At 34.1% G+C, this 57,671-nt stretch carries 44 protein-coding genes (1 of these 44 running past the window's edge); 23 read left to right on the top strand and 21 right to left on the bottom strand.

The genetic code is table 11. The features are described 5' to 3' along the window. Both ACNQF6_RS13440 and tamL read left to right on the top strand, forming a co-directional pair. Positions 1-1,984, top strand: the 3' portion of a protein-coding gene (locus ACNQF6_RS13440) for a translocation/assembly module TamB domain-containing protein (protein ID WP_417966424.1). It extends 2,993 nt beyond the left edge of the window; only the last 1,984 of its 4,977 coding nucleotides appear in the window; its start codon lies beyond the left edge, outside the window; its stop codon occupies positions 1,982-1,984. 102 nt (positions 1,985-2,086) lie between these two features. Beyond that, positions 2,087-4,381: a translocation and assembly module lipoprotein TamL gene (gene tamL, locus ACNQF6_RS13435; protein ID WP_417966422.1), complete on the top strand. Its 2,295-nt coding sequence runs from the start codon at positions 2,087-2,089 to the stop codon at positions 4,379-4,381. Positions 4,382-4,654: 273 nt separating this feature from the next. On the opposite strand, the gene ACNQF6_RS13430 is transcribed toward tamL, so the two are convergent. Next, on the bottom strand, positions 4,655-7,162 hold the full coding sequence (locus ACNQF6_RS13430; RefSeq protein ID WP_417966421.1) for a M14 family metallopeptidase: 2,508 nt from the start codon (positions 7,160-7,162) through the stop codon (positions 4,655-4,657). Between the two features lie 235 nt (positions 7,163-7,397). Between ACNQF6_RS13430 and ACNQF6_RS13425 the strand changes: the two genes are divergently transcribed. Beyond that, entirely contained in the window at positions 7,398-8,825 is a 1,428-nt protein-coding gene (locus tag ACNQF6_RS13425; protein ID WP_417966419.1) for an L-serine ammonia-lyase, read from the top strand. An 85-nt stretch (positions 8,826-8,910) separates the two neighbouring features. After that, a complete protein-coding gene (locus ACNQF6_RS13420; RefSeq protein ID WP_417966418.1) occupies positions 8,911-9,081 on the top strand; it encodes a hypothetical protein in 171 nt (56 codons plus the stop codon). Between the two features lie 117 nt (positions 9,082-9,198). On the opposite strand, the gene ACNQF6_RS13415 is transcribed toward ACNQF6_RS13420, so the two are convergent. The 10 genes from ACNQF6_RS13415 to ACNQF6_RS13370 all read right to left on the bottom strand — a co-directional run bounded on the left by ACNQF6_RS13415 (position 9,199) and on the right by ACNQF6_RS13370 (position 20,396). Beyond that, a complete protein-coding gene (locus ACNQF6_RS13415; protein ID WP_417966416.1) occupies positions 9,199-10,923 on the bottom strand; it encodes an ATP-binding protein in 1,725 nt (574 codons plus the stop codon). Position 10,924: 1 nt separating this feature from the next. Beyond that, complete coding sequence (locus ACNQF6_RS13410) at positions 10,925-12,052, bottom strand: sensor protein KdpD (RefSeq protein WP_417966415.1); 1,128 nt, start codon at positions 12,050-12,052, stop codon at positions 10,925-10,927. A gap of 111 nt (positions 12,053-12,163) precedes the next feature. Next, on the bottom strand, positions 12,164-13,246 hold the full coding sequence (locus ACNQF6_RS13405) for a porin (protein WP_417966414.1): 1,083 nt from the start codon (positions 13,244-13,246) through the stop codon (positions 12,164-12,166). Positions 13,247-13,401: 155 nt separating this feature from the next. Continuing rightward, positions 13,402-13,956, bottom strand: coding sequence for a K(+)-transporting ATPase subunit C (locus tag ACNQF6_RS13400; RefSeq protein WP_417966413.1), 555 nt, complete (start codon positions 13,954-13,956; stop codon positions 13,402-13,404). A gap of 52 nt (positions 13,957-14,008) precedes the next feature. Continuing rightward, on the bottom strand, positions 14,009-16,042 hold the full coding sequence (kdpB, locus tag ACNQF6_RS13395) for a potassium-transporting ATPase subunit KdpB (protein WP_417966412.1): 2,034 nt from the start codon (positions 16,040-16,042) through the stop codon (positions 14,009-14,011). An 8-nt stretch (positions 16,043-16,050) separates the two neighbouring features. After that, positions 16,051-17,772: a potassium-transporting ATPase subunit KdpA gene (gene kdpA / locus ACNQF6_RS13390; protein ID WP_417966411.1), complete on the bottom strand. Its 1,722-nt coding sequence runs from the start codon at positions 17,770-17,772 to the stop codon at positions 16,051-16,053. Between the two features lie 19 nt (positions 17,773-17,791). Further along, positions 17,792-17,869 carry a K(+)-transporting ATPase subunit F gene (gene kdpF, locus ACNQF6_RS13385; protein ID WP_111410498.1) on the bottom strand — a complete coding sequence of 26 codons (78 nt, stop codon included), beginning with the start codon at positions 17,867-17,869 and terminating at the stop codon, positions 17,792-17,794. Between the two features lie 155 nt (positions 17,870-18,024). Continuing rightward, entirely contained in the window at positions 18,025-18,306 is a 282-nt protein-coding gene (locus ACNQF6_RS13380; protein ID WP_417966410.1) for a DUF7674 family protein, read from the bottom strand. Between the two features lie 246 nt (positions 18,307-18,552). Continuing rightward, positions 18,553-19,896: a sigma-54-dependent transcriptional regulator gene (locus tag ACNQF6_RS13375; RefSeq protein ID WP_417966515.1), complete on the bottom strand. Its 1,344-nt coding sequence runs from the start codon at positions 19,894-19,896 to the stop codon at positions 18,553-18,555. 68 nt (positions 19,897-19,964) lie between these two features. After that, the gene (locus ACNQF6_RS13370; RefSeq protein WP_417966409.1) at positions 19,965-20,396 is read right to left on the bottom strand and encodes a Cif family virulence factor; all 432 of its coding nucleotides are present in this window, start codon (positions 20,394-20,396) and stop codon (positions 19,965-19,967) included. Between the two features lie 101 nt (positions 20,397-20,497). Between ACNQF6_RS13370 and panB the strand changes: the two genes are divergently transcribed. From panB to ACNQF6_RS13320, 10 genes are all read left to right on the top strand, one after another. After that, complete coding sequence (gene panB, locus ACNQF6_RS13365) at positions 20,498-21,316, top strand: 3-methyl-2-oxobutanoate hydroxymethyltransferase (protein WP_315179472.1); 819 nt, start codon at positions 20,498-20,500, stop codon at positions 21,314-21,316. Positions 21,317-21,362: 46 nt separating this feature from the next. After that, complete coding sequence (locus ACNQF6_RS13360; RefSeq protein WP_417966408.1) at positions 21,363-21,713, top strand: four helix bundle protein; 351 nt, start codon at positions 21,363-21,365, stop codon at positions 21,711-21,713. A 103-nt stretch (positions 21,714-21,816) separates the two neighbouring features. Next, a complete protein-coding gene (locus ACNQF6_RS13355; RefSeq protein ID WP_417966407.1) occupies positions 21,817-22,506 on the top strand; it encodes an RluA family pseudouridine synthase in 690 nt (229 codons plus the stop codon). Positions 22,507-22,666: 160 nt separating this feature from the next. Further along, positions 22,667-23,995 carry an aldehyde dehydrogenase gene (locus tag ACNQF6_RS13350; protein WP_417966406.1) on the top strand — a complete coding sequence of 443 codons (1,329 nt, stop codon included), beginning with the start codon at positions 22,667-22,669 and terminating at the stop codon, positions 23,993-23,995. Further along, positions 23,986-24,723: a nitroreductase family protein gene (locus ACNQF6_RS13345; RefSeq protein ID WP_417966405.1), complete on the top strand. Its 738-nt coding sequence runs from the start codon at positions 23,986-23,988 to the stop codon at positions 24,721-24,723. The genes ACNQF6_RS13350 and ACNQF6_RS13345 overlap by 10 nt, the downstream gene beginning before the upstream one ends. Positions 24,724-24,755: 32 nt before the next feature. Then, positions 24,756-25,538, top strand: coding sequence for a hypothetical protein (locus ACNQF6_RS13340; RefSeq protein ID WP_417966404.1), 783 nt, complete (start codon positions 24,756-24,758; stop codon positions 25,536-25,538). Positions 25,539-25,896: 358 nt separating this feature from the next. Beyond that, positions 25,897-29,685: a PAS domain S-box protein gene (locus ACNQF6_RS13335; RefSeq protein WP_417966403.1), complete on the top strand. Its 3,789-nt coding sequence runs from the start codon at positions 25,897-25,899 to the stop codon at positions 29,683-29,685. A 90-nt stretch (positions 29,686-29,775) separates the two neighbouring features. Then, complete coding sequence (gene ypfJ, locus ACNQF6_RS13330; RefSeq protein ID WP_417966402.1) at positions 29,776-30,636, top strand: KPN_02809 family neutral zinc metallopeptidase; 861 nt, start codon at positions 29,776-29,778, stop codon at positions 30,634-30,636. A gap of 199 nt (positions 30,637-30,835) precedes the next feature. Continuing rightward, positions 30,836-32,125 (top strand): DEAD/DEAH box helicase, encoded by a 1,290-nt coding sequence (locus tag ACNQF6_RS13325; protein ID WP_417966401.1) that lies wholly within the window; start codon positions 30,836-30,838, stop codon positions 32,123-32,125. Positions 32,126-32,445: 320 nt separating this feature from the next. Further along, positions 32,446-33,411 (top strand): hypothetical protein, encoded by a 966-nt coding sequence (locus ACNQF6_RS13320; protein WP_417966400.1) that lies wholly within the window; start codon positions 32,446-32,448, stop codon positions 33,409-33,411. Positions 33,412-33,674: 263 nt separating this feature from the next. Here ACNQF6_RS13320 and ACNQF6_RS13315 read toward each other — a convergent pair whose 3' ends face one another. After that, positions 33,675-34,388 (bottom strand): pseudouridine synthase, encoded by a 714-nt coding sequence (locus tag ACNQF6_RS13315; protein ID WP_417966399.1) that lies wholly within the window; start codon positions 34,386-34,388, stop codon positions 33,675-33,677. 388 nt (positions 34,389-34,776) lie between these two features. Next, complete coding sequence (locus ACNQF6_RS13310) at positions 34,777-35,598, bottom strand: winged helix-turn-helix domain-containing protein (RefSeq protein ID WP_417966397.1); 822 nt, start codon at positions 35,596-35,598, stop codon at positions 34,777-34,779. A gap of 178 nt (positions 35,599-35,776) precedes the next feature. Here ACNQF6_RS13310 and ACNQF6_RS13305 point away from each other — a divergent pair, with 178 nt between their 5' ends. Continuing rightward, positions 35,777-36,355, top strand: a complete 579-nt coding sequence (locus ACNQF6_RS13305) for a hypothetical protein (protein ID WP_417966396.1) — start codon at positions 35,777-35,779, stop codon at positions 36,353-36,355. 296 nt (positions 36,356-36,651) lie between these two features. Here the strand turns inward: ACNQF6_RS13305 and ACNQF6_RS13300 are convergent, their stop codons facing one another. Both ACNQF6_RS13300 and ACNQF6_RS13295 read right to left on the bottom strand, forming a co-directional pair. After that, complete coding sequence (locus ACNQF6_RS13300) at positions 36,652-37,350, bottom strand: pseudouridine synthase (RefSeq protein ID WP_417966395.1); 699 nt, start codon at positions 37,348-37,350, stop codon at positions 36,652-36,654. Positions 37,351-37,493: 143 nt separating this feature from the next. Next, positions 37,494-39,029 (bottom strand): YifB family Mg chelatase-like AAA ATPase, encoded by a 1,536-nt coding sequence (locus ACNQF6_RS13295; RefSeq protein ID WP_417966394.1) that lies wholly within the window; start codon positions 39,027-39,029, stop codon positions 37,494-37,496. Positions 39,030-39,260: 231 nt separating this feature from the next. Here ACNQF6_RS13295 and ACNQF6_RS13290 point away from each other — a divergent pair, with 231 nt between their 5' ends. From ACNQF6_RS13290 to ACNQF6_RS13275, 4 genes are all read left to right on the top strand, one after another. Further along, positions 39,261-42,257 carry an amidohydrolase family protein gene (locus tag ACNQF6_RS13290; protein WP_417966393.1) on the top strand — a complete coding sequence of 999 codons (2,997 nt, stop codon included), beginning with the start codon at positions 39,261-39,263 and terminating at the stop codon, positions 42,255-42,257. 68 nt (positions 42,258-42,325) lie between these two features. Beyond that, entirely contained in the window at positions 42,326-43,633 is a 1,308-nt protein-coding gene (locus tag ACNQF6_RS13285) for an amidohydrolase family protein (RefSeq protein WP_417966392.1), read from the top strand. A 9-nt stretch (positions 43,634-43,642) separates the two neighbouring features. Beyond that, complete coding sequence (locus tag ACNQF6_RS13280; protein WP_417951296.1) at positions 43,643-44,020, top strand: PH domain-containing protein; 378 nt, start codon at positions 43,643-43,645, stop codon at positions 44,018-44,020. A gap of 340 nt (positions 44,021-44,360) precedes the next feature. Further along, the gene (locus tag ACNQF6_RS13275; RefSeq protein ID WP_417966391.1) at positions 44,361-45,677 is read left to right on the top strand and encodes an ammonium transporter; all 1,317 of its coding nucleotides are present in this window, start codon (positions 44,361-44,363) and stop codon (positions 45,675-45,677) included. A gap of 247 nt (positions 45,678-45,924) precedes the next feature. Here the strand turns inward: ACNQF6_RS13275 and ACNQF6_RS13270 are convergent, their stop codons facing one another. The 4 genes from ACNQF6_RS13270 to ACNQF6_RS13255 form a co-directional block, all read right to left on the bottom strand. Further along, positions 45,925-47,772 carry a CocE/NonD family hydrolase gene (locus tag ACNQF6_RS13270; protein WP_417966390.1) on the bottom strand — a complete coding sequence of 616 codons (1,848 nt, stop codon included), beginning with the start codon at positions 47,770-47,772 and terminating at the stop codon, positions 45,925-45,927. Positions 47,773-47,903: 131 nt separating this feature from the next. Then, positions 47,904-49,937: a protein-disulfide reductase DsbD family protein gene (locus tag ACNQF6_RS13265; protein ID WP_417966389.1), complete on the bottom strand. Its 2,034-nt coding sequence runs from the start codon at positions 49,935-49,937 to the stop codon at positions 47,904-47,906. Further along, the gene (tilS, locus tag ACNQF6_RS13260) at positions 49,937-51,247 is read right to left on the bottom strand and encodes a tRNA lysidine(34) synthetase TilS (RefSeq protein WP_417966388.1); all 1,311 of its coding nucleotides are present in this window, start codon (positions 51,245-51,247) and stop codon (positions 49,937-49,939) included. The genes ACNQF6_RS13265 and tilS overlap by 1 nt, the downstream gene beginning before the upstream one ends. 27 nt (positions 51,248-51,274) lie before the next feature. Then, on the bottom strand, positions 51,275-52,561 hold the full coding sequence (locus tag ACNQF6_RS13255) for an anthranilate synthase component I family protein (RefSeq protein ID WP_417966387.1): 1,287 nt from the start codon (positions 52,559-52,561) through the stop codon (positions 51,275-51,277). Positions 52,562-52,703: 142 nt separating this feature from the next. Here ACNQF6_RS13255 and ACNQF6_RS13250 point away from each other — a divergent pair, with 142 nt between their 5' ends. From ACNQF6_RS13250 to ACNQF6_RS13240, 3 genes are read left to right on the top strand one after another with little or no spacing between them, the layout of a single operon-like run. Then, positions 52,704-52,961, top strand: coding sequence for a VOC family protein (locus tag ACNQF6_RS13250; protein WP_417966386.1), 258 nt, complete (start codon positions 52,704-52,706; stop codon positions 52,959-52,961). Next, entirely contained in the window at positions 52,934-53,110 is a 177-nt protein-coding gene (locus tag ACNQF6_RS13245; RefSeq protein WP_417966385.1) for a VOC family protein, read from the top strand. The genes ACNQF6_RS13250 and ACNQF6_RS13245 overlap by 28 nt, the downstream gene beginning before the upstream one ends. A 38-nt stretch (positions 53,111-53,148) precedes the next feature. Then, a complete protein-coding gene (locus tag ACNQF6_RS13240; protein ID WP_099714970.1) occupies positions 53,149-53,529 on the top strand; it encodes a DoxX family membrane protein in 381 nt (126 codons plus the stop codon). Positions 53,530-53,624: 95 nt separating this feature from the next. Here the strand turns inward: ACNQF6_RS13240 and lpdA are convergent, their stop codons facing one another. Continuing rightward, positions 53,625-55,028: a dihydrolipoyl dehydrogenase gene (gene lpdA / locus ACNQF6_RS13235; protein WP_282713621.1), complete on the bottom strand. Its 1,404-nt coding sequence runs from the start codon at positions 55,026-55,028 to the stop codon at positions 53,625-53,627. Between the two features lie 151 nt (positions 55,029-55,179). Beyond that, on the bottom strand, positions 55,180-55,638 hold the full coding sequence (locus tag ACNQF6_RS13230) for an Lrp/AsnC family transcriptional regulator (RefSeq protein ID WP_282713622.1): 459 nt from the start codon (positions 55,636-55,638) through the stop codon (positions 55,180-55,182). A 274-nt stretch (positions 55,639-55,912) separates the two neighbouring features. On the opposite strand from ACNQF6_RS13230, the gene ACNQF6_RS13225 reads away from it, so the two are divergent. Continuing rightward, positions 55,913-57,139: an aminotransferase class I/II-fold pyridoxal phosphate-dependent enzyme gene (locus ACNQF6_RS13225; protein ID WP_417966384.1), complete on the top strand. Its 1,227-nt coding sequence runs from the start codon at positions 55,913-55,915 to the stop codon at positions 57,137-57,139. Positions 57,140-57,671 lie beyond the last annotated feature (532 nt).

Here is a 57,671-nt window from a genome sequence, read left to right as displayed (position 1 = left end):
TAAAGATTTTGACATAAAAACCATTACCAGTATCGTTGAGAAAGATGATTTGCAAATGAGCGGTAAAATCAATGGAAATGCATTGGTTAAAAATATAAGTACTACTCCTCTTTTTACTTCAGACTTAAACATTGAAAATTTTACTTTCAAAAAAGATACAATCGGAAACATTAGTATCAAAGTAAATAATGCGATTGCTAACCAATACGATGCTGCAATCGCCATTACGGGTCAAGGAAATCAAGTTAATCTGGAAGGAAATTACAAGACGACTGACAGCAGTTTTGATATGAATCTCGACATTGATAAATTGAACTTAAAAAGTATTCAGGGCTTTACATTGGATAACATTACGGAAAGCACAGGATTCTTGACAGGAGATTTTAAAATAACTGGGAATACTACCCAACCCAAAGTAGTTGGCGAATTACAGTTCAATGAAATTGGTTTCAAAGTGAAGCAGCTTAATGCAAAATTCAAATCTTTAAATGATAAAATTGTATTTACACCTAATGCCATTCTTTTCGACAATTTTATCATAAAAGATGAGAAAGACAATGATTTAGCCATCAATGGAAAGATTGATAGTGCCAATTTCAGCAATTTTGGTTTTGACTTAGCCATCGATGCTGATAATTTCAAAGCCGTCAATTCTAAAGCGAAAGACAATGATTTGTATTATGGCGAATTGTACTTAGACAATCATTTGAAACTATCCGGAAATTTAGACAATCCTATTGTAGAAGGAAATATCAAAATTAATAAAGACACTAAATTCACTATTGTTTTACCTCAATCAGATCCGTCAATTGCCGACAGAGAAGGAATTGTAGAATTTATTGACCAAGACAATCCAAAATTAGTCGAAACCATTATTATGGATGAATTGGACAGCGAAATGGACATAAAAGGAATCAATGCTTCGGTAAATATTGAAATTGATAAAGATGCTGAATTGTCGTTGGTTATTGATAAAGCAAACGGGGATTTCCTAAAATTAAAAGGAGAAGCGCAATTAAACGGCGGTATTGATCCATCCGGAAAAACAACTTTGACAGGAAGATATGAATTATCTGAAGGTAGTTATGAAATGAATTTTAACGCCATCAAAAGAAAATTTGACATCAAAAAAGGAAGCTATATCCTTTGGACTGGTGAACCTACAACGGCTGACATCAATATCACTGCGGTTTATAAAACTGAAGCTGCTCCGATTGATTTGGTAAATGATCAATTAGGAGATGTCACCGCCGAAGTGAGAAACACCTACAAACAAAAAATTCCTTTTGAAACCGAATTGAAAATGAATGGTGAATTGATGAAACCAAACATTTCTTTTGATATCATTTTGCCAGATGGAAACAATAGCGTTTCAACAGAAATTATCAATGCTACACAAGCTAAATTGACGCAACTGCGTCAGCAACCGGATGAATTAAACAAACAGGTTTTTGCCTTACTGCTGCTGAATCGTTTTATTGGAGAAAACCCTTTTGCCAGTGAAACCGGAGGCACGAGCGTTTCGTCACTAGCAAGAGAAAGTGCCAGTAAAATTTTGTCACAACAACTTAATAATTTGGCGGGCGATTTGATTGAAGGTGTAGAACTTAATTTCGATTTAAATACTTCCGATGATTATACAACGGGTCAACGAGAAAATAAAACCGATTTGAGCGTAGGAATTTCGAAGAAATTATTGAATGACCGATTGAAAGTTACGGTAGGAAGCAGTTTTGGAATTGAAGGTCCGCAACAAGTAAATCAAAACGCGAATAATATTGCAGGCGATGTATCGATTGATTATCAACTTTCAAAAGATGGTAGATATAAAATACGAGCATACCGAATTAATAAATATCAAGTAGCGCTTCAAGGTGAAGTTGTGGAAACCGGAATTGCTTTTATCATTACTATGGATTATAATAAATTCAGTGAATTGTTTCGCAAAAGTGAGGCAAAAAAAGCAAAGCGGAAAAATAAATAAAAGTTTTTGCACCATTAAGAAATTAAGAAAACAGACCAATTGATTTTCCTTAATGAAACTTAATTCCTTAATGGTTTAATTTTTTTAATAAATAATAAATTGATGAACAAGAGCCATATACTATATTTTCTTTTTTTTGCATTGTTCGCCTCATCGTGTAGCAATACGAGATTTCTGCCCGAAGGAGAACTATTGTATACGGGTGCAAAAGTAACTGTGGAAGGAAAAGAAACCTCTAAAAAAGAAAAAAAAGCATTAAAAACGGCATTAAAAGAAGTTCTTAGACCAAAACCAAATTCTTCGATTTTGGGATTAAAACCGAAACTATACATCTACAATTTGGCTGGGACGCCAAAGAAAGAAAAAGGTTGGCGCTACTGGTTGAGAACTAAAATAGGCGAAGCTCCCGTTTTATACAGCCAAGTAGATTTAGAATATAACAAAAGTGTTTTGCAAAACTTTGCCGAAAACAGTGGCTATTTCAACACAAGAACATCGGCAGATTCAACCCGACATGGTAAAAAAGCAACCGCAGAATATAGTGTAAAACCCAGAAAACAATATAAAATTAAAGAAGTAAAATTCCCTACGGATTCTTCCATAATTTCGACTGCAGTTCGCAATACCAGACGAAGAAGTTTGTTGAAAAAAGAAGAAGGTTACAGTCTTGACGTCATCAAAGAAGAAAGAATTCGCATTGATGCCAGACTAAAAGAAAAAGGATTCTTCTATTTTAATCCTGATTATCTCAAAGTACAAGTAGATACAACTGTTGCAGACCATCAGGTGGATCTTATTGTAAAAGTAAAAGACGAAGCTCCAAAACGGGCAGAGACACCATACAAAATCAATAAAATTATTGTTTATCCAAACTATTCCATTGGTTCTGACAGTGTAAAAACGAATGTGGACTCAATCAAAAAATACAATGACTTAACTATTATAGATGAGGAAAATTTGTTTAAACCACGTATTTTTGACAGAGCATTATATTTCAAAAAAAATGATTTATACAACCGTACCGATCATAATTTATCCTTGAATCGGTTAGTAAATCTGGGGACTTTTAAATTTGTAAAAAATCAATTCAGAGTTTCTGACACAACAGGAAATTATCTGGATGCGTATTATTATCTGACGCCATTACCAAAAAAATCAATCCGACTGGAATTGTTAGCCAAAACAAACTCCGCTAATTATACCGGAACCGAGCTCAATTTAAACTGGAGTAACAGAAATACTTTTAGAGGCGCTGAATTGCTTACTATCTCTGCTTTTGGCGGTGTTGAAGTACAAGTTTCCGGGCAAAACAATGGGTTTAATGTATACCGCATAGGAACCGAAGCAAATTTAGTTTGGCCACGATTAGTCGCGCCTTTTAAACTAAATTCTCCAAGTGGTTTTGTTCCAAAAACAAAGGCTACATTAGGATATGAATTTCAAAACAGAACTAAATTATATTCCTTGCAAACCTTCAAAGGTTCGTTTGGTTACTTATGGAAAGAAAATGAACGAAAAGAACATTTATTGAATGTTACCGAGATTACATACGCCAGTCCGCAAAATGTTACTGCTTTGTACCAAGAACAAATCGATGCGAACCCATCTTTAGAAAAAGTCATTGAAAAGCAACTGATTTTTGGTCCAACCTATTCCTATACCTACACCAATACACTACAAAAAAGAAAGAAAAACACCTTTTACTACAAAGGAACAATCGACTTAGCAGGAAACATAGCCGGATTAGCTTCCGGAGCAAACATTGAAAAAAAGGACGCCATTAAATTATTCGATGTTCCGTTTAGTCAATTTATCAAAATAGAGAATGATTTTAGACATTACTATAAATTAGGTCCAGATTCTCAAATAGCCAGCCGAGTAATTGCAGGAGCGGGATTTGCTTACGGAAACTCCAGAGAAATGCCCTTTATCAAACAGTTTTTCATAGGTGGCACCAATAGTTTACGCGCTTTTAGAGCACGTTCTATCGGACCAGGAAGTTTTGATGGTGCTTCAACAAGTACCAATACGTTTTTACCCGATCAATCTGGTGATTTAAAATTGGAATTCAATACCGAATACCGAGCTAAAATTTACGGATTAGTGAAAGGAGCGCTATTCATAGATGCCGGTAATATCTGGCTTTTGAATGAGAATCCAGATAAACCGGGAGCTACATTTTCGAAAAAATTTCTGAGTGAAATAGCCGTTGGTGCTGGAGCAGGATTGCGTTTCGATTTCTCATTTCTAATCTTGAGAACAGATCTTGCATTTCCTATAAGAAAACCATATTTACCTGATGGCGATCGTTGGGTTTTAGATAAAATTGATTTTGGAAGCGGTGCTTGGCGAAAAGAAAATTTAATTTTCAACTTGGCTATTGGCTACCCTTTTTAAAACAATTATAGTAAGAACAAAAAAGAGCACGAAATCATCGTGCTCTTTTTGTATACTAACTAATCAAGGCGTAAAATCTTTTTTTTGTGCCGTTAGGCACTAAATATTGGTAGTAATTGGGTTTTAAATTCGTTAGCGTGCCTAAGTACGCAACATTTATGGTTTTGTTGCGCTATGTCACGCTAAATTCGCTTCAAATGTTCTGTTTTTTTTTACCAATATTTAGTACCTAACGGCACAATTTAACTATTTTCCATAATAAACTATCAAGTTTTAGTCCACCAAGAATAAGGCATTGCTAAACAATAAATTTCCATTTTCCCAGAATCCCCTGAATAATGGATTGTCTACCATATAAATTACTGACCCGTCTCCTTTACTCTCTACCGCAAAACTTACGGTATTATTCAATTTCTTTTTGATTTCATTACCAACAAAACCATAGCTTTTATAATCTTTAGGAACATAAACAACATTGGTTGCTTTCTTCAACAAAGAATAATGTCTGTCATCTGTTTTCAGACTGAAATATTTATCGCCTAAACCAAAAGACATTGGATGTGTTTTATTCAGAAGATTTTCGATGATGGCACCTGGAATCGATTTAGAAATATACCTGCGCTCTGTATCCTGAAAATCCAGAAAACGTTCTTTCAATTCTTCTTCTTCAGCCTCTTTCTCGGAACTTAATTTGTCTTCTTCTGTTGCAAAAGGACTCAACGCATATCCTTCTTTAGCTTCAAAAAGAGTAAGTGCGCTGTTCATCGCTATCACTTTTCCGCCATTTTTAATCCATTCTCCTATTTTCTTTTGTTGGTCTTCTGAAAAATCATAATATCCATCCGCCATAATAAGCGTGTTGTAATTGAATAGGTTTAATCTGTTAAAATTACTTACCTCAACCACACTCACTGGATATCCAATAGTTTCTTCCATATAATACCAAGCAGCCCCAAACTCTGTAGAACCAACTCCTTTTCCTGATAATAAAACGACTTTTGGTGCTTTTAGTAAATTGAAATTTTCACCACCAACATCTTTAGAATTCGATGAAAATCCTGTAGCTATATAATTGTAATCAGATTTTATTTTAATCAGTTCGCCAATCGTTTTTTCAAAATCTACAACTTTTGGATTATCGGCTTTAGTCACAATCAAACCACCCGGCTCCACTATTACATCGCCAAAAATAGCTTTTTTCATCGCAGATCGAACTTTGATATTATTTTGGTGCAACAACGAAAGAACCTGAGCAGAAATTCTGTTATTCCACGGAATATGAAATGCGTATACATTTTGTGGAATTCCTTTTTCTTGCACTTCAATGGACGCTTTTGTTTTGATAGCTAAACTGTTTTTCAACGCATAGCCTTCAACTCCATACGCCAAGGGCAAAGCCCAAGACGTAATATCATAGGATAAACTGTCATTCAACTTTTGATTTGGTTCAAAAAGTACCTGCGCAAAAACAGCTTTTTGTTGGTCTACTTTTACAATTAAATCATTAGATTCAATCGTAAAACCTTTCTCTGTTTTAGTATTATAATTAAATCCAGATGCTTTTTGACTGGCATCAGCGTAACTGAATTCCACATTATTCTTTTTCAACAAATCCGCCATTTGAATCAACTTTGGATTGTTTTTCATCACGTACATTTTATAATTTCCCTTCACAGTTTTTCGGGAATTATTCATAAAACCTCTGAATCCTTTCAGCAAAACATCCGCTTGTGCCGCCGCTGATTCTACCACGGTCAAGACTGCCGTTGCATGATGTGTCAATCGATCCTGTATCGTAAGCGTAATCCCGTTACTCATAGTAACAGCTCTCCCCGCACCTATTCCGCCTTGTTCCATAGTCATTCCTACCGCACCATTATACGTAGGATAGGTATCGCCATAACTTGGATAAAACAAATCAAAACGTTCGCCGGTATTGTACATCCAGTTTTGAGCATCAAATTTCTTAGAAATATTTTTACCTAAAGTGTAATGAAAATCTTTCTGGTACTTCTCAATATATTCATGTAAAGGTTCCGCTGATGGTGGAAAAAAATAGGGTGAATCGTATCCCATTTCGTGGACATCCGTATGAACTTGTGGCATCCATTGGTTGTATAATGCAATTCGCTGTTGGGTTTCCGGTTGTGTTTGCCACGCCCAATCTCTATTTAAATCAAAAATATAATGGTTGTATCTTCCGCCTGGCCAAACTTCCATGTGCTCTCTGTCTGATAATTCCGGATGCGTTTTTTTTCCTGAAATTTCTCGTAACCAATTCCCGTATCTAGAATATCCATCCGGATTAATGCACGGATCTAGTATTACAATCGTATTCTCTAACCACTTTTTAGTTTCAGTATTCGAAGGATTTACCAATTCGTAAGCTACAGTCATGGCGCTTTCGGTTCCGGCAAATTCATTTCCGTGAACATTGAAACTCAACCATACGATTAATTTATCGCCTATCATTTGCGATTTATTTTGGGACAAACCAATAGCTGCTAAATTGTTATTTCTTATTTGTTCCAAATCAGCTAAATTCTCCGGACTCGAAATAAAATACACATTCAAATCCCTTTGTTCAGGCGTTACACCATATTTCTGATGTTTTATAAAAGTAGATTTTTCCGTAAGATGTTTGAAATAATTTTCGGCCTGATGATAGTAGGTAATTTGTTTTCCGTAATTAGGTAAAAACTGGGATGGACTTTGCACTTGTGAATGAACACTCAGCACCAAAGTTAGCATTAGATAAAAAGAAAAAACAGTCTTTTTCATATTATTTTGGGTTAGTTATGCTTCAAAAATAGCCATTTAACAAGTATTGTACAAGCTAACTTTCGGATTAGTGAAATATTGATTTTCCTAAACCTCAAGTTTTTATTAATTTATTTTTTGTTGAAGAATACTAAAAATACAGCACCTTTCATTATTAAATAAACAATATTATTCTGTTTTAGATTAGTAACATTGCTACATTCTATTATATTTGCAAACAACAAAATTCACAAAGATGGAAGAATGTATCTCAGTTTTTGACATGTTAAAAATTGGTGTTGGACCTTCAAGTTCGCACACACTTGGACCTTGGAGAGCAGCCGAACGCTTTCTTAGTGAATTGAGAAATGAAAATTTACTTCCTTTTGTACATCGGGTAAAAATAGATTTATACGGTTCCCTTTCCTTGACCGGAAAAGGTCACGCCACAGATTTAGCCGTGATGCTAGGTTTGAGCGGGCAAGATCCGGAATACATTCCTGTCGAAAATATTGATACGATTATCAAATCAATTGAATCAAAAAACGAAATCAATTTAGGAAACGAAAAACCAATTCCTTTTTATTTCCTTCAAGACATCGTCTTCAATAAAAACTTCCTTCCTTTTCATGCCAATGGAATGACTTTTACGGCTTACATGACAGATGACAATGAGTACGTTTCTACCTTTTATTCTATTGGTGGTGGATTTGTGGTCAAAGAAGAACGCATTAACGCCAAGAAGAAAATAGAAATAAAATGTGCTTTTCCTTATCCAATTGAGAAAGCAGCAGAACTATTGGATTATTGCAAAAAAGAGAATAAATCCATCTCAGAAATCGTTTATGAAAATGAAAAATCGATGCGTACCGAAGCGGTTATCGATCATGAATTGATACGTATTTGGAAAACAATGCTCGAATGCATGTACATTGGTTGCCATTCAGAAGGGATTCTTCCAGGAGGTTTGAATGTACGCCGCAGAGCTTTTGATATGCACCAAAACCTCATCGGTTTAGCCAATTATGATTCTCCACAAAGCTGGCTCGAAGAAATCCGTAAAACCGAAGTGAAGTTTCGACAAATCTTACAATGGGTGAGTTGTTTTGCCTTATCTGTTAATGAAGTAAATGCAGCTTTAGGTCGCGTGGTTACAGCACCAACTAATGGAAGCGCTGGAGTCATTCCTGCCGTTTTAATGTATTATTTAGTTATTGAAAACCACAATGCTGGTGAAAAAGAAATCAAACAATTCCTAATGGTTGCTGGTGAGATAGGTAGTATTTTCAAGAAAGGTTCTACCATATCTGCCGCTATGGGTGGTTGTCAAGCCGAAATAGGTGTGTCATCTGCTATGGCAGCAGCGGCTTTGTGCGAATTGATGGGCGGAACTCCCGAACAAGTTTTAATGGCTGCCGAAATCGCAATGGAGCATCACTTAGGATTGACTTGTGATCCTATTGGTGGTTTAGTTCAGATTCCTTGTATTGAAAGAAACACAATGGGCGCGATAAAAGCCATCAATGCTGCTGAACTTGCACTACAAACCGATCCAAAAAATGCCAAAGTGCCTTTAGACAAAGTGGTAGACACGATGTGGCAAACGGCTAAAGACATGAATAATAAATACAAAGAAACTTCTGAAGGCGGATTAGCGATTGCAGTGAATATGGCGGATTGTTAAACTTAATAACACAAATTTAAAATACAAACAATCTAAAATTCAAATATTTACAGTCGTTTTATTCTATATACTTAAACAAAAAGCAATGGAAATCAATTGGGTAATAGTCAGCATTGTAATCATTTGTGTGCTTATTTTGATTGTATTTCTTGTTAGAAAAAATCAAAAAGATAAAAAGAAGTACACTCATTTCTTGAACAATGATTACAAAAAAGCAAAAGAAGAAGAGTCAGACCTGAATGACGACACGTATTAATTTATAATGCTGGACTATTTTATTAACCTTTACAAATGATTTCTAGTTAAATAAAACCCTCATAATCAACCAGAAAATTGGTAAAATTGTTTCAAATTAAACATTCTTATTTCTAAATCAAACTGTACCCAATTTAAAATAAAAAGTACTTCCTAAACCCAACTCGCTTTCTAATCCAATAGTTCCGTTTTGTGCTTCTATAAATTCTTTGCTAATCGCTAATCCGAGTCCTGTTCCTGACTTTTGGCTTCCTGGTACCTGAAAATATTTATCAAAAATTTTAGTTTTATAACGGGAATCAATTCCTTTTCCAGTATCAATTACTTGAAAAACAACCTGATTATTTTCATTTTTAAGTTTTACAATTATCTTACTGTTTTCTGTTGAATACGTAATTGCATTGGTTAAAAAATTAATCAAAACCCACGCAGTTTTTTCACTATCCCCTTTTATATCAGGTAAATTTTGTTCAGTCTCAATAACTAGCTCAATTTGCTTTTGATCTGCTTGCACTTTTACAGCTTCGGTAGCGTAGTTAATAATTTCATAGGGATTACTCTTCTCAATATTCAGCTTTATATTCCCGGTTTCTAACTGCGACAATTCCAACAGTTCCCCAGTAATTTTTAATAACCGCTGGCTATCGTCTTTAATGCTTTCGATTAATTGCTTTTGATCTTCATTAATGTTGCCTGTTTCTGCTTTTTCAAGTAATTGTAAACTTAATTTTATAGATGAAATTGGGGTTTTCAATTCGTGTGAAACAGTAGCAATAAAATTAGTTTTAGCAAAATCCAATTCTTTAAAAACAGTAATGTTTCTTAAAATAATAACATTTCCAATGTCAATAATTTGATCTTCTCCTGTTGGTTTAATAGTAATGTTTATGGTTTCTTTTTCAAAATAACTTTCTTTACCATCAGCAAAAATTTTCATGGGAAGCGATTTCTGTTTCTCGTTTGACAGATCTTTAATTACTAACGTTTTCATCAAATCATTTGTCAGAGCAAGAGTTGTTACTAGTTTACCCATAACGTCCTCTGATTTTAAACCAATTATTTTCAAAGCCTCATCATTAGCAAATAAAATCAAACCCTGATTGTCTAACCCGATAATTGGGTCGTGCATATTGTTAATTAAAGTTTCTAGTCTTTTCTTTTCAAATGACAGTTTATACAAATTACTATTATTATATTCCTGCAGTTTTTCGGCCATGGTATTAAATGATTTGGCCAAATCTCCAAATTCATTGTGATTCATAAAATTCACACGTTGCGAATAGTTTTTGTTGGCAATTTGCTTGATACTGTCCGTGAGTTCTTTTATTGGATTAGCGATATTGTTGGGCAAATTCACTAATAAATTGAACGCAATTAAAAAGCAAAGTGTTCCTGTTACTGCTATCCAAAAATTAGCGGTCTCTGCCGTGTGTTTTGCAATATCACTTTTTTGTTTTATCGCATTCATATTCAATTTCATAATCTCGAAAATGTCTTGACGAATTTGGCTTTTTAAGGTTTCATCGGTTCTATTCTTTTTCAAAAAATCGAAATTTTTCTCCAAATTATAAGTCGCTTTATCTTCGCCAGCCTCAGTAATATTGGCAATTTGTTTGGTAATATTGGTTTCAAAAATAATAATTGCCTTTTCTTCATTCATATTAATTTCATCTAAAGAAAGAAGCATATTACGCGAATATTCTAGCGTGTTGTAATTGGCTTTCAGAATGTTTTCTGTGTCTTTTTTTATCGAAAAAATATAAAATGCCGCTACTAATGAAAGTATGATTATCATTAGAAAAAGCAATCCAACACCCAGGTTTAATTTGGTTTTAATTTTCATTTTAAGATAGAATTATAAGATCAATATTAGAAGACGTTAGGTTGTTCAACAATTTATTAAAAACAGTTGTCGATAAAATTACTTTAAATAAACTCAAATGCGGTTTCCCTATGCAAACAGTAGTGATTTGTTTTTGCGCGACCACCTCTAAAATAGCATCTGTAATATGAGCATTCTGAACTTTAATTACTTCGGCACCAAGTTGTGTGGCCAATTTAAAATTATTAATCAGATGCCGTTGTTTGTCGAGCGCAATTCTGTCGCTGCTTTCTTTTGGCGTTTCTACATACAAAACGCACCATTTGCTATTGTAATAACTCGCTAATCGCGCCGTTTTTCTTATGATAGTCTTAGCGATTTTGTCGTTACTACTGATACAAGCCAATAATCTTTCATGTTTTACTGCAATGTTTTTGGGCACTTCACTTTCCACTTTCCTATTGACTTGACTGGCTACTTCTTTCAAGGCCAGCTCCCGCAATTGTAATATTTGATCGGATTTAAAAAAATTATTTAGCGCCGTATGGATTTTATCCGCGGTATAGATTTTACCTTCTTTCAAACGCATAATCAATTCATCTGAAGTCAAATCAATATTAACCACCTCATCTGCCAATTTCAAAACACTGTCCGGAATGCGTTCCTGAACGTCAATATTTGTGATGTTTTTTACTTCTGTGTTTAAACTTTCTAAGTGCTGAATATTCACTGCCGAAATCACATTTATTCCTGCTTCTAAAATCTCCAAAACATCTTGCCATCGCTTCTCATTTTTGCTTCCTTCAATGTTTGTATGCGCTAGTTCATCTACAATAACCACTTCTGGACGCAAATTGATAATGGCTTGTAAATCCATTTCTTCAAGTAGTTTCCCTTTATAAAAAAGAGTTCGCCTGGGAATGACCGGTAAACCCTCTAGTAGTTCGTGTGTTTCTTTCCGATTGTGAGTTTCTATAAACCCAATTTTTACATCTATCCCGTTTTTCAACAAGGTATGTGCTTCCTGTAACATCCTGAAAGTTTTGCCCACACCGGCACTCATACCGATGTAGACTTTAAACTTTCCTTTGCGTGATTTCTGAATTAAATCAAGAAAGTGCTTGACATTATTTTCTTTTTCGTTGTCCATAGTTATTGCGAGGCACGAAGCAATCTAAAAAAATTGAAACTTTATGATACTGTGTTTCATTAAGAAAATACTTAATTTATCTTAATATCTTAATGGTTTAAAAAAAGGAAATTAAAAAGAAATAGCCAATGCTGTCGTTAAAAATACATTTTGATTGCTAGGATTAGTGTTTTTCAAAAAGATATCGTCTTTACTATTCAAAGTTCTTGCTTCTATTCTAAACATCACATTATCAGTAACTAAATAATCAAAATTTGTGGAAAAACTGTATGTTTTAAAACCATTAGGTGTTCCAGATGCAATAATGACTCCTTTTTCATCGGCATAATACTCGGCTCTTGCTGCCAATTGGATTTTACTTGTCGGTTTGTATTGTGCTATTAAGATTGGTGCAAACCAAACATCATATTGGTCTCTTTCTGTTGCTTTTTGTTGCGCTCCAATATCAAAACCAGCAATTAAACTTGTTTTTTCGGATACTTTAAATTGTCCGTAAAAATTATTGAAATAACGCCATTTTTTTACATTATCCGGTTGTTCATTCCCAACATACGTACTCCAGTTTAATGTAGTTTTGGCAGAAGGTTTATAGGTTACCTGTGTACCAAAAGCCGGAGTTTGGTTGCCATCAATTTTCTGGATGCGTTGCCAACCGTTTAAAAACATCGCAGCCAAATACCATTTTTCGCTTTTTGACGTATATCCAATTTTCACACCCGCTTCATAATACGGCGAATTATCAGCCAAAATACTTCTAGTCAAAGTGACGCAATCTTTACCAATCGCGCTTTCAAAACCAATATGTGACGGCATAATTCCCGCATCAACCCACAGATTGTGTTTTGACGAAATTTTCACACCCACATTCGCTTCATACACATTTTTTAGTAAATCCTGTTCTGCTGCCAAATTGTATTGGGCATACGTTCCAGCCATTAAGGCAAAATTCCCGCGAACATTCTCTTTAGTATAATTTACCTTCGCCAATCCTAAATTCAAATTGACTTCGTTGTGCTTGTTATGACTGTAAACAAATCCAGGTCTTACATGATTGTCGGGTTCTCCAAAATCATAACTGTAATACGTTTCTATATAACCCGAAAACGTAAAAGGACTTTGTATTTTTTCAGTTTCTTGTGCATTAACTGTTGTTATCCCAAAAGCTATTAAAGCTGTAATTATTATTTTTTTCATTTCTATTATTTTTAGAAGCTAATCCCGCTATCATTCCAATCTTTTGTCTCGTAAAAAACGAGACAAAAGGATTTTCCCTTCTATCGGGGCTAGGTGTGTATTTTTAAAGACCTTGTTTTTTTAATTTTCCATTGACTTTAGTATTGAAATCAATCCTATTTCAATAAATCCAAGGCTACATTCAACTCTAGAACATTTACGGTTGCAGTTCCTATTACTGCTGGTGAATTGATTTTTGCTTGCACCAAAGCTTTTACTTTATCTTCTGATATGTTTCTTTCTTTTGCAACTCTTTTTACCTGAATCAAAGCTCCTTTCGGAGAAATATTAGGATCTAACCCACTTCCTGAAGCCGTCACCATATCCGAAGGAATCTCTGATTTTTTCAAATAAGGATGCACGATTAAAAAAGTGTCGATTCTTTTTTGCACCAATGCTAAATAATCAGAATTACTCGGCCCTTTATTGCTTCCTCCACTTCCTGCAGCGTTATAATCCACCGCTGAAGGCCTTCCCCAAAAGTAGTTGGATTTATCGAATTTTTGCCCAATTTTTTGATACCCCACCACTTTTCCGTTTACAGTAATTGTTTCTCCTTTTCCTTTATTGGGAGCCAATTGTGCTATCCCAAAAATTGCCATTGGGTAAATAACCGCTAACAACACCACCATAAATAAGGTGAATTTTAATATTGAAAATATATTTTTCATTTTGTTTTTTTTTATAAACCTAACCCGTTTTTGAAACCTGTTAGGTTTGGATCTACATAAATAATGCTACAACTAAATCAATTATTTTAATTCCGATAAATGGGATGATCAAACCACCAAGACCATAAATCAATAGGTTTCGCTTTAGAATAGCACTCGCACCGATTGGCTTATAATCAACCCCTTTTAAAGCTAAAGGAATCAATATCGGAATGATAATCGCATTGAAAATGACAGCTGATAAAATCGCACTTTCTGGACTGTGTAATCCCATAATATTTAATCCTTCAAGAGCAGGAATAGCCGTGATGAAAAGCGCGGGAACAATAGCAAAATATTTAGCCACATCATTCGCAATCGAAAACGTGGTAAGCGTTCCTCTGGTCATCAATAATTGTTTTCCTATTTCTATGATTTCAATTAACTTGGTGGGATCATTGTCTAGATCGACCATGTTTCCGGCTTCTTTAGCTGCTTGTGTTCCGCTGTTCATGGCTACACCAACATTGGCTTGCGCCAAAGCGGGTGCATCATTTGTTCCATCACCCATCATCGCTACGAGCTTGCCTTGTTCTTGTTCGTTTTTGATGTAATTCATTTTATCCTCAGGTTTGGCTTCGGCAATAAAATCATCTACACCAGCTGCTTCGGCAATAAATTTGGCTGTCAACGGATTATCTCCGGTTACCATCACCGTTTTTACACCCATTTTTCTCAAACGTTCAAAACGTTCTTTCATTCCCGTTTTGATAATATCCTGCAATTCAATAACACCTTGGACTTGAGCATTTTTTACTACCACCAATGGCGTTCCACCTTTTGATGAGATAACAATCACTGCTTGTGCAATATCCTCTGGAAAAATAGTTCCCGCTTTCAGTGCAATATTTTTTGAAGCATCCTGAGCACCTTTTCTAATATCGGTTCCGTCTTTTAAAACAACACCGCTAGTTCTAGTTTCGGCAGTAAACTTTATTAAAGTAGCTCCTTCAATCGATAGTTTGTTTGCCACTTCAATTCCTGCCAGTTCCACAATACTTTTGCCTTCGGGCGTGTCATCAGCCAGCGAACTCAAAACTGCAGATTTGATAAAATCCTCTTCCGAGATTCCTTTTGCTGGATAAAAACGAGTCGCTTTTCTATTTCCAATGGTGATGGTTCCAGTTTTGTCCAAAAGTAATACATCAATATCGCCGGCAGTTTCTACCGCTTTTCCTGATTTGGTAATTACATTGGCACGCAAAGCCCTATCCATTCCTGCAATTCCAATGGCTGATAACAAACCACCAATCGTTGTTGGAATCAAACAAACAAATAGCGAAATGAAGGCGGCAATTGTTATCGGTGCATTCGCATAATCGGCAAAAGGTTTCAAGGTCACGCAAACAATCACAAAAATTAATGTAAAGGCAGCCAACAAAATAGTTAACGCAATTTCATTAGGCGTTTTCTGGCGGCTCGCTCCTTCTACCAAAGCAATCATTTTATCCAGAAAACTTTCTCCTGGTTCGTTAGTCACGATCACTTTGATTTTGTCTGATAATACTTTAGTTCCTCCAGTTACTGATGATTTATCGCCACCTGCTTCCCGAATTACAGGAGCACTCTCTCCGGTAATGGCACTTTCATCTATAGTGGCCAATCCTTCGATAATTTCACCATCAGTTGCAATTAAATCTCCAGCTTCACAAACAAAAACATCGCCTTTCTTCAATTCAGAAGAACTGATATTCTTAATTTCGCCATTGGCTAAAACTTGTCTTGCGGGTGTTTCTTCCCGTGTTTTTCGCAAACTATCGGCTTGTGCTTTTCCTCTGGCTTCGGCAATAGCCTCAGCAAAATTCGCAAACAAAAGGGTTGCTAACAAAATTAAAAATACTATGAAATTATAAGTAAAACTGCCTTGGTCTTGTGCGCCAAATAAAATTGCAACACACACAGCAAACATAATGGCAGTTCCAATTTCAACGGTGAACATTACCGGATTCTTGAACATTATTTTCGGGTTTAGCTTAACAAAAGACTGCACTAGCGCCTCTTTTACTTGCTTACTTTCGAATAATGAATTGGATTTATTGTTATTCATTTTTATTATTATTTTAATGTAAAGTACTCCGCTAAAGGTCCAAGTGCTAATGCTGGGAAGAAAGATAAGGCTGCAATAATGGCGATTACGGCAAAAACCATAACTCCAAAAATAGACGTGTCTGTTTTTAAAGTACCCGCACTTTCAGGAATATATTTTTTATTGGCCAACAATCCTGCGATGGCTAAAGGCCCAATGATAGGAAGGAAACGACTCAATAACAACACAATTCCTGTGGTGATATTCCAAAAAGGATTGTTGTCGCCCAAACCTTCAAATCCAGAACCATTGTTGGCTGCACTCGAAGTATATTCGTATAACATTTCCGAAAATCCGTGATGCCCAGGGTTGTTCAACCAGCCGGTGGCGTTTCCGCTAAACCAGTAGCCCATTGCAGTATCATTTGCAGCAAAATAAGAAGCCAAAGCCGTTCCTGACAATATCAATAAAGGGTGAAGAATGGCAATGAAAGCTGCAATTTTAACTTCTCGGGCTTCAATTTTCTTTCCTAAAAATTCTGGTGTTCGTCCCACCATTAATCCCGAAATAAAAACTGCAAGAATGATAAAAATATAAAAGTTCAAAAATCCTACTCCGCAACCACCATAAAAGGCATTCACCATCATCGCCAATAATTGCATGGACCCAGAAACAGGCATCGAGCTGTCATGCATACTATTGACCGAGCCTGTAGAAATTACAGTGGTAGCAATGCTCCAAAATCCAGAAATGGCGGGTCCAAAACGAACTTCTTTGCCTTCCATAGCTCCGGTTGTTTGGGCAATTCCCATTTTTTCGATAGCTGGGTTTCCGTTGAGTTCACTGATAACTGTTGGAACAACTAAAAGTAAAAATCCAACCGTCATAACTCCAAAAACTACGTAGGACAGCCTTCTTTTCTTTAGATAAAAACCTAATGCAAAAATCATTGCAAACGGAATAATTAATTGTGCCCATAATTCAACCGCATTGGTAAAATAAGTAGGATTCTCTAATGGATGTGCCGAATTGGCTCCAAAAAATCCCCCACCATTGGTTCCGATATGTTTAATACCGATAAATGCTGCTGCTGGTCCACGGGAAACTGCTACTGAATCCCCTTGTAAAGTGGTAATTGTATCTTTTCCTTCAAAAGTCATTGGTGTTCCGCTAAATAACAAAGCGATGGCTACAAGAGCAGAAAGAGGCAGTAAAATTCTAGTACAGCTTTTGATAAAATAATTATAAAAGTTGCCCAATTTATCAGTGGTTCTCTCTTTCATTGCGGTAAAAACCATTGCTGCGGCAGCCATCCCAACACCGGCAGAAACAAATTGAAGGAACATCAAAACCATCTGCGATAAATAAGAAACACCTGTCTCGCCAGAGTAATGCTGTAAATTGCAATTTACCATGAACGAAATAGCGGTATTGAATGCTAAATCTGGAGTCATGTTTGGATTATTGTCCGGATTTAAAGGCATTGAACCTTGAAATAACAAAACAAAAAAGCAAAGAAAGAACCAAACCATATTCACGCTTAACAACGCTTTTAAATGTTGTTTCCAGTTCATTTCTTCGGTGGAATTGATACCACTTCTTTTGAAAATAAATTTCTCAATTGGATTGAAAATCGGGTCAAGGAATGTTTTATCTCCCGTAAAAACTTTAGCAATATATTTCCCAACAGGAACCGCTAAAATTATAGAGATGATAAAAATACTGATGACACCAAATAATTCTGTGTTCATAAAAAAATAGTTTATTAAGTTAAAATTTTTCGGGCTTGATTAATACATAAACCAAATAGCCGAAAACGGCCAATGCGACAATAAATAGTGCAGTCATAATTTAAATTTTTTCAAAAAATTCGACAGATTTAAAACAAATCGCAAATAACAAAATGGCTAGTGCGAGTAAAAGGATTGTGATTAACATAGATTATTGGTGTTTTAGATTTTAGCCCTTCGACTGCGCTCAGGGTGACATATTAAAATTTAGTTTTATACTCCCGAAGCGTTTATTTGCTTGATGTACTCCGCCTTCAAGGATTTTGGGAAAAGATTCGAAATAGTGCAATGGCGCATTTCCATAAAAGAGGAAACCGAAAAAAGATAGACATTGGAAATAGCATTTTTTGTTTCGTTGCTTCCTGTTACCAATAATCGTTCAGCGAGTGCCAAACATTTTTTTGCTCTGGAAATATTTCCCGTAATAATGGCAGTCTTGGTGATTTCGGCGAAGCGTTCTGCTTGTTTGTAGATCGAGGTGACTTGATTTTTCATATGTATTTAATATTTGTTTTTTAAAGGAATATGGTATCGCCATTCTTCGGTTTTATTTCTAATTTGAATCATGGAGATTTCATAAGAATGATTTTTTATGTTCTTCAACGCTTATGCCAAAATGCATTCCAAAAAACCACAGCACACCTCAAAGATTTGTCAATAAAGGAATTGAGGTTTTTATGCCAAAAAAAAACATAAAAAAAGCCTATCAAAATGATAGGCTTTTCTCAAAATAATATGATTTTAATGAATATTGTATTCGTCTAATTTTCGATAAAGTGTTGCAACGCCTATTTCTAATAAGCGTGCGGTTTCGGCTTTATTCCCTTTGGAGTAATTTAATACTTTTTGAATGTGGAGTTTTTCAATACTTTGCATCGAAAAAGCTGACATCGTCTTACTGGAATTATCTTGCTGATGCTGAACCTCATAAGGCAATACATCTTGCGTCAAGTTAAAATCTTCAGCCAAAATTACGGAACGTTCAATCACATTTTTCAGTTCCCGAACATTTCCAGGCCAATGGTATGTTTCCATCTTATGCAAAAAATCGCCATCGATAGAGACTATTTTTTTATTTACTTTCTCTGAAAATTGTTTCACAAAATAGTTTGTCAATGGTGCAATGTCTTTTATTCTTTCTCTTAAGGGAGGAATTTTAATTTCGAAAATATTCAATCGAAAATACAAATCCGAACGGAAACGGTGTTCTTCACTTTCGGTTTTTAAATCGCGATTGGTTGCGGCTATTAACCTAAAATTTGATTTTCTGGGTGTCGTATCTCCTATTTGTATGTATTCATTGGTTTCTAAAACCCGTAGTAATTTAGCTTGTAATTCTAACGGCATTTCGCCAATTTCATCCAGAAATAAAGTACCGCCATTCGCCTCTTCAATAAATCCTTTCTTGTCTTTTACAGCTCCTGTAAAAGATCCTTGCTTATGTCCAAACAATTCACTTTCGAGAATTTCCTTGCTGAAAGTACTGCAATTCAAAGCAACAAAAGATTTTCCTACTCGGTTGCTGTTTTCATGAATGGCTTGTGCAAAAACTTCTTTTCCGGTTCCTGTTTCTCCCGTTAAGAGTACAGTGGAATCGGTTTTGGCTACTTTTTTAGCCAGATTAATCACTTGTTCCAATCCTTTCGATTTTCCAATAATAGTATCAAAAGAATATTTATCAGAAATTCGTTTTTCGAGTTGTTGGACTTTCTTAATCAGTTGGACTTTTTCCAATGCTTTATACAACAGCGGAATAATTTTGTCATTGTCATCGCCTTTGACAATATAATCAAAAGCTCCGTTTTTCATGGCTTGAACACCATCTGAAATTTTGCCAAAAGCAGTCAATAAGATAACTTCTGTTAATGGAAAATTTGTTTTTATCTTTTGAACAAAATCAACACCATTGCCATCAGGAAGTTTGACATCACAAAGAATCACATCAATATCACTGTGTTCCAGTTTCTTGAAACCTGACTTTAAATCTGGTGCTTCGAAAACTTCGAAACCTTCTGATTTTACGATTCGGGCTAGAAGGCTACGCAGTTTTTCTTCATCATCAATGATAAGTATGTTTTTCAAAATAGGATTTGTATAAATTTAAAATACAAAGCTAACTTTTTAAATGCTGACAAATAAAAAATAATTAGGGTTTACTTTCTTCGGGTATCGATAAGATGAATAATTTTCCAGCTATTTTCTTTTTTGAAAAGCGTAAAAGCATTCACGCCTTTATGGCTCAATTTATCGTTTACATAAAACTCATAAGGTGTCCAAGCGTGCGCCATGCTCCCATCTACCTGAATAGCATAACTCATAATTTTTTCCTGAAACTTTAATTCAGCAGGAATAGAAGCTATCGATTTAAAAAACACTTGTGGCTTTTCATTGGATAATTTGGTGCCTTTAGCATTCTCACTAATAGATTGTAAAATCATTGTATCCTCACAAAGAGACTTTAATTTCAAAGTATCTTTGGCATGAAAAGCCTCAAAAAAAGTTTCAACCACTTTTTGAATTTCTTGATTTTGAGCCTGAGAATATGTTGATGTGAACAATACAATCAATACTACTATTTTACGCATAATTACTTTTTTAATTAATTAGAACTTCCAATAACATTACTGTTACATTTTTGAGTTAAAAATATACATTTTATTACCTTTACAATCTTAAAACAACAAATATGTCTGTCGCAAAAAAAGATTATAAAAGGATTACTACAAAATCACTGATTGAAATGAAAGCAAATGGAGAGAAAATTTCCATGCTTACCGCATACGATTACACCATGGCAAAAATCGTTGATACAGCCGGAATTGATGTAATCTTAGTAGGTGACTCTGCATCGAATGTAATGGCTGGTCATGAAACGACTTTGCCAATTACGTTGGACCAAATGATTTATCACGCTTCATCTGTAGTGAGAGCTATAGAAAGAGCATTGGTTGTGGTGGATTTACCTTTTGGAAGTTACCAATCAGATCCTAAAGAAGCGTTGCGTTCTGCCATCCGAATCATGAAAGAAAGCGGTGGTCATGCCGTAAAACTGGAAGGCGGAAAAGAAATTAAAGATTCAATCAAGAAAATACTAAACGCAGGAATTCCAGTGATGGGACATTTGGGTTTAACTCCTCAATCTATTTATAAATTTGGTACCTATACTGTTCGTGCCAAAGAAGAGGAAGAAGCAGATAAACTTATTGAGGATGCTAAATTGTTGGAAAGATTAGGTTGTTTTGCTTTAGTTTTAGAAAAAATTCCGGCACATTTAGCCGAAAAAGTAGCTCAAAGTATTTCGATTCCGGTAATTGGAATTGGTGCTGGCGGCGGAGTTGATGGTCAAGTTTTGGTAATTCACGACATGTTAGGAATGAATAATGAATTTAGTCCACGTTTCTTGAGAAGATACATGAATTTATACGAAGGAATGACAACTGCCATAGGTCAATATGTTGCCGATGTGAAATCAAGTGATTTTCCTAATTCCAGCGAACAATATTAAAATTAGACTTCTTAGATTATTGGATTATTAGACTAAAAAAGTAGAAATGCATCGATTTAAGGTTTTAGAGATTTGGAAAAAAAGTAGATTTTTTTGTTCTGAAATTTATAAAGTGACTTTGTCTTTTCCTAACGATGAAAAATTTGGACTAACAAATCAATTAAGAAGAGCTTCTGTTTCTATTCCATCTAATATTGCTGAAGGATCATCAAGGCAATCTAATAAGGACTTTGCACGATTTTTAGAAATCGCCATCGGTTCAGCATATGAAGTCGAAACACAAATTCTTATTTCATCAGATTTAGGTTTTATAACTCCAGAAGATTTAAAAGAATTATCAGATATGCTAAACGAAATTATTAAAATGACTTCAAGATTTAGAGCAACTTTATTATAGACTTTTTTAGATTTTCAGACTGCATGACTTGTTTAAGAAACTAAATATCTAAAAAGTCTAACTTGTCTAAAAATCTAAGTAGTCTAACAATCTAAAAATCCAAATGAAAATAGTTTCGAATAAAAATAACCTTCAAATTCTTCACGAAGACAACCATCTTATTGTGGTCAACAAACGCGTAGGTGATATTGTGCAAGGTGATAAAACAGGTGATAAACCCTTATCTGATGTGGTGAAAGAATACATCAAAGATAAGTATAACAAACCCGGAGAAGTATTTCTGGGCGTAGTACACCGTTTAGACCGACCAACAACTGGAATAGTTGTTTTTGCGCGAACCAGCAAAGCGTTGACGAGAATGAATGAGTTGTTCAGCAATCGTGAAACTCAAAAAACATATTGGTGCATTGTCAAAAACAAGCCTTCAAAGTCCGAGGATAAATTGGTTCATTTTTTGAAAAGAAACGAAAAAAACAACACTTCAAAAGCGCATTTAAAAGAAGTTCCTGACAGTAAACTAGCCAGTTTAGATTATAAAATCATCAAGGAACTCAATAATTATTTTGCTCTGGAAATTAATCTTCACACAGGTAGACACCATCAAATCAGGGCGCAGCTTTCGGCTATTGGATCACCCATAAAAGGTGATTTGAAATACGGTTTTGACCGAAGCAATCCGGATGGTGGTATTCATTTACATGCCCGTAAATTAGTTTTTGTACATCCTGTTACCAAAGAAAATATAGAAATCATCGCACCAACACCTGATGATGTGATTTGGAATGCAGTTTAATCTGATCCTTGTGTTTCAATTAAAAATAGAACAAAAACAATACTTTACAGATTTATACATTATAAAACAGGAATAATTATTCCTGTTTTTTTTTTTTTTTATTTCGGATATAGAGTGGGTTTAAAATAATATTTATGTAATTTTAAATTAAAATCATCCCATGAAGTATCATACAGAAATTGCTTTCCGAAAAGAGTCCCTTAAAAAATTATTGTACAACATTATAGAAAATGAAGAGGCAATAATCAAGGCTTTGTATGATGATTTTAAGAAACCTGCTTTTGAAGCTGTTTTAACAGAAACTAATTATGTGATTAGTGACTTGAAGGAAACTATAAGAAATATCGATTCTTGGGCAAAGCCGAAAAAAGTTTTTGCGTCTCTTTTAAACTTTCCTTCATCTGATTTTATTTATAGTGAACCATACGGGAATGTATTGATTCTTTCTCCATGGAATTATCCGTTTCAATTGGCTTTGTGCCCGCTCGTTGCTGCAGTTGCCGCCGGGAATAAAGTAACTTTAAAACCATCTGAACTTACACCAAATACTTCGAATATAATTTCCAAAATTATAACTGAAACTTTTGCTGTAAAAGATGTTGAGGTTATCACGGGAGATGCAACAATTGCACAGGAATTATTAAATCAACGCTGGGACTATATTTTTTTTACAGGAAGTGTTGCTGTTGGAAAAATAGTGGCAAAAGCTGCTGCCGAAAACTTAACGCCAGTTACCCTGGAATTAGGCGGAAAAAGCCCTTGCATTGTTGACGAAACCGCTAATTTAGAATTAAGTGCGCGTCGCATTGTATGGGGGAAAATCATAAACGCCGGACAAACCTGTGTTGCACCCGATTATATTTTGGTACACCATAAAATGAAAGATACTTTCGTAAAATTATTAATTCAAGAAATTCAAAAAGCACTTGGAACAAACCCGGAAGAATCATCTGATTATGCCAGAATCATCAATTTGAAAAATTGGGAACGTCAATTACGTTTATTGGAAAATCAAGAAATACTTTTTGGAGGACAATCTAACAAAGAAACATTATACCTTGCTCCTACTTTACTTGACGAGCCAAAAATGGATAGTTTAGTAATGACAGAAGAAATTTTTGGCCCAATACTCCCAATACTTTCTTATGAATCAAAAGCTGATATTGAAAAAATAATTTCGAGCTTCGAAAAACCACTATCGCTGTATTTATTTTCCCAAAATAAATCCTTTATTAATGAAGTGCTGCAAAAATATTCTTTTGGTGGCGGATGCATCAATGATACGGTAATTCATTTGGCTAATAATCGCCTGCCTTTTGGCGGTGTTGGAAATTCCGGAATGGGAGCGTATCATGGAAAATTAAGTTTTGATATTTTTTCCCATAAAAAAGCTATTGTGAAAAAAGGAACTTGGCTCGACTTACCTATGCGTTATGCACCTTATAAAGAAAAATTAAAAACCATTCAAAAAGTATTAAAGTGGCTGTAACCAATGAAAAATCAGTAAGTGAGGCTATAAAATATAGACGATCCGTTCGGCTTTTTAAAAACGAAGCTATTGATGCGCAAAAAGTAAAAGAATGTATTCAATTAGCAACTCTGGCACCCACGAGCAGTAATATGCAACTTTGGGAGTTCTACCATGTTGTTTCGCCAGAAATAATACAAGAAATAGCCAAAGCCAGTTTTGATCAGAATGCGGCAAGAACAGCTCAACAAATAGTAGTTGTTGTTGCGAGAAAAGATTTATGGCGCAAAAGAGTAGAATCGAATATTGATTATTTAAAAACTCAATACGGCAATAAGCCGAAAACGGATTATTCGAAGAGAGAAAAGTTTGCGTTAAATTATTATCAGAAAATTATTCCGACCCTTTATTTTGATTTTTTAGGAATTATTGGAATGATAAAGTTTCTTGCTTTTCAAGTTATTGGAATATTCAAACCCATCTACAGGCAGGCGCGACAAAGCGACATGCGTATTGTCGCTCAGAAAAGCGCGGGACTTGCCGCACAGAATTTTATGATAAGTATGGCAGCCATAAATTATGATACTTGTCCAATGGAAGGTTTTGATTCGCTGAGAATTAAAAAAATATTACATTTACCGGCTCGTTCAGAAATAAACATGATTTTAGGCTGTGGAATAAGAGAAGAACAAGGCATTTACGGGGAACGATTTAGAGTTCCTTTTGAAGAAGTCTATTTTAAAAAATAAAAAACTAACAAACCAAATAATACCAAAACCAAATGATTAAAACTACACAAGACCGTATTGAGGAAATAAAAAAGAATGGATATACCTTAGATTTTGGAAATGTTTTCAACCATGCATTCGAAAATTATAAAAAAATTGCGTTGTACGGCGGCTTAATGATTTTTGTCCTTTTTGTTCTCCTTAGTATTTTGGCATTTGGAGTACTAATTGCAGTTTTTGGAAGTCTAGCAGTGGTAAATTTTTTAAAACCGGAAAATTTACAGACGGAAAATTTAAGTTTAGACTCCATGTTAATTTTCTCAGGAGTCTCTCTTTTAATAACGTGTTTGCTTAGTCCGTTTTCTGCTGGTTTAATAAAAATGGCGTATTGTGCCGAAAGAGACGACGAATTTCATGTGTCAACCATGTTTGAATATTACAAAGCACCTTTTTTCAAAGAATTATTTATTGCAACATTTTTGATCACAATAGTTAACTCCGTTCTATCGGGTATAATAAATTACATACAAATACCAATTATTGAAGTTGTTGTTTCTGTAACAATTGGTTTGTTTACAATTTTAATGATTCCCCTCATCATTTTTGGAAAACTAAAAGCTGTTGAAGCTATCCAAGCTAGTATTTTAGTCGTTTCTAAAGAACCCATTGTTATATTGGGATTACTTGTTATTGGAGTTATAGCGTCTTTGGTAGGACTTATAGGATGTTGTATTGGAATCGTTTTTACTATTCCATTTATGTACTCGTTGTATTATGCTCTTTACAGTGAAATAATAGGATTTGATCCTGAAAATGAGATTGAAAATAGAAACTAAAAATATTTTTTACAGCTAAAAACCAAAATTTAATTTTACTGAATTTTGGTTTTTATTTAAAATAAATCCTTACATTGAAATCTATAGCGAGGTAGAACACCAAATCTAGTCATTCAAATCTAATCAAAACACTTCTATGGTGTCATATTGTAGCCTATTGACTATTTTAAACTCAAAATTAGTTTTATTTTGGGTCTTTACTATTTTGACCTCAAGCAATCTTTTCTTAATTGTAATGCCTGTTTTATGTATATTTTTGCTTTACAAAATTTATAAATTAAAAACTGGATTAAAAAGTAAATTATTAGAGAGAAGCTCTAAGGATACTACACAAAAAAGAGAATATCAAAGCTATCTTATGCTTTTAGGAATTTTACTTATAATCATAGAAATAGCTTACGAAATTTTAAAAATCAGACCAAAAAGCTTATTGTTGGTAAATTGCACAATCGGGGTTTTGTTATTTTCATTATATTTAATTAGCACAAAATCACAACTTGTTTATAGAAATATCAAACAAATTTTCATTGTATTTTATTTAGTTTATTTTATTTCTATTTCTAGAAATATAATAAACTCTCCTACTGATATTATACCTATTGTAGCTTATATATTAGCTTTTTTCTTTTCTTACAGCGTTTTAAAACCTGCTAAACTGCACTATGGATTTGTAGTAGCAGTTTTTACTTATTTTGGTATTATTTTTATGTTCGATTTAGTGCCATTAAAAACATTTTTAGTACTATTAATTAACGCTTCAATAATTCTAATCATAAATTATGTACACTATATTTTATGGCTCAATAATAATGATGAAGTTAGATTCAATAATCAAATCATTAATAAAGGAAATTCATTAATATTAGCTACAAACAGAAAAGGCGAAATTGTTTTTTGCAGCGAAAATATAATTTCTATTCTAGGATATACTGTTGATGAGGTAATGGGATTAGGCTTTTGGAAAGTTACGGAAGATCCAGAGTTTATAGGAGAAGAATTTCATAATAACAATATTATGGAAAGAACATTTACTAGGAAATTAAAATGTAAAAATGGTGAGCACAAACACATACAATGGAATGACAAAAGGTTTTCAGACGATTTAATCATCGGTATTGGTCAGGATGTGACCAATGAAATACATTTACAGAATCAATATAAAAATTTAATTCAAAATGCTATTGATCTTATTTTTGAGGTAGATCACTACGGTAATTTTATATTTGTTAATGAATTTACGATAAAAACTTTAGGCTTCAAAGAAAACGAAATACTAACGAGACATTATTTAGAATTTATACGAGAGGATTACTGTACTAGCATAATGGATTTTTACATGAACTTGTTAGAAAATGAGCAAAACTTCCCTACAATCGAATTTCCATTAGTAAAGAAAAACGGAGAAGTAATCTGGGTTTCTCAAAAGGTGATCATTAATCGAAATGATACTGGAAAAATAGTAGGATACTCTGGAATTGCAAGGGATATTACCAAACTTAAAGACATTGAATTTGAAAATAAAATTCGTCAGAAAAAAGTAGAAAAATACAATAAAACGATTAAAAAACTATCGACTACTAACTTTAGTAATTACAAAAACCTGGACATTAGCATAATGCAAATCATTGAGTCAGCATCAAAAGTTACTAACTGTTGTCGTGTTAGTTACTGGAGTTATAACGAAAATGTAATTACTTGCAAAAGTCTATATCAACTAGAAACGAATACCTATACCAAAGGATATGTTTTAGAGAAAGAAAACTATCCTATTTACTTTGAATCTATAAAAAGTAAAAAACAAATTAGTGCTCCAGATGTTTTAGACAAATGGGAATTATCTGAATTTGTAGAAAATTATTTTCTAAAATACGATATCAAATCACAACTCGACATCCCTATTTTTATCAATGGTGAACTAACTGGAACCATAAGTTTTGAAGCTTCAAAAAACAAAAAAAATTGGGATAATGAAGACATTAATTTTGCAAGATCCATATCGGATATTATCTCGCTAACCATGATTTCGCACAGTCGCTATGAAACAGAAAAAAAATTAGAATACAAAAGTGAACTTTTTTCTGCAATGGCGCTTTGTACGGAGAAATTTTTGAACAGTAATGATATCAACGATATTTTTTCGGATGTCCTAATCATTATGGGACAAGCAACAAAATCTCATCGAGCCTATTATTATGAAAATGACGGAAACAAAGGATTAATAAGTCAAAAATACCGATGGATAATACATAATGTAAAGCTATCCGAAAATAATGTAAAGCTTCAAAATTTACCATACGAATATTTTGAAGAACTAATAACGCCTCTTTTAAACAATAAAATATACAGAGCCGTTATTCCTAAAATTGAAAATATTTCTTTACGAAATAAATTAATCAATGTAGATGTGGCCTCATTAATTCTTTTTCCAATTTTTGTGAGAAACAAATTTCATGGATTTTTAGGGTTTGACGACACCCAAGATGAAAGAATATGGTCAGAGGATGAGGTTAATATTTTGCAAACATTAGCCAGTAACATCGCATCTTCTATTGAGCGTATTGCTAACGAGACCGCAATTTATGAAAGTGAAGAAAAGTTTCGATTATTAGCTAATAATATTCCCGGAACCGTTTATCTATCTAATTATGATGAAAATAACACTAAAATTTATATTAATGATGAAATTGAAAAACTAACTGGATATCCAAAATCAAATTTTCTGAATAATCAATTATCCTTCATTGACTTAATTCATCCAAAGGATAAAACGAGTACAATTGCAGCACAAAAAGATGCCATTGAAAACAAGAGAGCCATTCACTTAATCTACCGAATTATACATAAAGACAACCATATTGTTTGGGTAGAAGAGTTTGGAGATGCAATTTACAAAGACGAAAAAATTGCATTTATTGAAGGTATTTTTATTGATATTACACAGAGAAAAAAAACAGAAACCGTTATACAACAAAAGAAATTAGCTGAAGCTGCCAACAGAGCAAAATCAGAATTTTTAGCTAATATGAGCCATGAAATTAGAACGCCTTTGAACGGGATTATCGGTTTTACGGACTTATTAATGAAAACTAATCTTGGAGTAACCCAAGAAAAATATATTACCACTGTAAATCAATCGGCACTTTCATTATTAGATATCATAAATGACATTCTGGATTTCTCAAAAATTGAAGCCGGAAAACTGGATTTATTTATAGATAAATATGATATTGGAGAAATGTTAGGTCAAATTATTGATTTAATTTTATATGAATCCAATCAAAAAAAATTAAATTTAAAACTCAATATAGCTTCAGATATTCCTAAATACTTTTGGGTAGACAGCGTACGTTTAAAACAAATTTTGATTAATCTACTTGCAAATGCTGTAAAATTCACTGAAAAAGGTTCGATACATTTAGATGTAACCGTTATTAAAAAAATAGACGATTCTAATGCTAAAATTCGTTTTGCTGTGATTGACACTGGAATCGGAATTTTAGAACAAAACAAAAAGAAAATATTTCAGGCATTTTCCCAGGAAGACAGCTCAACGACAAGAAAATTTGGGGGAACAGGACTGGGATTAACAATTTCGAATCAATTATTAGGTTTAATGAACAGCCGCTTACAACTAGAAAGTGAAATTAATTCTGGCAGTACTTTTTATTTTGATTTAGATTTAAAAAGCAGCAACGAACCAGTAGAAAAGGTTAGCTTATTTGAAACTGATTTTGATGGTATTAAAGATATAGTCGTCAAAAGAAACATAAGTAATAAAAAAATCAAAATAATGATTGTTGAAGATAACAAAGTGAATATGTTATTACTCAAAACAATTATTAAAAACTTAGATATAAATCCGGTGATTTTCGAAGTTACTAATGGCAAAGATGCTGTAGATCAATTTGAGGAAATAAATCCTGATATTATTTTTATGGATATCCAAATGCCAATCATGAATGGGTACGAAGCAACTAATGACATTCGTAAATTAAAAGCTGGTAAAAAAATTCCTATTATTGCAATAACTGCCGGTACTGAGAAAGATGAAAAAGACAAGTGTATCAATGCTGGAATGAATGATTATATTTCAAAACCAATAATAAAAGGAATTATTGAAGAGACACTTTCTAAATGGACAAATTAATTCTAATAAAATTTGCTCTTATTTAAAAAAAAATTAAATTCGAGTTAATTTTATAAAGAGTAAAGTAAATAACTAAAAAAACATACAATTATGAAATGGAGTGGTAGAAGACAAAGTGATAATGTAGAAGACAGAAGAGGTATGTCCTCCGGAGGAAGAACAATTGTAGGAGGAGGTATCGTCGGAGTTATAATTTTACTGCTAAATACTTTTGGAGGTGAAAATGCACAGATGCTAACTCCAATCTTAGAGCAATTCAATCAAGGACAAAGTACCCCTATAGAACAAAGAGATTTAACTGCCAAAGAGATCGAAGAGCAACAGTTTATAGAAACCATTCTTGCCGATAATGAAGATGTTTGGGCAAAAATATTTCAAGAAAACAACATGCAGTTTAAAAATCCAAAACTGGTATTATTTACTGGAGCTGTGGAAACAGAGTGTGGTAATGCTACTTCGGCTTCAGGACCGTTCTATTGTCCAGCTAACCAAAAAGTATATATGGACTTAGCTTTTTTTGAAGAGCTAAAAACTAGATTTGGTGCTCAAGGAGGCGATTTTGCAACTGCTTATGTAATTGCCCACGAGATTGGTCATCATGTGCAAACCTTGTTAGGAACTTCCAGCAAAATGAGACAAATGCAAGAAGGAAAAAGCCAGGCTGAAGCCAATAAATTATCCGTAGCTCTAGAACTGCAAGCCGATTTTTATGCAGGTGTATGGACACATTACAATCAACAAATGAATAATTTCTTAGAGGAAGGTGATATTGATGAAGCGTTAAGCGCAGCACATGCCGTTGGTGATGATGCCATACAATCCAAAATGCAAGGTCATATAGTTCCGGAATCCTTTACACATGGAACCTCCGCACAACGTAAAGCTTGGTTTATGAAAGGGTACAAAACGGGAGACTTCACGCAAGGAAATACTTTTGCAGAAATAGACTAAAAATTTATTTAAAAAAACAATCAGATATAAAATAGGGCAAATAGCCCTATTTTTTTGTTACCAACAGATTAAAATGTAGTACTATGATTTTATTTAAACAAAATCAAGCAATCAAAAGCACATCGAAAAATTAGCAGTACCTTTGCCCCCAATTAAAAAAGTAACCTAAATACTAGTGTTTACTTTATAAACACCATTTATGTCATTTAACTCATTAGGTTTATCTGATGCTTTACTCAAAGCCATCAGCAAAAAAGGATATACAACTCCTTCTCCAATACAACAAAAAGCAATTCCACCCATTTTAGAAGGTAAAGATGTTTTAGCATCCGCACAAACAGGAACAGGAAAAACAGCCGGTTTTACATTACCTATTTTACAACTATTATCACAAGGTCAACAATTGCGACAAAGACCTATTCGTGCCTTAATATTGACTCCTACCAGAGAATTAGCCGCACAAATATTGGCCAATATCAAAGAATACAGTGAATTTTTAGACCTAAAAAGCACCGTGATTTTTGGAGGTGTAAACCAGAATCCACAAGTAACACAACTGCGTCAGGGTGTCGATATTTTAGTTGCCACTCCAGGTCGATTAATCGATTTGCAAAACCAAGGTTTAATATCACTTGCCAAAGTAGAAATCTTAGTTTTAGATGAAGCAGACCGTATGCTAGACATGGGGTTTTTACGAGACATTGAACGAATCTTAAAAGTATTACCTACTAAAAGACAAAACTTACTATTTTCGGCAACCTTTTCAAAAGACATCAAGAAATTGGCCATGGGCATTTTGCACCAACCTGTTCATGTGGAAGCAACTCCTGAAAATACGACCGTAGATGCTATTATCCAAAAAGTATATCCTGTTGCCAAAGAGAAAAAAACAGAACTAATCATTAAATTGATTACCGAAGGAAACTGGAAACAAATTTTGGTTTTCACCCGTACCAAACAAGGTGCTAACAAATTGACGGAAAGCATGATTAGTGCCGGAATCAAAGCAGCTGCCATTCATGGGAATAAAGGTCAGGGCGCCCGTACCAAAGCCTTAGCGGGCTTCAAAGACGGAAGCCTAACCGCTTTAGTTGCAACTGATATTGCCGCACGAGGTCTGGACATCCCGTTATTACCGCATGTTGTCAATTTTGAATTGCCTAATATCCCCGAAGATTACGTTCACCGCATTGGTAGAACAGGAAGAGCCGGAGCAAGCGGAGAAGCTATTTCGTTATTCAGTCCGGATGAAACGGTATTTTTGCGTGATATCGAAAAATTAGTAGGTTTGAATTTGCCTAAAGAAAACATCAGAGGTTTCGAGCCAGATCCTAATGCTTCCAAAGAACCAATCAAACAAGGACAAGGAAGACAGCAACGCGATTCAACTCCGCGAAAACCAAAAACAGACACTACAAACCGCAGCAGCAATAACAGTTTTGGTCCAAGACGTCCAAGTCAAAATAATGACCGACGCTCTAATAGATAATTAATTTTTATTCTTTTTTAGGAGCAGAACGAGTTCGTTTTTTCAGAACGTATTTCCCGCTATACATTACAAACCTAGTAAGAGCTGAACACCAGCTCTTACTAGGTTTTTCATTTCTATCGGGGCTATTTAGAGCGTTTTTACTTTCATAATACCGTTTTGTAAATTCATCCCTTGAATCTATAATAGCCAGATGATTTGTAAGAAAAAATTGTTATATTTGAAATAATTAAAGTACGACGCTTGAAATACATATCTACCCCTTATTGTTGGTTTTGTATGATTCTGTTATAAATATGCAAGTTAGCAGTTATTAGAAAATGGAAACAGAATTCAAATTTTATAAAAATTTCAAAGAAGAGACATTTGATGATGAGAGATGTTTCTTGTGCGGAAAAGAATGTGAAACCAAAACAGCAGAGCACATTTTCCCAAAATGGTTGCAACATAAATATGACTTGTGGAATAAAAAACTGACTGTTACCAATGATACTAAAATCCCTTATCGAAATTTAACAGTCCCATGCTGTGAAAAATGTAATAATGAAGATCTCTCTAGAATGGAAGGAAAATTCCAAGAACTTCTGGAAAGATCTTTCGAAAATTTAAGTATTGAAGACGAGCAAGTTATTTTTCAATGGACAGCAAAAATTCTTTATGCAACGCGATACAAAGAATTATCATTATTAATAGATAGGAAAAACCCTGAATTGGGTAAAATTCTTAACCCTTATGAATTAGAAGGATATTCTGCTCTTCACCTATTTCTCCAATCAATTAGATTTAAAACAACGTTTCATTCACCAAAACCTTGGAGTTTGTTTATTTTCAAGTGCACAGATGAAGAATTTTTCTATCATAATAATATTGCAGGACTTTGTGTATCAATGAAGTTCGGTAAGGTTGCTATCACTATCGTTTTTGAAGACAATAATGTAATTGAATACTTTATGGATGGCTTTAAAAAACTTAAGGAATACCCAATTAATTTCCCTCAATATCTAGAAGTAAACTGTAACCTGTTTTATAGTGCTGTGATCAAAGAAAATGTCCCAAAATATATGACAGCATATAACGATTTGACAAAGGAAATTAATGTGAATACAATTGGAACTTTAAGATCTAGGAAGTGGGATGATCAAGAATATGCTTTTTTCTTCGACTATCTTTTGAAAAGCTGTGGGATTGATATTGGACATAGCACTTTGCAAACAGATGGTTCAATCACTACATTTTTAGTTGATGAAAATGGGGAACATCTAACCAGAAAATTATTTAAAAAATAAAAAACAACCCGATAGCGCGGATTTGCAAACCGTGCCCGCTGCGCAAAGTCTGCGACTTTAAGTATGTTTTTTTCAATCTCCGACTGACCTTAAAATTCAAACATTTAAAAAATAAAATCGGTTAAAAACCGAAAGTCACTTCCTCAAAGTCGGATACTTTGTATAACATTGTAATAAATATTTGAAATCAAAAATCTGAAATCTCCTCCTCTTTATAGTCAAAACTGTTGTTTCCAATTACAACAATAATGTAAAGCACTACTTTACAAATTAGTATTACATTCATACTTTGTCAAATCTAAATTAAGAATAGTGCCTACTCTGCTAAACTCTTCATTAATCTTTGCATTCAAAACAAGTGGTACATTTGTTATGGGATGATTAAAAATTAACTGATGTGCATGAAGCATCATTCCTTTCAGCTCAAAATTCTCTAACCATAATTTATTTTGTTTGTTACAACCATGTGGACGACTTCCTAAAATGGGATGAAAAATATGTTTGAAATGTTTTCGTAATTGATGCATACGCCCCGTTTCAGGAATCGCTTCTACCAAACAATATCGTGACGTAGGTTTATTGTTAAATTCTAACTCAATTTCGGTAGTTTGCAATCGATGAAAGTAGGTTATTGCATTTTGTATAATACCATCATCATTGGTTAAATCATAATCAATCGTTAGTTCTTCGGGTGACCAACCACGTAAAATGGCTAAATATTTTTTTTCGACTTCGCGTGTGGCAAAACGATTATTCATAATTTTTAAAACTTCCTTGTCCAACGCAAATAACAAGACACCAGATGTTTTGCGATCTAACCGATGAATAGGATAAACGTGTTGCCCTCCTATTTGATTTCTCAATTCTTGAATCGCATAAACTTTTGCATCGCGTGCGTAAAACGATTTGTGGACCAACAATCCACTTGGTTTATTAATTGCAATAATATATTCGTCTTGGTACAGAATTTCTAACATTTGGCAAAAATAAAAGAGATTCCTCTCGAAATCTCTTTTTTGACGTAATTATTTCTATACTTTTCTTTTTTCCCCGCTAGCGCGAGCGTATTCTCAATTTTACACCCCGCTGGCGCGAGCGTCCCGCTCGTGAACACTAACAAAAGTAAATCATTATAAATTGTAATAGGCACGAGCGGGACGCTCGCACTAGCAATCACATTATCGATTTTGTAGAAGTTAAAAATCGTTAATCAAAAATCTGCAATCTGCTCCTCTTTATACTGAAAACTTTTATTCCCAAATACGACAATAATTTAAAGCATTACTTTACAAATTGAATTCTATTACCATACGTTAGGAGCGCGAAGATTTTAGCTTCGCTCAGTTCAGCTTTCAGCCTCGGGTCTTAAGAACTAACTTCAAGCTTATATCCTTTGTTGCGTATTACAACAATGTTACTATTAGGATCAAGTTCTAGTTTTTTTCTAAGTTTTGAAATGAACATATCCAGACTACGTCCAACAATAACACCTTCATCTTCCCATAGCTCTTTTTGCAATCGGCTTCTCTCTATAGTCTCGTTAGGAGATAATGCGAAAATGAGCAGCAAACGCGTTTCTGTTCCGGTCAGATCTATGGTTTCTTTATTTATAAGCAGTTGCTGTTTCTGCGCATCAAATACCAACGAACCAAAAGTGAATATCTGGTTATGGTCATCTTTTGGTAAATCGCTCTTTGGCTTAACCGACCTCAAAAAAACAAAGCCAACAAATGCTAAAAGTGACAAGCCACCCAAAAAATATTTATTCGTTGCTGTAGTTATACTATTCGGTTTAAATTTAATGTTAATCATGTAACAGGCGACGGGTTGCCTTCTTCCTATACACGCTACAATATCATCTTTTTTATTTTTTGATATAGCATATCCATAAGCTACACTGGAGTTGCCACAGTTAAGTACGTTAACAACATAATCATTTGCAAATGGATCTTTGGCTAACAAACGCTGAGTTGTATTCACTAGGGAGTCGGTTTGAAAAGTAAGCTCATTCTCAAAACTGATTTGATATTCATTTTCAGCTATCTTTTTTAAGGGAAGAACTCTTGATGTACTGTCGCCGGACTGTAAGAGTATTTCGTGTCCGATTCTGCGGAGTAAAACTTCCCTTCTGGCAATATCAAAATCGTCACTATCATCCTTACTGAAAGCCATAAAGATTGCAGCCATAAATAGGAGTAGCAATAACCCAAACAGATATTTACGTCTTCCAGAAAGGAGATTTCGACTAAGATGCATTGTGTAAAGTATTTATTTACAAAGTTTACATTTTTATTTACAATCCCAATCTATCAAATCGTAAAATATCAATGTAAATTCGTGAAATCAATTTAAAAGATATGATAAAATGAAAAAAATCATCTACGTGCTGATCTTACCGCTGGTTGTGGTAATCGGACTAGTATTTAGCTTCGCTCCGTTCGCCTTCGGCTCGGGTGCTAATCGTGAAATTAAAAATGAAACTAAGACATCTCTAAAGCAGTTGTCCGTTGCTAACAGTAAAGCCAACTTAGATGAACGCAAAAAATGGGAAGCTTCACCTGACGGAATAAAGTACAAAGAATGGGAGGTTTCTCCTGAAGGTAAAAAAGTGCATGCCAGTTACTATAAAATAAAGAAGAACATAAAGGCTTTCACCAATATGGACGCAGTGGTAACGTCACTTACTTTTAAGCGTGCAAGTGCGAAATCATCAGGACCAAAATGGATTATAGTCAAGATTAATGGCGAAGAATACATGATGCAATTTATTCCTAAAGATTTTCAGCAGTTAAATAACCTGAAAGTTAACGACAAAATAATTGTAAGAAGCCGCAGCACAGGGTATTCCTCTAATCATCCATATTTGATTATATCGGGCGACTATATTGCGCGAAATAATAAGATACTTTTTAAACGTGACTTTAGCAAAAATAATGGTTGCTGAGAATTAGGGCTACCTGCTCCGAAAAGTCCTCGACTTTGTGGAACATTGTGATTACCATTTGCAATCAAAAATCGTTAATCAAAAATCTTAAATCTGTTCCTATTTATACTGAAAACTGTTGTTTCCAAATACAACAATAATGTAAAGCATTACATTACAAATTACACCAATACTTTTTATAAATTAATACTATTTGTCAGTTCGAGCGCAGTCGAGAACCCGCTATACATCTCGACTGCGCTCGATGTGACAAAAATATATTGGGCTAAAATATAGTAATAAATGGTATCAGTATTCTATTCATACGTCTTCAAATCTAGATTAAGAATAGTACCTACTCTGCTAAACTCTTCATTAATCTTTGCATTCAAGATAAGTGGTTCATTTGTTATGGGATGATTAAAAATTAACTGATGTGCATGAAGCATCATTCCTTTCAATTCAAAATGCTCCAACCATAATTTATTTTGTTTGTTACAACCATGTGGACGACTTCCTAAAATAGGATGAAAAATATGTTTGAAATGTTTTCGTAATTGATGCATACGCCCCGTTTCAGGAATCGCTTCTACCAGACAATACCGTGACGTAGGTTTATTGTTAAATTCTAACTCAATTTCGGTAGTTTGCAATCGATGAAAGTAGGTTATTGCATTTTGTATAATACCATCATCATTGGTTAAATCATAATCAATCGTTAGTTCTTGGGGTGACCAACCACGTAAAATGGCTAAATATTTTTTTTCGACTTCGCGTGTGGCAAATCGATCATTCATAATTTTTAAAACATCCTTGTCCAACGCAAATAACAAAACACCAGATGTTTTGCGATCTAACCGATGAATAGAATAAACGTGTTGCCCTCCTATTTGATTTCTCAATTCTTGAATCGCATAAACTTTTGCATCGCGTGCGTAAAACGATTTGTGGACCAACAATCCACTTGGTTTATTAATTGCAATAATATATTCGTCTTGGTACAGAATTTCTAACATTTGGCAAAAATAAAAGAGATTCCTCTCGAAATCTCTTTTTTGACGTAATTATTTCTATACTTTTCTTTTTTCCCCGCTTATCGATTTTGTAGAGGTTAAATATCTGCAATCAAAAATCGTTAATCAAAAATCTGAAATCTAATTTACCCCAACCAACCATCTCGATCCAAACTTCTATATTGAATCGCTTCAGCAATATGACTCGAAACCACTATTGGAGCAGCATCAAGATCAGCAATCGTGCGTGCTACTTTTAAAATCCGGTCATATGCCCGCGCCGAGAGATTTAATCGTTCCATCGCCGTTTTTAATAATTGCTTGGAAACATCGTCCAAGGCGCAATATTCCCGAATGTGTTTGGTATTCATTTGAGCATTGTAATGGATATTTTCCATTTGTTCAAAACGTTCGGTTTGAATTTCTCGTGCCGCAGTCACTCTTTTCCGAATATCAACACTGCTTTCTGCTTTTTGATCTTCGGATAATTTGTCGAAAGGAACCGGAGTAACTTCGATATGAATATCAATTCTATCTAATAAAGGTCCCGAAATCTTACTCAAATACCGTTGCATTTCGTGTGGCGAAGAAGTTTGCGGCGAATCCGGATCGTTGAAGAAACCACTTGGACTCGGATTCATACTCGCCACCAGCATAAACGAGGACGGATAAGTAACCGTAAACTTGGCTCTCGAAATGGTCACTTCTCGATCTTCCAGCGGTTGACGCATCACTTCGAGAACATCCCGTTTGAATTCTGGCAATTCATCCAGAAACAAAACGCCGTTGTGCGCCATAGAAATTTCGCCTGGTTGCGGATAACTTCCCCCGCCAACTAATGCGAAATTTGAAATAGTATGGTGCGGACTACGAAACGGGCGTTGATTCATCAATCCTACTTCCTTTAGTTTTCCTGCAACACTATGAATTTTAGTGGTTTCTAATGCTTCACGCAACGTCATGGGCGGCAAAATACTGGGTAAACGCTTGGCTAACATTGTTTTTCCGGCTCCCGGCGGGCCAATCAAGATAATATTATGTCCTCCAGCAGCCGCTATTTCCATACAACGCTTGATGCTTTCCTGTCCTTTGACATCCGAGAAATCGAATTCTGGAAAATCTAAGGTTTTATAAAATTCGGCTCGCGTGTCAATTGTTGTTGGTTCCAGCGTACCTTTTCCTTCGAGGAAATCAATCACTTCCTGAACATTTTCTACTCCATACACGTCTAATCCGGCCACAATAGCGGCTTCTTTTACATTTTGCTTTGGAAGAAAAAAACCTTTAAAACCTTCTTCTTTGGCTTTTATCGCAATTGGCAAAGCACCCCTTATTGGTTGAAGACTGCCATCAAGGGAAAGTTCTCCCATAATGATGTATTTATCAACGTCCTCTGCATTGATTTGCCCAGATGCCACCAAAATTCCGATAGTTAAAGTCAAGTCATAGGCAGAGCCTTCTTTGCGCAAATCAGCAGGTGCCATATTGATGGTAATTTTTTTTCCAGGCATGGCGTACCCATTATTTTTAAGCGCTGCCGCAATTCGGTAACTGCTTTCCTTTATAGCATTGTCTGGCAAGCCAACTAAATGATAACCAATCCCTTTATCAATATTTACCTCTACGGTAATTGTAGTGGCTTCCACTCCAAAAACAGCACTTCCAAAAACTTTAATTAGCATGTTTACTTATTTGATTCTAAAATTAGCTAAACATTTTTAATTATTGTAATTATTCCTACAAAATTTAAAAAACAATACAGAATAGTAAAAATTTATGTCAAAATAATTAGAATAATATGATAGAGTCGATCATTTTGTTTTTTTTCTTCAAAAAATAAATGTTAAAATCAAAAAAAATAATGCTTAACGTATTCCTTTTTTTAATTTTAGAGAATAATTAGAACCCACCCTATGAAAAAAATCTTACTTCTACTGTATTTCAGTCTTTTATTACCAAAAACCTATGCGCAAGAATACTTTCCCAATAATGAAAGTGTTCAAAACAAAAACACCAATTTTACCGCTTTTACAAATGCAAAAATTTATGTCACACCAACACAAATCATTGAAAAAGGGACACTATTAATCCAAAACGGAAAAGTTATTGGCGCAGGAAATAACATTGCTATTCCTAAAAACTGCATGACAATTGACTTAGAAGGAAAATCAATTTATCCTTCATTTATTGATATGTACACTAATTTTGGAATCGAAAAACCAAAAGGAATTAGCAGTACTGAAAGAAATCCTTTATATGACACCAAAAAAACAGGGCATTACTGGAATGAAAGTATTCGCTCAGAAGTAAATGGATATGATAGCTTTAAATACGACCAAACTAAAGCTGAAGAATTATTAAAAGCAGGATTTGGTATCGTAGGAACTCACGTTCAAGACGGAATTGCTCGCGGAACAGGTACGTTGATTGCTTTGAATAATTTTGATAAAAGCAACCAATTATTATCCGATAAAGTAACCAATCATTTTGCATTTACTAAAAGTGTCACAACAAATCAAGCCTATCCAAGTTCATTGATGGGAATGATGGCATTACTGCGTCAAATGTATTTAGATTTAGATTGGTACAAAAAAGGAAATGCAACAACCAAAGATTTATCCTTAGAAGCCTTGTCAAATAATGAAAAACTAGTTCAAATATTTGCTTCAGAAGACAAATTAAACAGCTTAAGAGCTTCAAAAATAGCCAAGGAATTTGGGTTAAATTATATATTGAAAGGAAACGGAAGTGAATTTGAACGCATTGAGGAGATCAAAAAAACAAATTCGAAATTTATTATTCCAATCAATTTCCCTGAAGCGTATGATGTTTCTGACTCAAACCAAGCCAATCAAATGGAATTGAAAGACTTGCGTTTTTGGAATCAAGCACCAACCAATCTTAAAGTTTTATCAGATAATGGAATTGTTTTCGCTTTGACGACTGATAAGTTAAAAAAAATGGAAGATTTTAGACCTAATCTATTAAGAGCCATCAAATACGGATTTGATAAAACGAAAGCATTAGAAGCATTGACTATTATCCCCGCTTCAATTTTAGGAAAAAGCAATGAAATAGGAAGTTTAAAAACTGGAAGTCTAGCTAATTTTATTATTGCATCCGGTGAGATTTTTAATGAAAAAACAATACTATACGAAAACTGGGTTCAAGGAAACAAATTTGTAATTAACGACCTTACAATTAAAGATATTCGTGGTAATTATGATTTAACCATCAACGCTGAAAAATTCAAATGGAAAATTGATGGCGAAGTTGCTGCACCAAAATCTGAGGTGATAACGGTTGATAACAAAAAAATAAAATCGAAACTTACTTTTACCAATAACTGGATTTCAACGGTAATCAAACCTATCGATTCTACTAAAACTAGTTTCACAAGATTAACTGGATACGTTGAAGACAATCAGACTCTTTCAGGAAAAGCAGTTTTATTCAATGGAAAAGAAGTAAGATGGTCAGCAGTAAAAACATCATCTTTTGTAAAAGCTATCGATTCCTCAAAAATCGAAAAGAACAATGCAATTATGCCTACAACATTTCCTAATGTTGCTTATGGTAATTTAAAAAAACCAACTATACAAACCCTATTATTCAAGAATGCTACCGTTTGGACCAATGAAAAAGACGGTATTTTAGTAGAAACTGACGTATTGGTCAAAAACGGAAAAATTGCATCAATTGGAAAAAATATTGCTGATGCTTCAGCAACAATTATTGATGCCAAAGGCAAACATTTAACCAGCGGAATTATTGATGAACATTCTCATATTGCTATTTCTAATGGTGTAAACGAAGGCGGTCATAATTCCAGCGCCGAAGTAACCATTCAAGATGTAGTAAATTCAGAGGATATTAATATCTACAGAGATTTAGCCGGTGGTGTTACCATTTCTCAATTATTACACGGTTCAGCAAATCCAATTGGTGGACGTTCAGCAATTGTAAAATGGAAATGGGGTGCTTCAGCAGATGAAATGATTTACAGAGACCAACCTGGTTTTATCAAGTTTGCTTTGGGAGAAAATGTAAAACAAGCTAACTGGGGAATTACTAATCCTACTCGTTTTCCTCAAACAAGGATGGGTGTGGAACAAGTTTTCACGGATTATTTCCAACGTGCCAAAGAATATGATATGGCTTGGAAAGCCTACAATGCTAGTGGTAAAAAAGCAAAAGGAAATGCGCCAAGAGTAGATTTAGAACTACAAACATTAGCCGAAATATTAAATAAAAAGCGTTTCATTACTTGTCACTCTTATGTACAATCTGAAATTTTGATGTTGATGAATGTAGCGGAGAAATTTAATTTTAAAGTGAATACGTATACCCACATTCTTGAAGGTTATAAAGTTGCCGATAAAATGAAAGAGCACGGCGTGGGAGCCTCAACGTTCTCAGATTGGTGGGCTTATAAATTTGAAGTAAATGATGCAATCCCTTTCAATGGACCTATTATGCACAACGCAGGACTTGTGGTAGCCTACAACTCTGATGATGCCGAAATGTCTAGAAGATTGAATCAAGAAGCAGCAAAAGCAGTAAAATATGGTAATATTTCAGAAGAAGATGCATGGAAATTTGTAACCCTGAATCCTGCTAAATTATTACATATCGATGATAAAGTAGGAAGTATAAAAGTGGGTAAAGATGCAGATATTGTATTGTGGAATACGAATCCGTTATCTATTTATGCAAAAGCTGAAAAAACATTAATCGAAGGTGTAGTCTATTATGATGCTCAAAAAGATGCAGAACAAAGAGTAGCTATTGCTAAAGAACGAAATGAGTTGATTGGTCAATTATTGCAAGAGAAAAATAATGGGATGATCACTCAAGAACCTAAAAAAACAGAGAAAAAAGAATACCACTGTGATACTATGGAAGAATAGCGGAATAATTTGAATTTCAAAAAATCGAGCTTTTACAAAAAGCAAAGCAATTTTTAAAATATATAAATATGATTAGTAAAAAAATATATCTTTTAGTGTTAGTCTGTAGCATCTCAATACTTACAAAAGCACAACAAACACCTGCCGTTAAGCAATCAAAATCTATTTTGATTCTTAATGCTACGGCACATTTAGGAAATGGAGAAATAATCGAGAACAGTGCTATAGGATTCGTTGACGGAAAATTTAATTTAGTAGCCGATGCAAGAGTGATTCGTCTTGCAGAAGGTGCCTATAACATCACTATTGACGCCGCAGGAAAACATGTTTATCCGGGCTTTATTGCACCAAATTCAACACTGGGTTTAGTTGAAATTGACGCCGTAAAATCATCCGATGATGAAGATGAGATTGGGACTATGAATCCTAATGTAAGGAGTATTATTGCCTATACAGCTGACTCTAAAGTAATAGAAACTGTACGACCTAACGGTATTTTGATGGCTCAAATCACGCCACGTGGGGGAACTATATCTGGTTCTTCATCAATTGTTCAATTGGATGCTTGGAACTGGAAAGATGCACTAATAAGAGAAAATGATGGAATTCATGTTAACTTCCCTACTAGTTATAGAAGACTAGGCTCCCGTTTTGAACCAGGAGGTATTGAAACCAATAAGGATTATGCAAAACAAGTTTTAGAACTGTCTGCGTTTTTAGCTAATGCCAAAGCCTATTTAGGGGATGGTTCAAAAGATCGAAATTTGGTTTTAGAATCTACAAAAGGATTATTTGATGGAAACCAAACATTATTTATTCATGCAGATGAAGAAAAACAAATTATCGATGCGGTACAATTTGCAAAAGAAAGTGGAGTAAAAAAGATGGTGATTGTTGGTGGATACGAAGCCTACAAAACAGCTGAATTATTGCAAAAAAACAATATTGGAGTATTGCTTAAACGAGTTCATGAAATGCCAGAAAATGATGATCATGATATCGATTTACCATACAAATTAGCTAAATTATTAACGGATAAAGGCGTTGTGGTAGGCTTAGAAAATAGCGGTGCCCATGAAAGAATGAATACTAGAAATTTACCGTTTTTAGCTGGAACATGTGCTGCTTATGGTCTAGACAAAGAGCAAGCTTTACAATTAATAACATCAAATACTGCCAAAATATTAGGAATTGATGCGCAATGTGGTACCTTAGAGCTAGGAAAAGATGCTACATTATTCATTTCCGAAGGTGATGCTTTAGATATGAGAACCAATAAATTAACTAATGCCTTTATACAAGGAAGAATAATTAGTCTGGAAACACATCAAACTAAGCTGAACGAAAGATATAAAACGAAATACAATCAAAAATAAATTAAAATAATGGGACTATTTAATGCCATCTTAGGCAATGCATCCGAAGTAAATATTGAAAATGTTTCAAAAGAATTTGAGCCAATCTTAATTGATGGAGAAAGAATTGAAAAAGCGTATAAGCTTATTCGTGACATGTTTATTTTTACCAACAAAAGGCTGATTTTAGTCGAAAAGCAATTGGTTGGAAGTAAAGTTGATTATATGTCAATACCCTATTCCAGCATTAAGAAATTCTCTAAAGAAAGTGCAGGAATATTAGATTTGGATGCGGAATTAAAAATCTGGCTAAATAACGACAATACACCAATTGTCAAACAATTTGGTAAAGGAGGAAATAACATCAATGAAGTTTATAAAATTCTAAGTCAACATCTTTTAAAATAAAAACATAATTCATTTAATTTAACTTTAAAAAATTGCATCAATTGTATTCATTTCGATTGGTGCTTTTTTTTTTAACGATATTGAACTTTTGGTATAAAAAATACAAGCCTTAGGATACAGCATACTAATTCTTAAAATAATTGTTATATTATTTCCTAAAAAGACAATTTCTCTTAACCTTACTTTAACAAATTGCAAATTTTAACTTTAAATTATAATATACCCATAATGAAATAGGGTCTAGATTAGAAAAATGACAAAAATAAAACATTAACTCATATTTTTAAAGGGGCTTATTGATGATTTTTATATTTTTATCGAAATTTAAAACTAAAAAACAATGCGAAAAATTATTTTAAGTGTGATATTAATCACGATTTTGGTATTAACCCTTTGTTCAAATTATTTCATAATTGACAGCCCTGCTCCAACAGAAGCTGTAAAATTTGATACCGGCGATACAGCATGGATGATTGTTGCAACAGCACTTGTATTAATAATGACGCCAGGACTTGGTTTTTTCTACGGAGGAATGGTAGGAAAAAAGAATGTAATCAGTACTATGCTTCAAAGTTTTATGGCTATGATAATTGTTACTGTTTTATGGGTAGTTGTCGCCTTTGGTTTGTCATTTGGACCTAGTATAGGGGGAGTAATTGGTAATCCGTTACCCAATTTGTTTTTTCAAGGTGTTAATACAAATACAGCTTGGAGTCTAGCTCCAACAATACCTTTCATGTTATTTGCTTTATTTCAAGCAAAATTCGCAATCATTACACCTGCCTTAATAACAGGAGCTTTTGCAGAAAGAATTCGTTTCTGGGCTTACTTATTATTTATGGTATTATTTATATTACTAGTTTATGCTCCATTAGCACACATGACTTGGCACCCAGATGGTATTTTCTTTAAAATGGGAGTATTAGATTTTGCTGGTGGAACTGTAGTTCACATGAGCGCTGGATGGGCTGCATTAGCTGGAGCAATATTCTTAGGAAAAAGAAAAATACAAAAAGTTAACCCTGCTCGTATTACATACGTATTGTTAGGTACTGGTTTATTATGGTTTGGATGGTTTGGTTTCAATGCAGGTTCAGCATTAGGATCTAATGATTTAGCTGTACAAGCATTAGGTACAACAACAGTAGCCGCTGCTGCTGCTGGAATGGCTTGGGTATTTCTTGATAAAATTCTTGGACACAAACTTTCTGCAATGGGAGCTTGTATTGGAGCTGTTGTAGGTTTAGTGGCTATTACACCTGCTGCTGGTTTTGTGACTATTTCTCATGCAATGTTCATCGGTATATTTGCCAGTATTGTTAGTAATTTAGTGGTTAGTAAATTCCCTAAAGGTAAAATTGATGATGCTTTAGATGTATTTGCTTGTCACGGTGTTGGTGGTATGGTTGGTATGCTATTAACAGGTGTATTCGCTTCTAAAACTGTTAACTCGGTAGTAGGAGACAATCAAGGACTTATATTTGGTGATGCTACATTATTTTTAAATCAATTAACTGCTTTAATTATAGTTTCAGTATTTGCATTTTCAGCATCTTATTTCCTTTTCTTTATTGTAAACAAGATAACTCCACTTAGAGTAAGCGAAGAAAAAGAAGAATTAGGTTTAGATATTTCTCAACACGGTGAGTTTCTATAAATCATCTTAACATAAATTAATCCTCTGAAAATTCAGAGGATTTTTTTTGCTCCAAAGTCAATTAAAGAAGGATGATTCTTGAATTCTGTACAATTTATTTAGAAATAAAGAACATCTTTAAAACAATTTTCACTAAACTACTTTTAGTCAATATCATTTAAAAACAAAATCTCAAACATAAAAAAAGATTGGGATTTTGTTTTACGTATAGTCAAATGCTCGTTTAGCATACAACACGATTACCGTTTTATTTTAAAACCGTAAACTCAATTTTTGAATCATTATAAATTTTATGCGTTTGTTTTTTAAAATCCTCTGATTTAGCATAGAATATATTATCTACAAATGTTTGCGGATTCAAATCAATAAACGGAAACCAAGTACTTTGAACTTGAATCTGAATTTTGTGCCCTTTTTTGAACGTATGAAAAACATCTTGTAGCTTGATATTTACCTCCGTTTTTTCATTAGCCACAAAAGGCTCTGGTTTTGAAAAACTATTTCTAAAACGTCCTCTCATAACCTCACTACGCACCATCATGTGGTAATTACTCATCTTTAAATAAGGAGCAACTTCTTTTGTTTCCGGTTCGTCATTCGGGAAAACATCAATCACTTTAACAATCCAATCTGCATCAGTTCCTGTAGTAGAAACTTGCAATTTAGCCAAGATTTCTCCTGCCAATGTAGTGTCATCAGCCAAAACCTCAGTTTCAAAAACTAGCACATCAGGACGTCTGGCCGCAAAACGCTGATCATCCGTCATGTATTTTCTTGGCGTAAGCCCTTGCTGTTTAATATCCTCAGAATAAGGAACCGGTTTTTTAGGATCACTTATAAATTCTTCAAAGGCAAAATTCTTTTTTGCCATTTTTGACAATCGGTTATCTTGTAAAAAGAAATCTTGTTTTTCAGTATTTTGAGGAGGCCAATTTTCATAGGTCTTCCACTCTTTTCTTCCACTATCAAAAACATAGGCTTCTGGTAATTTATTTTCACCTTTACCATTATTTTTCAAAAAATGATGGAAGAAATTAGCTTCAATATTTTTTTGATAATACCCGGAAATACTGTCGCCAAAATTAATATTACCAATCACTTGTTTTGCAGAATTCCTGGCCCAATCGCCATGACTCCATGGGCCCATAACTATTGTATTGTAGTTTTTACTACTCTTTTCAATGGTGCTATAGGTATTTAATGGACCATATAAATCTTCGGCATCAAACCAACCTCCTACTGTCATTACAGCTGGTTTTATATTTTTTAAATGCTGCAAAATTCCACGTTTTTGCCAAAAATCATCATAACTGGAATGGTCTTTCAACTGTTGCCAAAATTCATCTTCCTTACCGTAATACTTGTCTAAATTAGACAATGATCCTGCATCCAAGAAAAACTGGTAATCATCATTAGTACCTATATTTGTGAATTTATACCAAGGTTCCGTAGTACGTTTTGTTTTTTGAGGTCCAAATAATGGCGTTACTTTCCAATAACTCAACAAATAAGCTCCATTATGATGAAAATCATCAAAAAAGAAATCAGCAATACACGCCTGTGGAGAAACTGCTTTTAATGCAGGATGATTACTCAATAAAGAATAAGTGGCATAAAATCCTGGGTAAGAAATTCCCCAAGTCCCAACATTCCCATTATTATTAGCAACATTTTTAACTAGCCAATCAATCGTATCATACGTATCCGAAGCTTCATCGGTATCTTTTTTTCCTTTTTTATTTGGAATAAAACCACGCATATTATCGTATAAACCATCACTCATGAACCTGCCGCGAACGTCTTGATAGACAACAATATACCCTTCTTTCATCATAGTTTCGCTTGGAGAAATACTTTTCTTGAACTGATTTTCTCCGTAGGGTCCTGAATTATAAGGCGTTCTTTGCATTATAATTGGATATTTTTTAGAAACATCTTTAGGGGTGTAAATCGAAGTAAATAATTCTGCTCCGTCACGCATTTTGATATGCACTTCTTTTTTGGTGTAATTATCCGCAACATAATTTGCTGCTTTATCTTGGGCAAAAAGAATTGCGCCAACAAAAAAAAGAGAAACGCTAAGTAGTTTTTTCATAAGTATTCTTGAATTAAATAATTTTTAAAGATAAAAAATCTGTCCAAATAAAGACAACATATATAATTTTATCTGCTATAAAACAACGTTTTAAAATATCTCAAGGTTCAATCAGAAACAAAAAAAAAGGCCTATTCGGCCTTTTTAAATTTATCAATTCCTTCTCTTAACCAGCTTTTGTAAGCATTAATATCTGAGTTATAACTCTCTGGTTTATCAGACAACATATTTTCTTCAACATCTAAAACGATGTAATACGGTTGTGCATTGGCTTTGTATCTTGTGATTTGGAAATCACTCCATTTGTTACCAATACTTACAATTTCCTTACCCGTTTCTTTGGATACGTATTGCTCGCTTTTTGGTAATTCTCTTTTATCATCCACATACAAGGAGATTAACACCACTTCATCTTGTAATATTTTTAGAATAGAGGGATCAGACCAAACATAATCTTCCATTTTTCTGCAATTCACGCAAGCATATCCTGTAAAATCAAGTAAAATAGGTTTGTTTACTGATTTGGCATAAGCCAATCCTTTTTCATAATCTTCAAAAGTAATAAGATCGTGTGGTCCTAAATGTGCGCCTTCCGGCAAAATTTGGGCAGATGCATTCGAACCACCTTTTGAGTTTCCTACACCGTATGGACTTTCACTATACGTCATTGGTGGAGGGAAACCAGAAATTAATTTTAAAGGTGCCCCCCAAATTCCTGGAATCAAATATATTGTAAAAGCCAAAACTACTAATCCCAATGACAGTCTTCCTACCGAAATATGATTCATAGGGCTATCATGCGGAAGCGTAATTTTTCCGAATAAATAAAAGGCTAATGTTCCAAAAATAGCAATCCAAATTGCCAAGAAAACTTCTCTTTCCAAGAAATGCAATTGTAAAACTAAATCCGCATTTGACAAAAATTTGAATGCCAATGCCAATTCTAAAAATCCTAAAACTACTTTAACAGTATTCAGCCATCCACCTGATTTTGGCAATGAATTCAACCAACCCGGGAACATCGCAAACAACATAAAAGGTAAGGCTAAAGCCAATGAAAATCCGAACATCCCAACAATTGGCGCAATTCCCCCCTTAGAGGCAGCTTCAACCAAAAGTGTTCCTACGATAGGTCCTGTACAAGAAAAAGATACAATTGCTAATGCCAAAGCCATGAATAAAATTCCAATTATTCCGCCTCTGTCGGCTTGATTATCGACTTTATTAGCCCAGGAATTAGGTAACATAATTTCAAAAGCACCCAAAAATGAGGCAGCAAAAACAACTAACAGAATAAAGAAAATAATATTAAACCAAACATTAGTAGACAACGCGTTCAATGCATCAGCACCAAAAATCCACGTCACTAAGAATCCTAAAACTACATAAATAAATATGATGGCAATTCCATAAATAATAGCATTTCTTATTCCTTTCGCTTTTGTTTTACTTTGCTTTGTAAAGAAACTTACCGTCATAGGAATCATCGGAAAGACACATGGCGTAAGCAATGCAGCGAATCCAGATAAAAAAGCAATGAAGAAAATAGACCACAATCCTCTTTGTTTTGAAGGTTTAGAATCTAATACCGGAACTTTTTCAGGAGTACCAGTTTGTTCTTTATTTACAACTGTATTTACAACTGCAGTATCAACTTTGGCAGAATCTATTGCAGTTAAATCAGATGCTACAGAAGCTATTTCTGCTGTTTTGGAAGCTGCGGGAATCGTAAAGGTGAAACTCTTCTCCATATTGATACACGCTTCTTTACAAACCTGATAATTTAAATTGACTTCAATTTTTGTAATCTTTGGGTTCGTTATTGTAATTTCTTGTTGAATTTGAGCTTTTTTCTCAAAGTACGTTTCGTTTACTTCAAAAATATCATTGAAAGCAGTTGTGGTTTTGCTTTCTTTGGCTTTGCCAACTAAATTAAAGTTACCTTTTTGATTTTTGAAAATAATTTCTAAAGGCAAAGATCCGCCTTCAGCCGTAAATTGAGAATACAAATGCCAATCTTTTTCTATGATGGCATTAAAAGTAAGTACATAATTATTCTCTGATTTTTTTTCAATTTTGGTAGTCCATTTTGCAGGATCAAGAATTTGGGCATTTCCATTGGCAAAAGCCAAAAAAGAAATAAGTATGAATAGTAGTTTCTTCATTATTCTAATTGTATTTTAAGTATATTCTTTGTTGCATTATCTGTTCTAAATCGTTCATCTTGACGAACATCAATAATCCAAACTATTTTATCATTCGAACATAAAAGCCAAGTCTTTTCCTTTTCCAGTAATGATAATTTTTCATCTTTAAAAAGCTTGCTCACTTTCTTCGATTTACCATTCATACCAAAAGGTTGAAAACTATCTCCCTCGTTCCAATGGCGCAAAATCAATGGATATTGTAATTTATCAGCATCCACAAAGATAGTTTTATTTGAAACGATACTAATGTCAGCTACTTTACAAAATGAAAGATTTAAGGGAATATTAACTTCTTTTTGATTTTCAGCAATAGAATATTCCTCCTTTTCATTTACGGAATTTATCGGGCTTAGGATTAAAGAATCTCTGTCTTTCAATAATCGGAATTCAGAAGAAAAAACGTATTTCCCAGATTGGCTTTCGACCAAATCATAAATATCATCCCAAGCTGAAAATTCAAATTCTTTCAGCCATTGGTACAAATACGATTTATAATTTGGTAATTTTTTTAATTGCTGCAAATCAAAATAAATAGCTTCATTATCTTGCTTTGCCACTTGCTGATAAATCATAATGGAAGCATCTTCAACCATAACTTGTGCTTCTTGCAAATAGGTTTGCGTTTTATGAAAGGAAGAAAGAAAATTAGGATTCAATTCTTTTAACATTGGAACCAAATGATGACGAATCTTATTACGAAGGTATTTATCCGATGCATTACTGCTGTCTTCGCGCCATTGAATGTTATTTATTCTGGCATATTCTTCCATTTCCTCTTGGCTAAATGCCAAAAGTGGACGAATTACTTTTTCGTTCTGCTCCGGAATCCCAGTCAAACCTTCTAATCCTGTTCCTCGACTAAGGTTGATTAGGAAAGTTTCCAGATTATCATCGGCATGATGCGCGGTAAGAATATAATCGAATTTTTTGGTTTCCAATAATTCATAAAACCAGTTGTAGCGCAACTCGCGAGCAGCAACTTGGGTAGAAATTTTATAATCTTCTGAGAAAGCTTTGGTATCAAATTGTGTTATAAATACTGGAATATTATTTGTAGCAGCATAGTCCTGAACAAAATTCTGATCTTCAAAACTTTCCATTCCACGCAATTGAAAATTACAATGTGCGATTCCTATTTTATAATCTAATTGCTGCAACAAATGAACCATAACCATACTATCTTTCCCGCCGCTTGTGGCAAGAAGTATTTTTTTTCCGTTCAAGAACTGAAAATTATTAAGAAGATGGTTTTGGAATTTCTGTAGCATGTTCAAATTTAATTAATTCATTTTGATTTAGCTTAAAACTTCTCGCATAGCTTTTGCTTTAAGCAAACATTCTTCATACTCGTTTTCAGGAATTGATTGTGAAGTTATCGCACTTCCAACCGAAAAAGAAACATATTTTTTTTCTTGATTGTATAAAATGCTTCGGATAACCACATTGAAATCGAAATCTCCGTTTGGTGCAAAATACCCTACTGCTCCACTATATAAGCCCCGTTTTGTTTCCTCCAACTGTTCAATGATTTTCATCACAGAAATCTTTGGAGCACCAGTCATACTTCCCATCGGGAAAGTAGTTTTTAAGGCATCTACAGCAGAATATTGAGCATCCATTTTTGATGTTACCGTTGATATCATTTGATGGACTTGCAAAAAAGAATGAATTTTGCATAACTCTTGTACTTCAACGGAACCTTTTTGTGCCGTTCGAGACAAGTCATTCCGCACTAAATCTGCAATCATAATGTTTTCAGCTCTTTCTTTAGGGTCTAAAGCCAATTGCATTTTTGATTTTTCATCTTCAATTGGGTCTGAAAAACGTTTGGCAGTTCCTTTAATCGGCTGCGAAATAAGCAGCTCTCCTTCTTTTTTCAAATAGCGTTCTGGCGTCGCCGAAAGTAAAAAGTGTTTGTTGTTTTTAAAAAAAACCGCAAATGGAGGCTGAGAAATTTCGTTGAGTTTTATAAATTTTTCAATTGGATCAATGATTGCATTTTCGGCAAAAAACTCCATACAAAAATTAGCTTCATAAATATCACCTTGATGAATGTGTTCCAATATTTTTGAAACCTTTTCAAGATAATGCTCTTTTGATATTCGTTGTTGAATTTTTATTGTCGCTTCAGCTTCGACTTTTGACTTTTGGCTTTCGACAATTTCTTCAAAATCTTCCTCAACTTCATCGTCACACATATTGAGATATCGAATTTCGAGTTGATTTCCTTTCAATAAAAACAGCTTTTTAGGTTGGAAAAAATACAAATCGGGAAAATCTAAGCCATCAAAATTAGTAGATTGTAACTGCTCGATATCATTTTTTAAATCATACGATAAATAGCCAAAAAGCCAGTCTTTGGTAATTTGCTGGTATTGTTTTAAATCTTCAAAAGCATTGTGATAATCCGTCTTTATTGCGGTAAATGCATCAACGGCAAGAACACAATCATAACTGGAGTAGTTTTGCGGATAATCATTACTATCTAAATAAATGATTTCTAGAAACTGTTGAGACCAAAATAAAAGTTGCTGTTTGAACAATTTTGGATCAGAAATAGACTTGTAAATTGAAGTTCTCAAAAAGTATTGGTGTTTAAAATTCAAAATTACAATAAAAAATAAACCTTCAATAACTGATTATACTAAAATTAGTTTATTTTTTTGTAAATTTGATAGTGCATGATAAATTTTGGCTTCTTTTAATCGTCTAATCATTCTCTTTATGGCTTCAAAAATTTTCATCAATTTAGCTGTTAAAGACCTAAAAAAATCAATTGATTTTTTTACTACACTTGGATTTTCTTTCAATCCACAATTTACTGATGAACAGGCTAATTGTATGATTATTGGAGAAAATATTTTTGCGATGCTAGTGACAGAGCAACGATTTAAAGACTTTACCAAAAAAAAAAAAATTGCAATGCCAATAAAAATACCGAAGTTTTACTTGCAATGGATGCCGAGAGCAAAGAAAAAGTAGATGAAATGGTCAAAAATGCAGTTGATGCAGGTGGTTCAATTTATATTGAGCCACAAGATCATGGATGGATGTATGGACATAGTTTTGCCGATTTAGACGGGCATCAATGGGAAATTTTCTACATGGATGAAAGTGCTATTCCCAAATAATAATTCTCAAATGTGTAACCTCTAAAAAACCATATACTATGAAAATTGCAATTATTATTATCCGAACTTTAATTGGACTTTTGCTACTTTATGCGTCTGTAAGCTTCTTTCTAAAACTTGCACCAGAACCAGAAGTTACTGGAAATTTCAAGGCTTTTAATGTGGGCTTAGTTGCGTCTACTTATTTGATCCCTTTGGCAAAATCAATGGAATTCCTTTGTGGATTATCCTTTATTACCGGACGGTATGTCACATTAGCCAATATCTTAATATTACCTATAACCATAAACATTTTATTTATTAACTTTTTCTTATCCCCGGAAGGAATACCAATCGCTGTGTTCTTATTTTTAGGGAATTTGTTTTTAATTTACAGTCATTGGGAAAACTATAAAGGTTTATTTATAGCCAAAGGCTAAGTAAACTCAACTCATAATAAATAAAGAAACCCGTTCAATGGAACGGGTTTCTTTATTTTTAAACGAGAATTAATCTCTCATTTCAGATTTTCTAATTACACATGCAAAGCTCTATTATCAGTAGCGGCTAATGCAGCTTCTTTTATCGCTTCTGCAAATGTTGGATGTGCATGTGACATTCTTGAAATATCTTCAGCAGATGCTTTGAATTCCATTGCTGTAACTGCCTCAGCAATTAAATCCGCACAACGGGCTCCAATCATATGAACTCCAAGAACTTCATCCGTTTTAGCATCAGCAAGAATTTTTACAAATCCGTCTAAATCTCCACCTGCACGAGCACGTCCTAGAGCTTTAAAAGGAAAACTTCCTGCTTTGTATTCTACACCAGAAGCTTTCAATTGCTCCTCAGTTTGCCCTACTGCAGCCACTTCTGGCCAAGTATAAACAACACCGGGAATCAAGTTATAGTCAATATGTGGTTTTTGACCCGCTAATATTTCAGCAACCATTGCTCCTTCTTCTTCTGCTTTGTGCGCTAACATTGCTCCACGAACAACATCTCCAATAGCGTAGATATTAGGAACGTTAGTTTGTAAATGATCATTTACTTCAACCATTCCTCTATCTGATATTTTCACTCCAGCTTTATCAGCATTCAATCCATCCGTAAACGGACGACGTCCAACAGAAACCAATGAATAATCTCCTTCAAGAGTAATTGTTTCTCCTTTTGCATTTTCAGCTTGAACAACAACACCTTCGCCATTTCTTTCTACTGATTTCACTTTATGAGAAACGTAGAATTTCATACCTTGTTTCTTCAATACTTTTGTCAGTTCTTTAGACAATGAAGCGTCCATTCCAGGAATGATTCTGTCTAAATATTCTACTACAGAAACTTGCGCTCCCAATCTTAAATACACTTGACCTAATTCAATCCCTATTACTCCACCACCAATAATCACCAAATGTTTTGGTACCTCTTTAAGTTTCAACGCCTCTGTAGAAGTGATGATTCTTTCTTTATCGATTTTGATAAAAGGCAAAGAAGAAGGTTTTGAACCTGTAGCGATAATGATGTTTTTAGCTTCGATAGTTTCAGAAGTTCCGTCTGCTTTTACAACAGCAACATGCGTAGCATCAACAAATGAACCCAATCCTTCCAGAACTGTAATTTTATTTTTATCCATTAAAAATTTCACACCACCTGAAGTTTGATCTACAACAGCTTGTTTACGTGCAATCATTTTTTCAAGGTTCACTTTTACTTCACCGGAAACTTCAATTCCGTGATCTGCAAAATGAGCAATTTCACTGTAATGATGAGAAGAAGCAAGCAATGCTTTTGAAGGAATACAACCTACATTCAAGCAAGTTCCTCCAAGAGTGGAATATTTTTCAATAATTGCTGTTTTGAAACCCAATTGTGCACAACGAATTGCTGATACATATCCGCCTGGTCCAGAACCTATAATGACTACGTCAAATGAACTCATAGTATATTTTTTTATTGTGTTTTTATAAAATGTTGCACAAAATTAAGGAATTAAGTTTTGTTTAAAGTTTAATTCCGAAGGTTTTTTGTTACGAATTTTTAGTAATTAACATTTACTTATCATTGAATACCGCTTTAAATTCACATTTATTCTAAATATCAACAACCGTCGTGTTTTTTACTTCACTAATCATAAATGTACTGTGTGTACTTCCAATATGTTGCAATGTGGTCAATTTTGTAACCAAAAACTCCCGATAAGCTTCCATATCTTTAACTACTATTTTTAGTATATAATCATAATCACCACTCACATGATGGCATTCAAGGACTTCTTTAAGTTTTACCACTTCACTTTCAAATTTGGTAAGAAACTCTTTGGTGTGTTGTATTAACTTAAGATGACAGAAAACCACAAAACCTTTTTCGACTTTCGAACGATTGATTAACACGACATATTTATCGATAATCCCTTCTCTCTCCAGTTTTTTAATGCGTTCGTAAACGGCAGTAACTGAAAGATTCAGTTTTAAAGACAATTCCTTAGTTGTTTTCTTACTGTCGGATTGCAATAAAAAAAGTAATTTTTTATCGATGGCGTCTAATGTCATTTTTATTGAAATTTGAATTGAAATAAAATCTATATAAATCCTTTTTGAGAAGCTAATTTAGAAAATTAAATCCTATAATTTAAATTTAGTAGTTTTAAAATCTAATATTAAGTAATAGTATTGATTATTAATCTATAACACTGTTATTTTGAATAGATTTTATTCACACCAAAATCGCATAGCCCTGATAGCAGCGACATCCTTTTATTCGCCACGGCGAATAAAAGACATAGCGAATAGCAGGAATAGCTTCAAATAACAATAAAAAATAATTATGAAAAATTTCAATCCCGCAGACAACATTCAGGATTTACAGTACTTTGGCGAATTTGGTGGCGTAAATCCATCTATTTCAGACTCCTCAACCTATACCTTTTTATCGGCAAAAACAATGTTTGATACTTTTGAAGGCAATATGGAAGGCTGTTACTTGTACTCACGTCATTCCTCCCCGAGTAATTTATACTTAGACAAAGCATTGGCAGCGATGGAAGGAACAGAAACTGCTAATGTTTCAGCATCAGGCATGGGGGCGATTACACCTACACTATTACAATTATGCAGCTCGGGTGATCACATCGTTTCCAGCAGAACTATATATGGCGGAACGTATGCTTTCTTGAAGAATTTTACGCCAAGATTGGGTATCAAAACTACTTTTGTAGACATCACAAAATTAGACGTTGTGGAAGCTGCAATTACTGCTGAAACTAAAGTTTTGTACTGTGAGACGGTGAGTAATCCTTTACTGGAAGTAGCTGATATTGCCGGTTTGGCAAAAATTGCCCTAAGACACAATTTGAAATTGGTTGTCGATAATACTTTTTCACCATTATCAGTTTCTCCTGCAAAGTTAGGTGCTGATATTGTAATTCACAGTTTAACGAAATACATTAACGGAAGCAGTGATACGGTGGGTGGTGTAACGTGTGCTTCGCAAGAGTTTATTGATAGTTTAAAAAATGTAAATAGTGGTGCCAGTATGTTATTGGGTCCAACAATGGACAGTTTGCGATCTGCCAGTGTGATGAAAAACTTACGTACATTACATATTAGAATGAAACAACACAGTCACAACGCAATGTATCTTGCAAAACGTTTCGAAAAAGACGGATTAAAAACGGTTTATCCTGGTTTGAAAAGTCACCCAAGCCATAAATTGTATACTAGTATGATTAATCACGAATATGGTTATGGTGGGATGATGACAATAGATGTTGGTACTTTGGAGAAAGCTAATGCACTGATGGAATTGATGCAAGCTAAAAATTTAGGCTATTTAGCAGTGAGTTTAGGATTCTATAAAACCTTATTCAGTGCTCCAGGAACTTCAACGTCTAGCGAGATTCCTATGGACGAACAAATAGAAATGGGATTGACTGATGGCTTAATTCGGTTTTCTATAGGTTTAGATAATGACATTGAAAGAACATATCAAATGATGAAGAAATGCATGATGGAGTTAAATGTACTCACATCAGAATCAATTTTGACAGAATAGTTATTTATTATATAATTTGACAAAGCAGCAAAATATTTTGCTGCTTTTTTGTTGCTAAATTCTTAGTAAACAAGTAATAGATTAAGAGTAATCAGGTTAAATAAAATCATTGAAAATAATTTTATTCTATCCTCTTTTTTGATCTGCTAAACACCTAATCAAATTATTATTATAGACTTTCAATTTCGCCAAATCAGTAACTCGCTTAAATTCAATACTGTATGAGTAAAAAACTAATTACAATATGCAGCTCATTTAAATCTTCATACCTATTTAAATAGTTTATAAAAACTCAACCTTATCAAACACAAAAAATCCTCATCACATACATGATTAGGATTTTAAACAATCAAAAACGATTTCTGATTAAAGAAAGGCGTCGAGTCGAGGTGTAAGCCGAGCACGTTTTACCGCTAGTAAACGCAAAAAATCCTCATCAAATAAATGATGAGGATTCTTCAAAGAAAGGCGACGACATACTCTCCCACATAACTGCAGTACCATCTGCGCAGGCGGGCTTAACTACTCTGTT

The sequence above is a fragment of the Flavobacterium pasteuri genome (assembly GCF_048286615.1).
Lineage (GTDB): Bacteria > Bacteroidota > Bacteroidia > Flavobacteriales > Flavobacteriaceae > Flavobacterium.
Note: the sequence above shows the minus strand (reverse complement) of the source record. Positions and strands in the feature narration are given on the sequence as shown.

Excerpts from the sequence above, each read along its gene's own strand:
- kdpB (WP_417966412.1), bottom strand. The coding sequence starts at position 16,042 with ATGAATAACAATAAATCCAATTCATTATTCGAAAGTAAGCAAGTAAAA.
- ACNQF6_RS13315 (WP_417966399.1), bottom strand. The coding sequence starts at position 34,388 with ATGTTAGAAATTCTGTACCAAGACGAATATATTATTGCAATTAATAAA.
- ACNQF6_RS13335 (WP_417966403.1), top strand. The coding sequence starts at position 25,897 with ATGCTTTTAGGAATTTTACTTATAATCATAGAAATAGCTTACGAAATT.
- ACNQF6_RS13360 (WP_417966408.1), top strand. The coding sequence starts at position 21,363 with ATGCATCGATTTAAGGTTTTAGAGATTTGGAAAAAAAGTAGATTTTTT.
- ACNQF6_RS13325 (WP_417966401.1), top strand. The coding sequence starts at position 30,836 with ATGTCATTTAACTCATTAGGTTTATCTGATGCTTTACTCAAAGCCATC.
- ACNQF6_RS13265 (WP_417966389.1), bottom strand. The coding sequence starts at position 49,937 with ATGAAGAAACTACTATTCATACTTATTTCTTTTTTGGCTTTTGCCAAT.
- ACNQF6_RS13410 (WP_417966415.1), bottom strand. The coding sequence starts at position 12,052 with ATGGACAACGAAAAAGAAAATAATGTCAAGCACTTTCTTGATTTAATT.
- ACNQF6_RS13240 (WP_099714970.1), top strand. The coding sequence starts at position 53,149 with ATGAAAATTGCAATTATTATTATCCGAACTTTAATTGGACTTTTGCTA.
- ACNQF6_RS13290 (WP_417966393.1), top strand. The coding sequence starts at position 39,261 with ATGAAAAAAATCTTACTTCTACTGTATTTCAGTCTTTTATTACCAAAA.
- ypfJ (WP_417966402.1), top strand. The coding sequence starts at position 29,776 with ATGAAATGGAGTGGTAGAAGACAAAGTGATAATGTAGAAGACAGAAGA.
- lpdA (WP_282713621.1), bottom strand. The coding sequence starts at position 55,028 with ATGAGTTCATTTGACGTAGTCATTATAGGTTCTGGACCAGGCGGATAT.
- ACNQF6_RS13250 (WP_417966386.1), top strand. The coding sequence starts at position 52,704 with ATGGCTTCAAAAATTTTCATCAATTTAGCTGTTAAAGACCTAAAAAAA.
- tilS (WP_417966388.1), bottom strand. The coding sequence starts at position 51,247 with ATGCTACAGAAATTCCAAAACCATCTTCTTAATAATTTTCAGTTCTTG.
- ACNQF6_RS13245 (WP_417966385.1), top strand. The coding sequence starts at position 52,934 with ATGGATGCCGAGAGCAAAGAAAAAGTAGATGAAATGGTCAAAAATGCA.
- ACNQF6_RS13230 (WP_282713622.1), bottom strand. The coding sequence starts at position 55,638 with ATGACATTAGACGCCATCGATAAAAAATTACTTTTTTTATTGCAATCC.
- ACNQF6_RS13415 (WP_417966416.1), bottom strand. The coding sequence starts at position 10,923 with ATGAAAATTAAAACCAAATTAAACCTGGGTGTTGGATTGCTTTTTCTA.
- kdpA (WP_417966411.1), bottom strand. The coding sequence starts at position 17,772 with ATGAACACAGAATTATTTGGTGTCATCAGTATTTTTATCATCTCTATA.
- ACNQF6_RS13285 (WP_417966392.1), top strand. The coding sequence starts at position 42,326 with ATGATTAGTAAAAAAATATATCTTTTAGTGTTAGTCTGTAGCATCTCA.
- ACNQF6_RS13370 (WP_417966409.1), bottom strand. The coding sequence starts at position 20,396 with ATGCGTAAAATAGTAGTATTGATTGTATTGTTCACATCAACATATTCT.
- ACNQF6_RS13425 (WP_417966419.1), top strand. The coding sequence starts at position 7,398 with ATGGAAGAATGTATCTCAGTTTTTGACATGTTAAAAATTGGTGTTGGA.
- ACNQF6_RS13305 (WP_417966396.1), top strand. The coding sequence starts at position 35,777 with ATGAAAAAAATCATCTACGTGCTGATCTTACCGCTGGTTGTGGTAATC.
- ACNQF6_RS13280 (WP_417951296.1), top strand. The coding sequence starts at position 43,643 with ATGGGACTATTTAATGCCATCTTAGGCAATGCATCCGAAGTAAATATT.
- ACNQF6_RS13300 (WP_417966395.1), bottom strand. The coding sequence starts at position 37,350 with ATGTTAGAAATTCTGTACCAAGACGAATATATTATTGCAATTAATAAA.
- tamL (WP_417966422.1), top strand. The coding sequence starts at position 2,087 with ATGAACAAGAGCCATATACTATATTTTCTTTTTTTTGCATTGTTCGCC.
- ACNQF6_RS13420 (WP_417966418.1), top strand. The coding sequence starts at position 8,911 with ATGGAAATCAATTGGGTAATAGTCAGCATTGTAATCATTTGTGTGCTT.
- ACNQF6_RS13225 (WP_417966384.1), top strand. The coding sequence starts at position 55,913 with ATGAAAAATTTCAATCCCGCAGACAACATTCAGGATTTACAGTACTTT.
- panB (WP_315179472.1), top strand. The coding sequence starts at position 20,498 with ATGTCTGTCGCAAAAAAAGATTATAAAAGGATTACTACAAAATCACTG.
- ACNQF6_RS13350 (WP_417966406.1), top strand. The coding sequence starts at position 22,667 with ATGAAGTATCATACAGAAATTGCTTTCCGAAAAGAGTCCCTTAAAAAA.
- kdpF (WP_111410498.1), bottom strand. The coding sequence starts at position 17,869 with ATGACTGCACTATTTATTGTCGCATTGGCCGTTTTCGGCTATTTGGTT.
- ACNQF6_RS13310 (WP_417966397.1), bottom strand. The coding sequence starts at position 35,598 with ATGGCTGCAATCTTTATGGCTTTCAGTAAGGATGATAGTGACGATTTT.
- ACNQF6_RS13340 (WP_417966404.1), top strand. The coding sequence starts at position 24,756 with ATGATTAAAACTACACAAGACCGTATTGAGGAAATAAAAAAGAATGGA.
- ACNQF6_RS13355 (WP_417966407.1), top strand. The coding sequence starts at position 21,817 with ATGAAAATAGTTTCGAATAAAAATAACCTTCAAATTCTTCACGAAGAC.
- ACNQF6_RS13380 (WP_417966410.1), bottom strand. The coding sequence starts at position 18,306 with ATGAAAAATCAAGTCACCTCGATCTACAAACAAGCAGAACGCTTCGCC.
- ACNQF6_RS13275 (WP_417966391.1), top strand. The coding sequence starts at position 44,361 with ATGCGAAAAATTATTTTAAGTGTGATATTAATCACGATTTTGGTATTA.
- ACNQF6_RS13400 (WP_417966413.1), bottom strand. The coding sequence starts at position 13,956 with ATGAAAAATATATTTTCAATATTAAAATTCACCTTATTTATGGTGGTG.
- ACNQF6_RS13270 (WP_417966390.1), bottom strand. The coding sequence starts at position 47,772 with ATGAAAAAACTACTTAGCGTTTCTCTTTTTTTTGTTGGCGCAATTCTT.
- ACNQF6_RS13295 (WP_417966394.1), bottom strand. The coding sequence starts at position 39,029 with ATGCTAATTAAAGTTTTTGGAAGTGCTGTTTTTGGAGTGGAAGCCACT.
- ACNQF6_RS13405 (WP_417966414.1), bottom strand. The coding sequence starts at position 13,246 with ATGAAAAAAATAATAATTACAGCTTTAATAGCTTTTGGGATAACAACA.
- ACNQF6_RS13430 (WP_417966421.1), bottom strand. The coding sequence starts at position 7,162 with ATGAAAAAGACTGTTTTTTCTTTTTATCTAATGCTAACTTTGGTGCTG.
- ACNQF6_RS13320 (WP_417966400.1), top strand. The coding sequence starts at position 32,446 with ATGGAAACAGAATTCAAATTTTATAAAAATTTCAAAGAAGAGACATTT.